Origin of the sequence: Soonwooa buanensis, from assembly GCF_900167905.1 — a bacterium.
Taxonomy (GTDB): domain Bacteria; phylum Bacteroidota; class Bacteroidia; order Flavobacteriales; family Weeksellaceae; genus Soonwooa; species Soonwooa buanensis.
In genome coordinates this window covers 115344-173014 of sequence record NZ_FUYZ01000007.1, presented here as the reverse complement: position 1 = coordinate 173014, position 57671 = coordinate 115344, and the positions used below count along the sequence as shown (strand labels likewise).

The window sequence follows — 57671 nt, the reverse complement described above, 5'->3', positions numbered from 1 at the left end:
CCGATTTGCGAGTGCAAAAGTAATTAAAAATTTTAATACCCACAAATGTTTTTAATGTTTTTTTTTTCAAACCCTCCAAAACACCCTTCCGAATATTAAATCCTTATTTCTAAATATCTCCTGCGCTGCTTGTCATTTCTGATTTGCGAGTGCAAAACTAAAAACTTTTTCCGAATCTCACAAATGTTTTTTCAAGTTTTTTTTCGTAACCCGAATTCACATTGTAGTGTATTCCTTTTATTTGTTTATAGTAACTTCTGCGCTGCTCACCACTTCTGATTTGCGAGTGCAAAAGTAGTTTCTTTACTCCTACCAATCCAAACTTTTTGTAAACTATTTCTTAATTTAATCTTAACTCGCTTGGTGTCAGGATCGTTTATTTTGGTTTGATGTTTCTTTTGTTTTAAGTTTAGTTAAAAAAGGAAACGGGAATTTCGCATGTGGCTTTATACTTAATAATCAAAAGAGAATTTATCGCAAGGCTAAACAAAGGCTTTTAATTATCTTTCCTACTTTAAGGAAAACTAAGGCGCAAGCTTACTTTGGTAAAACTAAGTTGTTTTGCTTTTTAAATTTTAGACTAACCACAAAAGCAAACAAAAGGTTCAACTGGGATTTCTTATTTGAAGAAAGTTGAGGCACGAGATTGACTTCGTCGAACCACTTCGTTAGGTTTCTTCGCTTCGCTTGAATGACAAACTAAATAAAAATATCAATTTAATCGCAAGGCTAAACAAAGGCTTTTAATTATCTCTCCTATTTTAAGGAAAACCAAGACGCAAGCTTACTTAGGGAAAACAAAATTTATTTGAAGAGATGAGTTAACCACAAAAGGGAACAAAAGATTTAATTGAAATTAGTTTCATATAATGCAAAACATAATTCATAATTCATAATTCATAATTCATAATTCATAATTCATAATTCATAATTCTTAATTCTTAATTCTTAATTCTTAATTCTTAATTAAAAATCATAAATCGGATAACTATCCACCATTCGCAATAGGGATGGAAGCGGCATCCTTGGAGCGGAGCGAGGCGACGGTGTTACGGCGCGACGAAGGAGCAACGTAACATAGACGACCGAGCGAAGCTTCCAAGATACAGCGGACAGCCCGACCGAGCTAGCAAAGACTCAGAAAGGTGCGAGGATTGCCAAAATAATTTTTATGCTTAGATTCGTATGTAGAATTAATAGACATGGAACTCAATAATATTATTAATAATATATGTCCTCTGTCGGCAGACATCAATAAATTGATGTGCCAACACTTTGAGCATTTAGACTTACAAAAAGGCACTATTATATTATCTGCTGATAAAACCGAAAAGCATCTCTACTTTGTGAAAAATGGTTTGGTGAGGGCTTTTACAGATTTCGAGGGTCAGGAAGTTACTTTTTGGTTTGGTACAGAAGGTCAACCTATAATTCCGATGAATAGCTACGTCTATAACAAGAAAAACTACGAAAACATTGAGCTGCTAGAAGATTGTTCGTTATATAAAATCGAAATTATTAAACTTCAAAAGCTTTATAAAGAATATAAAGAAATTGCAAACTGGGGTCGTATACTTGCTGAAAAAGAGCTTGTAGCTACGGAACGTCGACTGATAACGAGAATTTCGATGCAAGCTAAAGATCGGTATTTGGAATTGCTGGCTCAACATCCCAACTTGCTGCAACGCGCTGCACTTCGGCATATTGCTTCATATCTTGGCATTACACAAGTTAGCTTAAGCAGAATTAGGGCTCAAATAAAATAAGTTTTTATCATTTGTAAAATGTTTATCGTATATTTTTTAAGAAATTTGCGCAAATTTTTTTTAAAATGAACTGGATCATATTAATTATTGCTGGATTATTCGAGGTTGGCTTCGCATCTTGTCTCGGCAAAGCTAAGGAAACATCAGGAACAGAATCTTATCTTTGGTACGCTGGATTTTTAATTTGTTTAACTATAAGTATGTTAGGACTTATAAAAGCGACACAAAGTCTGCCAATAGGAACCGCCTATGCAGTCTGGACGGGCATTGGTGCTGTTGGAACTGTATTGGTTGGGATTTTTGTTTTTAAAGAGCCTGCAACTTTTTGGCGTTTATTCTTCATCAGCACATTAATTGGATCGATTGTAGGCCTAAAATCAGTGAGTCATTAATTAATATATAGAAGGGATTTTTTTTCTTAGATTTGATTAAAACTAAATCTTATGAAAACTATCATCTATCTATGTGCACTTTGTTGTACTTTGTTTGTCAATGCACAAGAAAAAGAAATTGAAATCAACAAAACACCCAAAACCATTACCAACTTTGTTAAAAAACATTTTCCTAACACGCCCATAGCCAAAGTAATACAGGAAGAAACAAAATTCGGGACAGAATATAATGTAACTCTCGGCAATAAGATGGAGTTAGATTTTGATCATCAAAATATCCTTGAAGATATTGAGAGTAATACTAAACAAGAAATCCCAATGTCGATTGTCCCTAAAAATGTTTGGGATTATACCAAAGCAAATTACCTAAAACAACAAATTATAGGTTGGGAAAAGGAAAATAATAAACAACGAATTGATCTAAGCAACGGCACAGTATTAGAATTTAATGACAAGGGAGTTTTCCTAAATTCATCAAAATAACAAGCACTGCTAACATAAAAACAAAACCTTTTCTTAAAAGAAAAGGTTTCTTGACATTCTTGATTTGGTAAATTTTAAATATGTGTGTGTATATTTTGAATGCTTTCCAAATGTATATATTAATTTAACACCTTCCAAAACATTTTTACATTTTTTTTAATTAAATTCAATCTAAACATTAATATCATTAAAAAAAACTAACAATTATGAACAATTATTAGTTTTTATCAATTTACAATAGCATCAAATAAAACAAAAGTATTTATATCTTCGTATTCTAATTTTAAAAGCATGAAAAAACTATTTGTATCAATTTTAATAGGAAGCTCATCAATTGTATTTTCTCAAAACATTTCTGATTACGAATATATCTATGTGCCTTCTTCGTTCGAAAAGAAAATGGATAAATTCAATCTTCGAAATACTCTTATTCAGCAATTAACTTCAAAAAAATATAAAGTCATCCAAGAAGATAATAATTCTTGTGCAGTTCTTAAAGCTGACCTCCTTGATGATAGTTCTTTTTTAAAAAATAAAGTAAAAATTACTTTCAAAGATTGTAATAATAAGATTATACAGGAGCTAAAAGGCAGTACTGACGATAAAGACTTTGAAACTGGTTATCCTGATGCATTAAAAAACGCTACAAAAGCACTAACAATTTCGAACCCTAAAACCACAACAAGTTTAGAAATTAATAAAGAAACTACTCCAGTTGCAACGATCAGTGAGAATGTTAACACAACTCCGATTGCAACTTCGCAAGAAAAAGCTTTAAATTTCACGAATGGACAACTCAACTATCAACTTATAAAGTTGGGACAAAATCAATTGATATTAGTCTCGTCACAAAGTTCAACACCTTTTGCGAAATTAACAGAAAGTAGCAAACCTGGGATCTTCCATGTCGTTTTAGACAACAATCAAAAAACTTTAGCCTACACAGAAAACGGTAATATTGTTATTGAATTTCCACAGTCCGACGGAAGTTTTTCTAAACAAGTTTTTCTAAAAAAATAGCTGTCAAAATTTAACATTTTTTTAATATTTATTTGTATAAATTATTATTTTTGCCAATAAATATTAAAAAAATGTTAAAAAAAATTATTTATTTTTTTGCTGTTTCCATTTTTGGGCTTTTAATAAAAGGACAAGAAAGACTAGATGTACAACTTCAAGTTAATGATTACGCCACGGGCTCTATTATAAGGACGCCTGTCAATTATAAAGGGGATTTATATTTCGAACTATATCGATTTACTAATAACTCTAAATATAACTTTGCTAAATATGATGTAAACCAAAATATTGCAAAATTTCTGGCAAAGGACATCGTAATTAAATCAAAAATTATTGAACATAAGGGGTTCTTATATTTTGTTGGTTCCAATTTAGAACAAATAAAAAATCAGTTATGGCGATCTGATGGCACAGAAGAGGGCACCAAAATAGTACGTCAAATTTACAATAGTTCGTCAAATAATGACAATGTCACTCTATTCGCAGTAGGGGATATGATGTATATAGATATTATATCTTCTTTATGGGTATCAGACGGAACATTTGACAATACAAAACTTCTTAAAAACTTGTCGTATTATCAAGAATATAACCACAGCAATAATAAAGTTTTATCGATTGAGAATACTTATGACGGTGATTTCGTAAATGTCACAGATGGCACTGTGGCAGGAACAAAAACTATTGCAGAGTTTGATAAATTTGGTGTGACTCTTCCACGAGGTAAGACTGAGTTCTTAAAGTTTAATAATGAATTATTTTTTACTGCTAAAAAAAATGGAGTCGTCTCAATATGGAAAACAGATGGCAACACTGTAACCAAAATTGTAGATAATGAAAATTTTGGAAACCTACAAGGGACATCTTTTGAAGATGATTTCTTCTTTGTTGATAGTAAAAACAATTTATGGCGATCGAAGGGCACAGATAATTCTACAAATATTTTTGCGCACTTAGCTACAGATGAAAAAATACAATCCTTCACGGTATTCGATAACAACTTATATATTGATACCAACCTAGATATATATAAAATACAAAAAGAAAGTACCAATCTAGAAAAAGCTAATCTCACAGACAAAGACTCATCCGTAGATATTGCAAATGTTACTAGTAACAAGACATACTTGATTTTGACATTGACAGAAGGCTATACAAAAACATCATATATTTCTGATGGTAAAAAAGCCAACAATAGATTAATAAAGTTTGCAGTCAACTATGACGAGTCACAAAATACTTATATAGAAATAAATAACAAACTATATTATTCTGGTTCAAATGCAGTTAATGGAGCTGAACTTTTCAACTATGACCTTCAACAAAACAAAGAAGACCTTGCAATTGATTTAAGCTTCGGTTATCGTGAGAATTATGTCAACAGTATTAAAATTGGTGAAAAATTCTTTTACAACACTGGAAATATACTATCCGTCAGAGATATTAACTCAGGACAGACAACCCAATTACTTAATACTGGTTATTCCAATATTAACTTATATACTTATATGGATGCAATAGCATCAGGAAGTTTTTACTATTCATATAACCAAGAGATAAATGGTAAAATTGTTAGATCGAATGGCACGATAGAAAACTCTAATATAATATCTCAATCATTTGGAAAAATAACGGACTTTTTTAACTTCAATGATACAGCCATAATCTTTATAGCCCTAGATAGCCAAGGCACACAAAGAGTCGTAAAATTAGATAATAACTCTTCTGTTTTTGAAATTTTATTAGAAAAACAAATCACTGGAGTAACTGGCGAGGACAAGATGAGTAACCACATCGTCAAAGATGGAATATTATATTTTGTCTTTAGAGATGACGATGGCTTGTGGAAACTGTGGAAAACAGATGGAACTACTCAAAATACAACAAAAGTAAATGCAGAAAATTCTTTTGTATTCAACGAATTAAGAATCCTTGGCTTAATAAACAATAAAATTATCTACACAGGATATAATTCAGAATACCCTGGTAAGTCAACATTACTAACATTAAGCCTAGACACGAATACTGTGGAAAACTTAAGTATTTATAACTTTAAAATTTACAACAAAACATACATTGAGAATAATACCATGTTTTTTCTAGGAGCAGGCATTTCCGAAGGTTATTTATACAAAACTGATGGAACAAAAACTGGGACGACTATGGTAAAATATTTAGGAGTCAACAATTATTCTTATCCGAAAACTGACAGAATATTTAAATGTGGCAATGAACTGTATTTGAATTTTGGCACCTCATTATGGAAGTCAAATGCTACCAATGCAGGCACCATAAAAATTGCTGATAAGATCATCCAAAACACGCCAGTATGTTTGCAGAACAATGTATTTGCATTAAGAGGAGATGATATTACTCCTGGGTTAATTCGTTACAAAGAAAATATTATTACAAAATACAATTTTAATGTAACATCGAGAAATACCCAACTTATTGAGGAATATCAGATATATGACAACGCATATCTCGTAAATTTACATACAGATGGTAGAACTCTCTACTTTTTTGCACCAAACAATATATTAGATTACAAGCAATATATTGTTACTGATCAAAAAATCCTTAATCTTAACATCCTAGATTTCCAAAACAATACTAATAAGCTAAACACAATACAAGCATTCCCAAATCCTACATCTAATTATATAAATCTAAGATCCCTAAATAGTGATATTCCACTATCTCGAATTGAAATTTATAGTATGACGGGAGCTAAACTAATTAACACAAAAGCATCTAATGATATCTTTGTTGGAAATCTGCCATTAGGCACCTATCTTATTAAAGCATATTACGACGATGGGAATTTCCAAACGACTAAATTCATAAAAAAATAAACATAAATATGAAATCAAAACTACTATTAAGTATAGGAGTAGCAATAAGCATTAATTCTTTTGCTCAACAGGTACAAGAGTTACAGCAACATGTACTCAATCCTTTCCCAGGGAGTAATCCTACGGGGTTATTTTTACAAAACGATAATATTTTTTTAGCAGAAACCCCAGAATATTATGAAAAAACTGCTTCTGTTTATAATACTTCAACGCAGGTTTATACAAAAATTTTAGACACAAATCAAAAGCCAGTTTTACATACTAGTGCGACCAAGTATTATGAAATGAACGGAAAAATATATTTCCTTTCATCAATTGATTCTTCCCTTGCGCTATATGAAATTAATCCACAAAATAGTACTATAGCCAGGCTTGTAAAAAAATTTAATATCAACTATTACAACTCCGACAATATTAGCGTTAAAGCTTCGACTACTAAATTATTTATTGTTTTAAAAAGCAAGCTTTTTGTATCAGACGGAACAGCAACTGGATCTATTGAAGTACCAGTAGTTGCATCTAATATTGGGGCATCAGTAGAAGTACTTGATAATAATTTATATTTTTTTGCAAATACTAGTAACCAAGGCAGAGAACTTTGGAAAAGCGACGGAACACAAAGTGGAACGACAATAGTTAAAGATATATTTTCTGGTTACGAAAGTGGAATCAATCAGACATATGAAAAACTGGTATTAAATAATGGAAAATTAATTTTCATTGCTAGAGAAAGTTACTCCATGTCCAATATTTGGACAACAGATGGTACGTCTCAAGGAACTTTTAAACTTAAAGATATAAACATGCCATACTTCCCTGTAACAATCCAATCCGATCAAAATAAATTTTTATTTGGAAATTCTGTTCAGTTATGGCAAACAGACGGCACTACATCAGGAACTAGGCAACTCACTTCATTTTCAGATTTAATGAGTAAAAGCATAACTTTCAAAAACGAGTTCTACTTTGAAGCATTAACAGGAGGCGTTTACAAAATAACAAATGATATAGTAGAAGAGTTAAAAACCGAGGACGGTAAAAAGCTTAATTTTCTAGCTAAACTAAACGGATCAAATACTCTTGTTTTTAAAGATAGCAGTACGGATTTTTCTTTTTTATACTTTTATGACGGTACAACGCTTACAAAAACCGACATCTATTATAACAACGACAATAACTTCGTAGAGAAAGATGGTAATATTTATTTCTCGGGTTACAAAGATTATTACCGTGAAAATTATACAACTTTTGTTAAAAACACTGAAATTTTCAAATATAATCTTCTGCAGAAAAAAGCAACTTTAGAAAAAGATTTATACAAAACCTTTTCTAGCCAACCAGAAAATTTTGTATCTGTTGGAGAAAATATTTTTTTTACAGCAAATGATGGAGACTACTTACAACTTTTCGCTTATAACAAGCAACAAAAATCGATCAAAAAATTAACAAATAATTCGGATCTAAGATTTGGAAATGGTTCTCAAGGTGAGAGAAAATTTTACACTGCTTCTGCTTCAAACATCCTATACTATGGTCGCAGCAACATCATATTCGCAACAAATAAAGAGAATCAGCTGGTTGATAAAATTACTCTTGATCTTAATGATGATGTAAGATCAATATATCCACTCGATGAAAATCAAGTATTAGCTGTTATTCTTAACCCACAACAGGGGTTTGTAAAACTATATACTATTACAAATAACTTATTAACAGCTAAGTTAATTGTAGAAACGCCTTATACCAACGAATATTTACTAGATTTAGACAACGCCATCGTTAGAGCAAGAAATGAAATTTTCCTAAAACTGCCTTACAATAACAAGGCAGCAATCTGGAAAACGGATGGTACAATAGAGAATACAAAAAAAATAACAGATTTATTAGTATCTACACCAACCGAGTATTTTAGTAAATTAATTACATACATTGATAACAAGCTAATATTCGCAGAAGTATTAACACCTTCTTACAACAGTGTGGCTTTTAAAGCCTATGATGAAACAACTGGCAATATCACTACTAGCGAAAGCAGATTTAACAAAAGTGACTTTAAACATTTTGAAAAAAATAATAAGATTTACTTCGTAAGTTCTGAGGTTATTGGTACTCAAAAATTCTTTTTTACTGAACTTGACCCGAAGACTTTGATTAGTAAAAAAATAGTAGAACTTAACTTTTTAAATTATGCCATCCCAAATCAAAAAGTAAAATGTGGTGATGACACATATCTATATAGTACTGAAGCTCACTCTTCGAACTATTTAATAAAATCTGATGGGACAGCAGCGGGGACTAGTAATATCTATCCAACTAATATGAATCAATTTCCACAATACACATGTATCAACAATAACCTACACTTCTTTGAATTTTTTAATTTCACAGAGTTCAAAAACTTCAGCGATACAGCAAAGCCATCGATCAAACTATCAATTAATGGAAAAACAATTACGTCTTCTGATAATTTTAGAATCAATTCCGTTTTCTTTGATGGTAATTATCTCTATTTATCTGGTGCATTCTTATCTGGGCCATTTTTAAACACCCGAATTTATGAGCTCTATATTTCAGATAAAATTACAGGAGATATGGGTACAATTAACTTATCAAAAGTCTCAGATAGCCCAATACAAATAGTTCCCAATCCTGCAATATCAGAAATTCAATTATCACTAAAGACCGATGAAAAAATAGAACTGGTAGAAATTTATGATGTATCTGGTAGATTAAAACTAAGTGCAACAACTAAAACATTAGATATATCACAGCTAGAACAAGGTTTGTATTTTGTCAAAGCAAGTACAAAAAACAAATCTTACTCTGGAAAACTCATCAAAAAATAAAATCTCAAAAAGCAGCGAATCTCTCGCTGCTTTTTTTGTTTTAAAACATTTTACTTAAATTTTGACATTAATATTAAAAATATTTTTTAATTTCAGAACTTATAAATGCTTTGTTAGCTCATCAAAATGGAAAACAAAATACAAAACACAAATCTTAACAAACCAATTTCTGTCGCATTGGTGGTAATGATCTGTATTTTGACAACCATTTTTATTTTACAAGGTCCCACAGAAGAATCGGATTTTTTTACAGTTTTAACATGTTGGACTTTCACAATCACTATTTTTCAAATTTTTTATGTGATTTCTTATAAAACCTCAAAAAAAACTTTAGCATTTTGGTTGATGATCATATTAATAGTTATATCGCTATTATTTTTTGGAGTTTTATGGTATGCGAGTCAATTAGCTAAAGGCTTTAATCATTAACTTATGTTGAAAAAACTAAATACTTTTAATAAATGCCTTTCAGCGATTGTTGTCTTGATGATTATCGCTAATATTTATTACTTGTTTTTCTACAAAAGTTGGGATCGTTACAATTTTGACTCAAGTGTTACTGTGCCACCCTCCTACCCGATGTATATTGAAGAAGTAAGTTTTAATTATCCTCACGATGAACTTGGTATCAGTTTTTATAAAAGTCAAGACGAAGTCAATCGTTTTGGAAATACTTGGGGGCAAGCCTATTACTTCCCAGAAGCACGAGAACCAATGCGATTACCCATTGAGCTGGTTTTATCATATTTTGATTACCGTGCTAACAAATTTTATAAAACAAAAATCCAGTTACCAACCAAAGACATGAAGCAATGTTTTGAAGAGGCGCAAGAACAAAAGCGTTTTACTAAATTATATAACGTCCATGGTGATGTTCATGGTTTGGTATTTTTGCTAGGTGTGGCTAATAATGGCAATATTATGCTTTGGCTAAAAGGTGATAATTATGCAAAACTTCTATTCAAAAAACATCTGGAGCCTGTTTCAATTTCTAAATCTCTGAATTATGACCATTTTAAAACCGAAGAACAATACAAAGCAAAATTTTTTGAGTATTTACCCGATTCGACAAAACAGAAAATCAATTCTGGTTGGGAAGTAAAAGCTAATTATATTGACAGCACCAAACAATTTATAAAATCCTCACTTTAGTATGTCCGAGTTTATAGCATCATTAACCAGCGAAGAAGTTCCTCTTCCAATGCTTATTTTTTTGCTGGCATTTTCTGTAGGCATCGCATTATTTCATTATATCATTTCTAGTGCGCTATTGAGAGTGAACAATAAATTAGCACTTGCTTTTTTTGTGGTAGATCCTGCTATTATATACATTGTTTGGTTAATTAATTCGCATTACGCCTTTTTATCTTTAATAATATTGTCATTATCGGTTTTCTTACTTGGAATAATCGGGATTATAGTTTCTTCTCTTAGAAAAGATGAAAGCACTGACTATGTTAGCAATCGCAGTTTTAATGAAAAGTATAATATCAAACCAAAATCTAATAGTAGAAAAGCCAAAGAACTCCTTTTTACAATTGTCTTTTTTCTGTTTGGAGGTTTGTCATTATATTTCTTTGGACAAGGCGGAATAATCCTTGTATTCATCGCAATATTTGTTGCAGCCATCATGGCATCGACTAACAACAAACGATTTCTAAAAACCCAAGCGAGTCTACCAACTTCCAAAATACGTTCTGTCGCTATGGGATTAGCAGAATTACAAGGCAAATGTCATCAAATAAAACCCAGCATTTCACCAATTGGAAGCAAAAACTGTATCGGTTTTCGATATACCATAGAGGACGAAAGCACAGATAAAGATGGCAAAACTTCATACACAACACGACTTGACAGAACGGTTTGCGAAGATTTTACATTAACCGATGATACTGGCTCAATCTTGGTTAAAGGTGCAAACATTTCGTTTCTTTGGTTAGAAGAAGATCAACAATATTACGACAACAACCAGCGTTTTACCCAATATCTATTAAAAGATAAAAAAGAAGTACTTTTAGTTGGAAACGTCAGCTTAGAAGACAACAAACCCATTGTCGCTTACGATGATTACAACAAAACCTTTGGAGTTGGTGATATTGACAAAATTAATTTGTATAATGATTCTGTACCTTTATTGAATCAAGCAAAAGCTTATGCCGCAGTATTTGCAATTTTAATGGCTATTATCATAGTGACACCAATGTCCATGGATGGTCGTAAATTGGTCATTACAAAACCTAATTTTTCATTTTTTAAAACTAAAAAACCAAAAGAAGAAAAATTTAAAATAGAAGTCATCAACCATTCTTCTGATGACGATGAGCATGTAGACGAAGCAACACCCGTCGAGTCTGGCGAATAATTTTTAAAAAACATGAACGAACAAATATTATTTTATTTCATCATTGGCGGTGTCATCCTTTTGACAATTGGCTTTATTATTAGCGTTTTTAATAAAATTATTTTCTTAAAAAACAATGTTGAAAAATCATTTGCAAATATTGATGTTGTCCTAAAACAACGAGCCGACGAAATCCCAAACCTCATCGCCGTCGTAAAAGAATCAAAAGATTATGAAGCCAAAACGCTTGAGCAACTTACAAAACTGCGTGCACAATATTACAATGCATCATCTACTGATGAAAAAGTAAATGTTACCAATCAACTTGATAAAAGCCTAAAATCTTTCATGCTAGTTGCCGAAAACTATCCTATTTTGCGCGCAAACAATAACTTTATAGCGTTTCAACAAAGGATCACACAACTTGAGGATATCATTGCTGACCGACGAGAGTTTTTTAATGATAGTGTTAATTTGTACAATATCGGAATACAAGAATTCCCGAATCTTATTATGGCGAAATTGTTTTCTTTTAAACAAAAACAAATGTTACAAGTAACCGACAACGAAAAAAAATACGATGGAGTTAAATTCTAGTTTTGCAAGACTACTTCGTTCTATTGAGGACGCACCACAAATAATGGTGTTTTTTGCGGCATTTGGCGTATTTTTCTATATGATTTTGTTGGGTTTAGCACTTTGGCCTTTTCAAGATTATATAAAAAATAAAATCTACAACACGATTATTAAAACCTATTTTTATGCGTTAGGAATCACTTGGATTGTAGGTTTTATCACGCAAATTCTTCTATTATTTTTAGGCATTTCAGGATTACATTTGCTTGCAATCTGGTTGACATTACACCTTATTAGCATCCTTTTTTGCGCTTTTAATTTTCATAGCATTGACGGCAGTATCACGAGATTAGGTGAAGAAAAAAAGAAACAAAAATCTACCAAGAAATAATTTTAAGCATTCAAAAAACTATTCTCCAGAATTAAAATATTCCCAAACCACTTTTGCTTTGGACTTTCCGAGGATTTCTTCTAAAGTCTCGAGGCTCGATTCTTTTATTCTTTTAACAGATTTTAGTTTAGACAAAAGTAACTCGATTGATTTTGGACCGACACCAGGTATTTCTTCCAACTCCGATTTTATTGTTGAGTTTTTACGTCGTGTTCTATGATGTCTTACACCAAATCTGTGCGCTTCATCTCGAACTCTTTGTAGAATTTTTAAAGTTTCGGATTTTTTATCCAAATACAACGGAATAGGATCATTCGGGAAGAAGATTTCTTCTAAACGTTTTGCAATACCAATAATTGTAATTTTACCGTAAAGACCGAGTAGTTTAAGACTCTTCACCGAAGAAGATAGTTGACCTTTTCCACCATCTATCAAAATTAATTGAGGCAATTCTTCGCCTTCGTCCAGCATTCTTTTGTAACGACGATAGATAACTTCTTCCATGGTCGCAAAGTCGTTTGCCCCTTCCACCGTTTTGGGATGAAAAATTCTGTAATCTGCTTTGCTTGGTTTTCCATCTTTGAAAACGACACAAGCCGAAACAGGATTAGTTCCCTGAATATTCGAGTTATCAAAACCTTCGATATGTCGTGGTTCCACAGGCATTCTGAGTAAAGCTTTCATTTCTGCCATTATTCGATTGGTGTGGCGATCGGGATCAACAATTTGCACCGCTTTCAATTTTTCTAAACGATATTCGCGGGCATTTTTCTCCGACAATTCTACGATACGTTTTTTATCACCGACTTTTGGAACAATCAATTTAACATTCGGAATCTCAACACTCAAATGAAACGGAATTAAAATCTCTTTTGAATCCGAACCAAATTTCTGTCGAATTTCGATTAAAGATTCTTCCAAAATATCTTCATCGGTTTCATCCAAAATCTTTTTAATCTCTGTGGTAAAACTTTGGATAATATTTCCGTTTCTAATTTTAAAGAAATTAACGTACGCCGCTGTTTCATCGCTCGTCATCCCGAAAACATCCACATCATCAATATTAGGATTGACAATGGTATTTCTGGTTTGATAATCTTCCAAAGCATCGATTCTTTCCTTAATCATTTGTGCATTTTCAAATTTTAAATCGACTGCATAACGCATCATTTGAGTCGTCAAATAATCTTTAGCTTTCCGGAAATCACCTTTAATAATACCTCGTATCGCATCAATTTTTTCGTTGTATTCTTCTTCAGACTCCAAGCCTTCGCAAGGTCCTTCACAATTTTTAATATGATATTCTAGACAAACTTTATATTTTCCTGCTTCTATTTTGTCCGCCGAAAGATTTAGGTTACAAGTCCGAAGTTTATAAATATGTTTAATCGTATCCAAAAGAATCTTCGCAGGACGAATTTTGGCATAAGGACCAAAATATTCCGAACCATCTTTAATAACATTTCGAGTCATAAAAATCCGTGGAAAAGGCTCATTTTTAATACAAATCCAAGGATAAGTTTTGTCATCCTTTAACATCACATTATAAAACGGCTGATGTTCTTTTATCAAATTATTTTCTAATAAAAGCGCCTCATATTCACTATTGACAATAGTTGTCTCTAATCGAAAAATTTTCCCAACCATAATTTTGGTTCGGTAACTCGATAGATTTTTATTAAAATAGGATAAAACTCTTTTTTTCAGATTTTTAGCCTTACCAACATATAACAACTGATTGTTCTTGTCATAGTATCTGTAAACGCCTGGATCCGAGGCCAAGGTTTTTAGTTGAAGTTCTAAATCGGAATTCATACAACAAAAATACTAAATAACTCACTTTGAAAAGCTCAGTAAATTTCATTATTTTTAACCAAAATTTACGATAATGATATACGGTATTGACCAATTCTCTTATAAAGATGTTTTAGAAATTTGTAAAGACACTTCTAAAGCAAAACTTAACAAAACGGCAAAAGATCAAATTCTTAAGTCTCAAAAAAATGTTGCAAAAATTGTTGCTTCGGATGATACAGTATATGGCATCAACACTGGTTTTGGACCACTTTGCGATGTGAAAATTTCTGAGGAAGAAACAGCACAACTTCAACACAACCTCATCATTTCTCATGCTGTCGGTGTTGGAAAACCGATTGATAAAGAACTTTCTAAAATTATGATTATTTCTAAAGTTCATGCGTTGTCAAAAGGATTTTCGGGTGTTTCTTTAGACGTTATCGAACGTTTGATTTTAATGCTGGAAAAAGACATTATCCCAGTTGTGCCAGAGCAAGGTTCTGTTGGTGCGTCGGGAGATTTGGCGCCTTTGTCGCATTTGGTGCTTCCATTGCTTGGTCTTGGTCAAGTTTGGGACGGTGATAAAATTGTAGACACAGAAGTTGCTCTCAAAAAAAATAAATTAAAAGCCTTAAAACTTGGACCAAAAGAAGGTTTAGGTTTGATTAACGGAACACAATTTATTCTAGCACACGCCATCAAAGGTTTAGAAAAAATGGAATATCTTCTTGACCTTGCTGATATGACTGCCGCGATGAGTCTTGAAGCTTATAGAGGTTCGGCAAGTCCTTTTAAGAAAGAGTTGCACGAGATTCGTCCATTTGCTGGAAGTAAAAAAGTGGCGGCTAGAATGTTGAAATTCTTAAAAGGTTCTGACAACCTAAAATCGCACGAATTCTGTGATCGTGTACAAGATCCATATTCTATGCGTTGCGTTCCACAAGTGCACGGTGCAAGTCGTAATGCTTTTGAACATCTTAAAATGATGGCAGAAACAGAACTAAATTCTGTAACAGACAATCCGATTGTGTTAAGCGCAGAAGAATCAATCTCTGGTGGAAACTTCCATGGACAATTGATGGCTTTACCGCTTGACTACGCAACTTTAGCCGCTGCAGAATTGGGAAATATTTCCGATAGAAGAAGTTATCTTTTATTAGAAGGAAAATTTGGACTTCCAAGATTATTGACAGAAAGTTCTGGACTTAACTCTGGGTTTATGATTCCGCAATATACCTCAGCAGCTTTAGTAACAGAAAACAAAACCCTTTGTTTCCCAGCTTCAGCTGATTCTATACCGACAAGTTTAGGTCAAGAAGATCATGTGTCAATGGGAAGTATTTCGGGAAGAAAATTCAATCAAGTTTTGGATAATTTGGCGAATATTCTTTCAGTAGAATTGATGTTTGCAGCGCAAGGATTAGAATTCCGTAGACCAGCAAAATGTTCAAAAATAATTGAGGAAAACTTTAGCATCATAAGAAGTGTTGTTCCAAAATTAGAAGAAGACAGACTTATCGGAAAAGATATGTTGGCAATTGCAGATTTAATTAGAAATAGAAAACTAAACGTAACCGTTTAACATGAAAAAGATATTTTTAGTATCGGCATTTTTGGTTTCAGCTTTATCTTTCGCACAAACAAAAGAGCAAAAGGTTGAAAAACTAATGGAAGTTATGGGTATGACAAAAAATGTAGAATTAATGTTTACCCAGATGATGGATCGCTACGCGGAAACGAATCCAACTGTCCCAACTATTTTTTGGACAAAAATCCGAGAAAAAATAAATTATAATGATTTGCTTGAAAAAATGGTTGGTATTTATTCAAAATATTATACCTCCGAAGACATTGATCAGCTAATCAATTTTTATAAAACACCAGTTGGTCAAAAAAGCATGAATATCCTCCCACAAATAATGCAAGAAAGTATGACAGCTGGAGAAGAATGGGGATTAAAAACCGCAGAAAAAGTTATTGCAGACCTTGAAAAAGAAGGCTACTTCCAAGATCCTCCAATGGAATCTGAAGAATAAAATAAAAATCCCGAGTATTTCGGGATTTTTATTTTTTGCGAGTCGTCATACAAAAAAAAAGGTTTTGCTCTTTTGGAACAAAACCTAAAAAAAATAAAACTATGAAAACTAAATTAATGAACCAGAACGCTGGTCATACTAAGACTTCCGCCGATTAATGCATCGTTAAAAAGCGAAAGATTTTCTGATTTGTCCTTTAATCCCAAAGTGTAGATTAATGGTAAAAAATGATCTGGCGACGGAACTGCATATTGCAAACTCGTGCCTTGTTTTTGATAATCGATTAACTTTTGGAAGTCACCATCCATCAACCAATGATTTGTTTTTTCGCGGGCTTCAATTGCCCAATCCCAGCCAGAACCAACTGTGTTGATATTCTGCCAGTCGATCATTCTCAAGTTATGGACAATGTTACCACTACCAATTATTAAAATTCCTTTTTCGCGCAATTTGTTAAGACGTTGCGCCAATTCAAAATGATATTGCGGCGACTTCGTATAGTCGATGCTTAGCTGTATCACAGGAATATTAGCCTCTGGATACATGTGTCGAACCACCGACCAAGCGCCGTGATCCAATCCCCAATTGTGATCTTCTTCCACCAAAGTCGGCGATAGAAGTTCAACAGTCTTGTGCGCCAATTCGGGACTGCCTGGCGCAGGATATTCAACTTCGAATAATTCTTTTGGAAAACCATAAAAATCATGAATGGTCTTCGGATGTTGCATCGCTGTTACAAAAGTCCCCTCTGTAAACCAGTGTGCAGAAACACACAAAATTGCGTTAGGCGTTGGGATTTCTTTCGAAATATTTCTAAAGCCTTGTACAAAAACATTATCCTCAATCGCATTCATCGGAGAGCCATGTCCCAAAAAAAGAACGGGCATTTTTGGTGTCTTCTGAAAGCCTTCGGATATTTGATTTAGATCGTTTAAGTTCATATTTAAAAACGAAAAATTTAAGAAGCGAATGAACACTTCTTAAATCTTTCTGTGATATATAGATTGATAAGTTTAAGCTTGTTTTACAAACTGTAGGTCACCTGAGATTTTAACATCATCGCCAACCATAACACCACCAGCTTCTAGTGCTGCATTCCAGTTAAGACCGAAATCTTTTCTGCTAATTTTACCTTCGAAAGTGAAACCTGCTTTTGTATTTCCCCAAGGGTCAACATTAATACCACCGAATTCTACTTCCAATTTCACGGGTTTTGTAACACCGTTAATTGTTAAGTTCCCAGTAATATCTTGGTTAAGTGAGTCTGACTCGAAAGTGATTTTTGGGTTAAGTTCTGCGTTAAAGAAGTCAGCAGATTTAAGATGATTATCACGATCTGTGTTGTTTGTGTAAATCGAATCTACATCAATAAAAGCAGTTGTTTTTGCATTTTGGAATGTGTCATCGTTAGCTTCGATTTCTGCATTAAAGTTTCTGAATTCTCCTTTAACATTAGAGATCATCATGTGTCTAACTTTAAAATTTACTTCGCTGTGTGTTGGGTCTAATAACCATTTAGTTGCCATAATATTTGTTTTATTTGTTTGTTTAAATTTCTATTGCAAATCTAGCACCGCAACAGCTTAGTAAACATTGATTTATGATAACTTTATAGCTTGATCTATGTTAAGAAAAACACACTTTTTGGAGCCTTAAAACTCGAAAAGCTTTATTAATGAAGAACTTAGGAAAATTTAATTCTAAAATTTAAAAATGGAGAAAAGTCTGACTTAACAAAAATTTATGATTTTTTGAAGTAAGAACTCACAAACATCATCACGACCATTGCCAGTCCAAACATCGAAAATAAAGTGAACGACCAACGCAAACTTGACAACTCTGCGATGTAGCCAATTAATGGTGGTCCCATCAAAAATCCTAAGAAACTGATACTCGACACCAAAGCAATCGCCATACTTGGCGGAATACTCGGATGCGTCCCTGCCAAACTATAGACTGTCGGCACGCAACAAGCAACGCCCAAACCAACCAGCATAAAGCCAATGGTTGAAGTCACCACAAACGGAAACAACACAGACATCATCATTCCGATAAACATGAGCAAACCACTAATCATTAAAACTTTTCTGTTTCCTAGTTTTGTAATGAGAAATCCGCCAAGAAAACGTCCCGTCGCCATCATAATCATAAATGATGTATAGCCTAAAATAACTAAAGACGCTGGCGATTTAATAACATCTTTAAAGTAAACGCCCGTCCAGTCGAACATCGCACCTTCCGTTGCCATGCTAAAGAAACCAACAATTCCGAGTTGTATTAAAATAGAATCTGGTCGGAATTTCACTTTTTTACCAGCAGAACTCGCATGTTCAATTTTGGGAACAAGATATTTAACATTCCAAATCGTATTAATAATGATTAAACCAAATATGATTAAAAAATGATAAGTCGTATTAATATGAAGATTGATTGTCAAAAGTCCAATTAATGCGCCGAAAAATCCTGCCAAACTCCATCCACCATGGAAAACCGTCATAATCGATTTGCCATACATTTTCTCCACAGCGACGGCTTGCGTGTTAACCGCGACGCTCGCCATATTACCTGCAACGCCGAAAAGCAATAATGAAGCCGCCAACATATAAACATTGGTTGCGAAAGAAATACTTACCAAAATCAAAGCATATAATATAGATACGATCGTGATAACTTTTGCGCTTCCGTATTTTGTGTTGATTTTGCCCGAAAGTGCCATCGTGAAAAGTTGTCCCATCGGCAACATCAAAAGCATTGTTCCTAATTGTCCTTCGCTAAGGTGTAGATTTTCTTTAATCGTCGGAATGCGGCTTGCCCACGATGCAAAGCAAATTCCTTGACAAAAGAAATAGCCAAAAACTGCTCTACGATATTCTGATAATTTGATGGGTTGCGACGACATTTTAGAAACTTCCGACATGATATTCTGCTTAAAAAAGAGTGCAAAAATACGGCTATTTATTAAAAAAGTTTTTGTTCTTTAATTAAATTTAAAATTGATTTCTATTGAGAAAAACAATTATTGAGCTTATTATTTTCTGTTTTAAAACAAATTCTGACGGAAGATTTAAGATTCAAAATCAATATTCGAAAAATGTAAAAAAAATGACAATTTTCAGACTTTCAAAAGCTTATTCCTAGATTTTAGCTGAAACGAATTCCTTATCTTTGAAACTTAAAGTCGTATTAAATGAATCATCAACCGGTAGAAGGATTTTCAAAATTATCCAAGCAAAGAAAGATAGATTGGCTTATCAGCGAGTATCTATCGAATGACAGAAGTTACGAACAAATTTTACAACAATATTGGAATAACGATCCCGATTTACAAAAACTACACGAAGAGTTTTCGGAAAACACAATTTCCAACTTTTATATGCCTTACGGGATTGCTCCGAATTTTTTAATCGATGGTAAACTTTTGGCGCTACCAATGGCGGTTGAAGAAAGCTCTGTTGTTGCAGCAGCATCCAAAGCAGCAAAATTTTGGTTGGACAAAGGCGGTTTCAAAACCACCATTATCAACACCAAAAAATTGGGGCACACGCATTTTATTTTAAACATTGAACCTCATAAACTTCAACATTTTTTCAATTTTAAATTAAAGAAAAAATTATTCGAAGCAACCGAAGATATTACTGCCAACATGAGAAAACGTGGCGGCGGAATTCTTAACATTCGTTTGATTGATAAGACGGAGGAAATGCCAAATTACTTCCAACTGAAAGCTAGTTTTGACACTGTAGATTCGATGGGCGCTAACTTCATCAACTCTTGTCTAGAGCAATTCGGAAAAACGTTGAAAGAAGAAGTAGCAAACGAAGCGGACTTTACACAAGCAGAAAAAGATTCGCTACAAGTTGTGATGAATATCTTGTCCAACTTTACACCAGATTGTATTGTTCGTGCAGAGGTTTCTTGCCCGATTGATGAGCTGAAAGACGACAGCGGCATTTCTAACGAAGAATTTGCTTGGAAATTTAAACAAGCTGTTAACATCGCCGAAATCGAACCTTATCGTGCAACTACGCACAACAAAGGCATTATGAACGGCGTCGACGCGGTGGTTATCGCAACTGGAAACGACTTCCGTGCAACTGAAGCTTGCGCACACGCGTACGCATCACGCAACGGAAAATATTCGTCGCTGACACATTGTACGACAGACAATGGTATTTTTAGATTTTGGATTGACTTGCCAATTTCGGTTGGTGTTGTTGGTGGTTTGACCAATCTTCATCCTTTGGTTAAATTCTCTTTGGCGCTTTTAGGAAAACCATCTGCTCAAGAATTGATGAGTATTTTGGCGGTTTCGGGGTTGGCGCAAAACTTTGGCGCTTTACGTTCTTTGGTAACAACAGGCATCCAAAAAGGTCACATGAAGATGCACTTGTTTAACATCCTTAATCAGTTTGGAGCAACCGAGGAAGAGAAACAACATTTTGTTACCTACTTTAAAGATAAAACGGTGAGTCATCACGAAGTTATCGCTGAGTTAGAAAATTTAAGATCAAAAAAATAAGAATATGTTCGGACTCGGATTATCCATTTTTATTTTAGGATTCGGCATCTTTTTAAAAGTGACAAAACATCCTGGATTTGCACCTAGCAAAAGATTTGCATGGCTTTTTATAATTCTTGGCATTTTAACAACAGCGGGGAAAATATTTTTATTAATGACTCAAAAATAAATTTAAAATGAAAACATTTACATTAATATTTGGTGCATTTTACGGAATGCTTTCAGTGATATTAGGCGCATTTGGCGCACACGCTTTTAAAAAAATACTTTCTGTAGAACGTCTAGAAAGTTTCGAAACTGGTGTTAGATACCAAATGTACGCTGCATTTTTTCTTTTAATTGTTGGATATATTTTAAAATTCGATACTGGAAGTCACAAATGGATTTCGTTAGCGATGATTATCGGGACGTTTTTGTTTTCGTTCAGTATTTATTTTTTGAGTTTCCAAGATTATTGGGGCGTTAACTTAAAATTCTTAGGACCAATTACACCACTTGGCGGACTATTTATGATTATCAGTTGGGCAATGTTGATTTGGTATTTTGCAAAGAATAAAATTTAATTAAAAAACTTGATATATAAACCAACAAAATGAAATCAAATTTACTCTCTTTATTATTCCTTTTCTCAATAGTTATTTCGCAGGCTCAAACAAGTTGGAATCAATTAAATCCCACTAATTATTTTGAAAAAGCAAACTCATTTTCCGATAACAATAATCAGCTTTTTTTATTAACGGAGAATAAACTGCTCAAGTCAAATGACCAAGCCAAAACGTGGACTAACCTTAAAGACGTGATTAATGCTTCGGTTGTAAAATCATGGGATACGAATATAATAGTCGGAGGACAACAAGGTTTATTGATTCTTAGTAGAGATAATGGACTAACATGGCAAAACATCAACCTTGACTCAAGTGAGAATATCAATAGTATTTTTTATGTTAATAATACTATTATTGTTGTTGGTGATAAGACTTTGTTCAAATCAAATACCAATGCTATTACTTGGGAAAAACAAAAATTGGGGCTATTGCCAGATGAGATTATCCAGCGAAGTTGGTTTGTGAATAACCAAGAAGGATATATAGTAACCAATTATGGAAAGCTTTATAAAACCGTTGATTTTGGAAAGAATATCAACTTAAAAATTACTAATGGAGCTCTATGTACGAGTATCTATTTTTATGATCAAAAAGATGGATATGTTAGCTTTGGCGAGACCTTTTATTTAACAAAAAACAATGGAGAAAGTTGGATAAAGAGGACTAATTTTAATCCTTCGCAACCTGCTATATCACTTTTTTCTTTTTATTTTTTATCAACTGATCTAGGCTTTGCAACGTCTAAATATGGAATAATCTATAAGACCACAAATGGTGGATATCTTTGGAATAAAGTATATGATTCCAAAAATTGGATAAGTGATAGTTATGATATTAAACATTTACACTTCAATAACAATAACGCGATAGCAATCGGCAATTATGGACAGTTTTATAAAAGTACTGACAATGGGGGAAGTTGGACAACACAAGATTTTACATACAATTCAATTAGCAAAGTCAAAAAAAATGCAAATCTTTATTCTGTAGTTACAAGTAAAGAACTATATCTATCTACAGACAAAACTAATTGGGAGTCTGTTAATGTTCCTATTAATGATACTAATTTGTTTAACCTATATGACAGCTATTTTATCAACCGAAATATTGGATATGTTTTACTAGGAAATCCTGTCACAGTAAAAATTGCTAAAACAACAAATGGCGGTCAAACATGGAGTATTAACGAAAACTTTACAACCAACGCTAGCTCTATTTACTTTTTTGATGAAAATAAAGGAATAATAAATAGCGCGTATTCTGCATATACAACAGATAATGGTGGCGCTAGCTGGGAAATTATTCCAAATTTCCGTGCCTCAAAAATACAATGGTTTGACGAGGGCGTCGGCATTGCAATATCAGAAAAAAAGCTTTCCAAAACAACAGATTATGGCAAAACTTGGAGCACTATAAAAGAAGGACAACACCTTTATTCATTTCATTTTCCTTCCCAACGAATTGGTTATTATAACGATGGACTTACCTATTACAAAACGAATGACTATGGCAATACATGGAAACCAATAACTACATTATCTTACACGCCAGAAATCGTTTTCAAAAACCCCAATGAAGGTATTTTATTCAACGGAAGTGATTCAGGCTTGCAAACATTCAATGGTGGAAGAACGTTTCAACAAATAGATATTCCCAAAAATACCTATTATATTAATTCGTTTGATAACAATTTTTTAGTATCTGGAAGTATTGGTAATCTTTTTGAATCAAATGGTTATACACAAGCATACTCACTAATTACGACTTTTGCAACCGACATCAAAGCTGATGCAGCAATGTTAAACGCTTATGGAAGTACCAATACAGAAAACATGGAAAATATAACATTCCATTATTCCGACGATACTACTGCAAAAGAGACATCTGCGATGCCAAACAACATCCAGAAATATGAGAATGATGATCTTTCAAAGGCTGTAGACAATCTACTTCCAGACACAACATACAATGTGATGGTTAAAGCAAAATTTGGCACCGAAATTATAAGTAGTAATAGTATTAGTTTTAAAACTTTACCGCTTAATGAAATTGATTTTTTTGTTAAAGAAGTTTCTTCAACAAAAGTACAACTGTTATCAAGCATTAAAAATAATGCAAAATCAAAAATTGAAAACATCAAGTTTATCTATGGTATCGATCAAGAAAACTTGAATCAAACTTTCAATGCGAGCAATATCATCGATTCATATTTATCTGAGGATATAACAATTAATCTTGAAAACTTACTTCCTAATCAAAAATATTACGGAAAAATTGTGGTAACGCAGAACGGAAAAGAATATTCATCCGTTACTAAATCTTTTACAACAGATGCATTACATACGGCTGATGTATCAATAGACAACTTAAAAATTTATCCAAATCCTGCACACAATGAAGTTTTACTTACCTCAAAAAATACAATAAAAAACATTCATATAATTAATATGTTAGGTCAAACTGTTAAAACAATTGAAAACATTAACAAAAAAGAAATAAAATTTAATGTAGTTAACCTACCAAGTGCCAATTATAAGATTGTAATTATTACAGAAAATGACAAAATAACAAAGGCTTTAATCAAAAATTAAATATTTTTACATTAACCAAAAGAGATTACTTGTAGTCTATTAAATTAAAAATTTGGGTTTAAATTATTTTATTCCCTCAATTTTATTAAATTTGTAAATCTTAAAAAATAGTAAATAAAACAATAAAAATATTATGAATCTTCACGAATACCAATCTAAAGAGATTTTATCAAAATACGGTGTTGCGATCCAACGCGGTATTGTTGCGAATAATGTTGATGAAGCTGTAGCTGCTGCTGAAAAATTAACTGCTGACACAGGCGCACAAGCTTGGGTAGTTAAAGCTCAAATCCACGCAGGTGGTCGTGGTAAAGGTGGCGGTGTTAAGTTCTCTCCTAATATGGATAAGCTTAAAGAAAACGCTAACAACATCCTTGGTATGCAATTGGTAACGCCTCAGACGTCTGCAGAAGGTAAAAAAGTACACTCTGTATTAATCGCTGAAGATGTATATTATCCAGGTGAGTCAGAAACTAAAGAATTTTATGTTTCTGTATTGCTAGACAGAGCGCAAGGGAAAAACATGATCGTATATTCTACTGAAGGTGGTATGGATATCGAGCACGTTGCTGAAGTTACACCACACTTAATCCACAACGAAGTTGTAGATCCAGCTGTAGGTCTTCAAGGTTTCCAAGCGAGAAAAATTGCTTTCAACTTAGGATTAGAAGGTACTGCTTTCAAAGAGTTTGTTAAATTTATCACGTCGCTTTATAACGCTTATGTTGGTATCGATGCATCTCTTTTCGAAATCAACCCTGTTCTTAAGACTTCAGATAACAAAATTATCGCAGTTGATGCGAAAGTATCTTTGGATGACAACGCCTTGTTCCGTCATAAAGATTTAGCAGAACTTAGAGATAAGAGAGAAGAAGATCCAACAGATGTAGAAGCTGGTGACGCTGGTCTTAACTTCGTGAAGTTAGATGGTAACGTTGCGTGTATGGTAAACGGTGCTGGTCTTGCAATGGCAACTATGGACATCATCAAATTATCAGGTGGTAACCCTGCTAACTTCCTAGATGTTGGTGGTACTGCTGATGCACAAAGAGTTGAAACGGCTTTCAATATCATCTTGAAAGATCCAAACGTAAAAGCTATCCTTATCAATATCTTCGGTGGTATCGTAAGATGTGACAGAGTTGCACAAGGTGTTATCGACGCTTACAACAGCATCGGAAACATCCCAGTTCCATTAATCGTGAGATTACAAGGTACTAACGCTGAAATCGCTAAGAAGATGATTGACGATTCTGGACTTAACGTTCACTCTGCAATTACTCTAGAAGAAGCAGCTAACAAAGTAAAAGAAGTTCTAGGCGCTTAGTCTTAGCATTTTTAAAATAAATGAAAGCCATTCCGTTTTTGGGATGGCTTTTTGTTGTTTTAAGATGCTATTTTAAAAAATATTAAAGTTTTAAATTTATTCATTAAAAAAAATTACATTTGTAAAAACTAATATTTAAATCCAAATACCATGAAAGTAAAAATTACACTTTTTGCGTGTACATTAATTGCTACACAAGTTTTTTCTCAGCAAAACCATTGGACAAAAATTAATAATGCGGATGCTCGACAAGAAAACCTAAACCTAAGATGGGTTACTCCTAACAAATTTGATTTGTACCAAGTAGATTTAGAAAAAATAAAATCTGAGCTACAAACTGCACCTCAACGCTTCTCTAAAAATGAAAGCTTAGTTATTAAATTCCCTGATTCTGATGGAAAAATAAGAGATTATGTTGTTCAGGAAGCATCTGTTATGGAACCTGAGTTACAAGCAAAATTCCCTGAAATTCGTTCTTACGTTGGTTGGCAAAAAGGTCATCCTGAAAATTCGATTCGTTTCAGCATGACGCCTTCAACAGGACTTAACGTCATGTATTTTGATAATTGGGAAGTAAGCTATCTTGATAGTTATACTAAAGATAATTCTTCTTTCATTTTATATAAAAGAAAAGACTTACCCGCTAACGATCGCCTTTTTGAATGTAATATAGAAAAGGAACTAGACAACCACGCCAACGAAAACACCAGCAATAAAGCACCTTTGGTATCAGATGGACAATTCAGAAAATACAGACTAGCTGTAGCTGCGACTGGTGAATACACAACGTTCCATGGAGGGACTCAAGCTAATGCCATGTCTGCTATTGCAACGACAATGACAAGAGTTAATGGTATCTACGAAAAAAGTATTTCGACAACTATGTTATTGGTTGCCAATAATAATCTTATTGTGTACACCAATTCTTCCACAGACCCTTACACCAATGGGAATCCTGGGACAATGATTAATGAAAATCAATCTAATATAAATAGTGTTATTGGTAGCGCCAACTACGATATTGGTCATGTTTTCGGCACCAATAGTGGTGGATTAGCAGGATTAGGCGTAGTATGCAACTCAACCAGCAAAGCGCGAGGCGTAACTGGATCTGGCGCACCAGTTGGTGATCCTTTCGATATTGATTATGTAGCACATGAGATGGGACACCAGTTTGGAGCTAACCATACCTTTAGAGCGAGTACAAGTTCATGCTCGGGTAATGCAAACAATGCAACAGCCTACGAACCAGGAAGTGGAAGTACGATTATGGCTTATGCTGGAATTTGCGGAACAAGTAATAATGTACAAGTTAATAGTGATGCTTATTTTCATGCAGCAAGTCTTTTAGAAATGTATGCCGTTTTGCAAAGATCAAGTGACTGCTCTGTTAAAACCTCTAACAACAATGCAGCGCCAACAGCTGATGCAGGTGCAGATTATGTTATACCTAAAGGAACTGCTTTTGCATTAACAGGTGTAGGTACAGATCCAGATGGCGATAGCTTAACATACCTTTGGGAGCAGTATGACAATAATAACAATACGCAACCTCCAGTTAAAACAGCGACGGTTGGACCTGTTTACCGATCATTAATGCCAACAAATTCTCCAACTAGATATCTTCCTAAACTAAGTGACGTCGTTGCTAATAATCTATTTCCGAAATGGGAAGTTACACCAGACGTTGCGAGAACACTTAATTTTTCATTAGTTGTAAATGATAATAAACCAACAGGTAACCAATCTGCGAGAGATGCGATGTTTGTTACAGTAACCAGCGATGGTCCTTTCGTTGTTACATCTCAAAATACAGCAGGTACAACTCTTAACGGAAATACGACAATACCTGTAACTTGGAATGTTGCTGGGACTAATGCAGGAACAATTAACACGCAAAATGTACAAATCGTGTTATCAAAAGATGGTGGTTTGACATTTGATACAGTTTTAGCTCAAAGTGTTCCAAATAATGGAAGTGCGAATATTGTACTACCAAACGAAAACATTGCATCTGCAAGAATAATGGTAAAAGCCGTTAACAACATCTACTACGCGCTTAACTCTAGTGCTTTTGCAATTAAGTACAACACTTTAGCAACCAACGAAGCAACTTCTAAAAACATTAAGCTTTATCCTAATCCATCACAAGATGTAATCAACATTAGTCTGAAAACGTCATCATCAAAGGTAGATTACACAATCCATGATTTATCTGGACGTATCGTAAAATCAGGAAGTTTCTCAGGCAACGAAAGTAAAATAAAACTGAACAATCTTTCTAACGGTAATTACATCATCCAATTACAATTAGAAAATGGAGAAAAACTTTCCGAAAAATTAATTATTAAAAAATAATATCTTCACACATTATTTTTATCAATAAAAAAAGTAGGCTAAATATTTTAGTCTACTTTTTTGTAAATAAAAACATGCAAATTTGCAACTTATTGTTGTGGCGCATGGTTTTCGAGGCTAATGCTTGTAGGACTAGTAAATCTAATACCACGTTTTGTCATTTCATTTTTAATAGAAACAATGGCATTGCTTTTAAGAACATTTGGACTAGAACCAAGCTCCACCAAAAACTTTGCTTGCACCGTTATAAGACCGCCATTCAGATTTGTAAATAAAACTTCTGGATGAATTTCCTTTGCTTTATCAAGATTAGAAATTACAGTTTCTATACCTTCTTTAACTTGGCCTAAATCTTCCTCCATTGGGATTTCAAAATTAAGAATAACCTTACGTTGAGGCGAAGCTGTAATATTATAAAATGGCGCATTAAAAATTACCTGATTCGGAACATAGACTTTTTTACCTTCGTCAGTTATTAATTTAGTCGTTAAAAAACCAATCTCTTGCACGGTCCCAGAATGATTACCGATAGTAATATAATCTCCAACTACAAAAGCTTTATCGATACCAACCAACATCCCAGAAAATATACTCGACACCAAATCTTTTAGCGCAACCCCTGCAATAACCCCAGCAACACCCAAACTTCCTAAAAACTTAACAAAGAAACCGCTAAAGCCCATAATCTCAAGGGAAATAAAAGTCCCCATGATCATAATCAAAAAGCGAAACACACCGACTAAAGTCGTGACAGATTCTACTTTACTTTTCGGAAAAGCTTTATGGAACAGTCTTACTGCAACTTTGCTTAAGTATTTACTAGTACTAAAAAAGAAAAAGAATACGAGCAGACCAACAATCAAATTGGGTGTAATCTCTGCAAGACGTACATACCAACCTTTTAGCACACCATAGACCAACTCTATATACGAAACAGTTTGTTCTCCCATAAAATAATTTTGAATTTCGGTAACAAATAAAATACCATTTTTTGATCAAATAAGATTTAACAATTATATCTTAGCAAACCAGCACAAAATAAACCTAAAAACTATTATCTTTATCAAAAATAATTCAAAAAATATCGCTTTCTAAAAATTGGACTCAAAACAGAAAGAATTTTCTCAACTTATCAAAGGCAACCAAGGTCTTATCATAAAGGTATCGAGGTTGTACACCAATTCTTTAGAAGACGAACAAGATCTCTTCCAAGAGATTGTTTTGCAATTATGGCGTTCTTACGACAGCTTCAAAGGAAATTCTAAAATATCAACCTGGATGTATCGTGTAGCGCTTAACACAGCCATTACTTTATTCAGAAAAAAAACGAAATCACCATTAACCAGCGAGCTAGATGAAGTCCACTTCGAGTATGAGCAAGAACAAGATGACGAAAAGCAAGCGCAAATTTCGTTACTCTATAAAGTCATAAAACTTCTCCCAAATGTAGAACGCGCCATTGTTATGATGTATCTGGACGACGTATCTTACAAAGAAATCGCCGAGACATTAGGGATTACAGAAGTTAATGCCCGTGTAAAAATGAATAGATTAAAAAAGACGCTAAAAGAATTAATGACGCAACATGCCTAACAACGACTTTGACATAGATGACCTAAAATCGGTTTGGCAGAACCAAAAAGTAGAAGACGCCTATCAGCAATCTGACATCGAAGCCATGCTTAACACAAAATCTAGAAATTATGTGAAGTATCTTCTTTGGATAAGTTTGTTAGAGTTTTTTATATTTATCACTTTGCTTATATATTCTTTAGTCTCTAAAGACGACCATGTTAACTTCCGCGAAATATTATCAAGATTACACCTACAGAATCAAAACGAGATTCTTCATACGATGGACAAAATCTATTTAGTAATCAAAATTTTAAGCCTTAGTTTAACTGGTATTTTTGTCTATCTATTTTATAAAAGTTATAGAAGAATCAGCGTTGAGGATAATCTCAAACAATTCATCTTACGCATTATCAGTTTTAAAAGAAAAGTTAACGCATTCATTATCATCAATGTAATACTATTGGTGGTCTACATTGTTTCGTTCAGTATTTATCTAAGTATTGTTATGGGAGAACAAAGCGTACAACTCAGCGAAACAACCAAACTAGGCTTCATCATTGGGATTATCGTTGCATTACTACTAAGTATCTTGTTAATAATACTTTACTACAAAATTTTCTACGGAATATTATTAAAACGTCTTAGCAAAAATCTAGAACAATTACGACTTATCGAAACTGAAAAAGAAAACCAATAATCAGCTTCTATAAACTACAAAAGTCAGCTTTTTAGAAAAATTAAAATGCTTATCTTTGTAGCCAAATAAAGTTCTTTGAAATGCTTGGAAGACGACAAATCCGTGAAAAAGTAATAGAAAATCTCTATTCTTACTACCAAAACCCAATAAGACAGGAGACTGTAGAAAAAAATCTCATCAACGAAATGAGCAAAATCTACAACCTGTACATCTATCAACTTAATTTTTTAGTAGCATTAAAACATGTTGCCGAAAATCAAATTGAAATTGGTAAAAACAAATTTATTAAAAACGATAGCGACATCAATCCGAATCAAAAATTTGTTAGAAACCAAGTTTTAGAAAGTTTAGAAAACAATGAAGAACGTAGAAGCTTCACGGACAAACACAAAGAACTAATCTGGGACTTTAACGACGAAGTCCTTGTTAAAACTTTCCAAAGAATAAAAGCCGGAAAACGTTACCATGAGTACATGACCAGCGAAGAAATTTCTTTTGAAGATGATCAAAAATTCATTGGAAAATTATTTCTAAGATATGTTGCCGAAAACAACGACCTACACGATAGATTCGAAGAAATGGAAATGAGCTGGGCAGATGATTATCACATCTCTAACTCGATGATCCAGAAGACTATCGGTTTCCTAAAAGAAGACACACCTAGCCATACTTTAGTAAAAGCAATTAAGGATGATGAAGATGAAGAATTTGCAAAAAAACTTCTTCGCCAAAGTCTTAACAATTGGGAAGATTCTGAAAAGAAACTAGAAGAAAGATTGGTTAATTGGGAGTTAGACAGAGTTTCTTTAATGGACAAAATCATTTTGGTAGCAGCCATTACAGAGATGGATTATTTCCCACAAACGCCTTCCAAAGTTATCATTAACGAATATATTGACATTGCAAAAGTCTATGCAACCGAGAAGTCGAACATCTTTATTAATGGTATCTTGGACAAGTATAGCAAAGACAAAAACAGAGCATAATTCTTAATACGAATATATTATGAAAAGATCATTTAAGTATCTAACCATCGCAGCAATGGCAATCAGCATTGTTGCTTGTAAAAAAAAGGACGAAACTACAGTTGTAGAAGACAATAGTTCGGCGGTTGTAGAAAACCAAACAACACCAGTTGGCGTTGATGACCACGCTGGACACGAGCATGCAACACAAGAAGATGCAATGTTGGAAGAAGCTCAAAAAAATCCTTTAACAACAGTAGCTCTTAAAGAATCTGATTTTTCTTTTGGTAAAATTAAAAAAGGAGATGTAGTTAGCCACGTTTACGAAATCACAAATACTGGGACAAAACCTTTAATTATTTCTTCTGTTAAACCAGGTTGCGGATGTACGGCTCCAGACTTTACAAAAGAACCAATTCTTCCAGGGAAATCAGGAAAAATTACACTTAAGTTTGACTCTGGAGATTTTGATGGCAATGTTGCAAAAGCAGCTGACGTCTATGCTAACGTAGAAAAAGCGCCTATCAGAATCGGCTTCACAGCAGAAATTACTAACTAAAATTAAGAACAGATGAACATGATGACAATATTTTTGCAAGCTCCAGCAGGACAATCGATGACACCAACATTAATTATGATGGGTCTTATGTTCGTAGGATTTTATTTCCTAATGATTCGTCCGCAAATGCGTAAGCAAAAGCAAGAAAAAACTTTCCAAGAAGCTCTAAAACCAGGCGCAAAAGTTGTAACAACTTCTGGTATGCATGGGACAATCTTCAGCATCAATGATGATGGCGTTGTATTGGAAACACTATCTGGAAAACTAAAATTCGAGAAGGCTGCAATCTCTAGAGACTTTACAGCTGCACGTTTCCCAGAAACTCTTGGTATTACTAAAAAGTAAGATTTAACTTATTTAAAATACAAAAAAGCCTTTCAAAATTGAAAGGCTTTTTTGTTATCAACAATTAGCATCAAAAATCGTGCAAACTTTATTGCATTCAAGAAAAAAATTGTAAATTCGTAACGCTGATGTATGCCATTAGCAAAAAAAAGATATGCTGAAACAAAATTTACAACTTAAACTAGGTCAAAAATTAGCCCCGCAACAGATTCAATTGATGAAGTTGATTCAGCTTCATACCTTAGAGTTTGAAGAAGAGTTAGAGCGCGAATTGGAAGAAAATCCTGCTTTAGAAAAAGTTTCGGATAGCGATAGCGAAGACGACTATCAAGATTCTGGAGAAAGTGATTTTGATGACGAAGGCAACGAAAGCATCGAAACAGATTTTGATGTTGACGAATATCTTTATGATGACGAACCAAGTTACAAAACAGCGTCTAGCAACTATTCTGCTGACGATGAAGAGTTCGACAATCAATCTTTATTAACAGAAGGACAAAGTCTTTATGACTATCTTTTAGAACAAATTAGATTAGCTAAGATAGATGGAGAAGATCTACAAATTGCGGAATATCTTATCGGAAATCTTGACAACGACGGTTATCTTCGTCGAGAAATCAAATCAATTGTTGATGATTTAGCGTTCTCGCAAGGCATTTATACTACAGCTGAAAATGTCACCGAAATCCTTGAAAATTATGTTCAAAAGCTAGATCCAGCTGGTGTTGGCGCACGCGATCTTCGCGAATGTCTTTTACTTCAAATTGAGAAAAAAGTAAGTGCGGATCCTGCGGTTAGTTTGGCTGCTAATATTTTAAGAAATCAGTTTGATGCGTTAAGTAACAAGCATTACAACAAGATTATTCAGAAATATGACATCGAAGAAGAAGATCTTAAGGATGCTTTAGAAGTTATTTCAAAATTATCACCAAGAATCGGCGGCAACTTTGACACGCAAACGATTACGATTAACCAAGAGATTATTCCGGACTTTGTTATACAGATTAAGGACAACCAAGTTATCCCAATGCTGAATAGCAAAAATGCCCCTACACTGCGCGTTTCGGAAGAATACAAAGAAATTTTAACAACCTATTCTCACGATAAAAAATCTGCAGAGCACAAACAAGCAGCTTTGTTTATCAAGCAAAAATTGGATGCTGCAAAATGGTATATCGACGCGATTAATCAACGTCAAAATACACTTTTGCAAACGATAACAGCCATTGTTAAACTTCAGAAAGAATACTTCCTAACTGGCGACGAAAAGAACATCAAACCAATGATTTTGAAGGATGTTGCGGACATTACAGGTTTTGACATTTCGACGATTTCTCGTGTTGTTAAAAGTAAATATGCAGACACGCCTAACGGAATTGTCTATCTTAAAAATCTATTCTCTGATAGTTTGACAAACGACGATGGTGAAGAAGTTTCGACTAAAGAAATTAAAAATCACTTGCAGGAAGTTGTCGACAACGAAGACAAGAGAAAACCTTTGACAGATGACGCTTTGGTTGGCATCTTAAAAGAAAAAGGTTACAACATTGCACGTCGTACGATTGCGAAATATCGTGAACAACTCAATATCCCAGTTGCTAGACTTAGAAAAGAATTATAAAATAGAGCGCTTCATTTTTGGAGCGCTTTTTTTGTGATATTACATTTATTTAAAACTTAAGCATTTAAGAAAAAGTTTACAAAAACTTAAAAGCATTCTCCAAAAAAGCTTTCATTTCTGTATTTTTTTTACTATTTTTAAACAATACTAAATAAAACTATGTTAGACTTTTTACAAGGAATGGACTCTTTGCAGCAAGCCTTTTGGTGGATTGCGATTGCAGCGAGTTTAATTTTTCTAGTTCAAACTATTTTAACGCTAATCGGTAGTGATGCCTCAGACGGAATCAATGCAGATTTTGACGGAAATCTTGACCATGCCGATGCGCCTTTCCAATTATTCTCGTTCAGAAACTTGGTTAATTTTTTACTTGGTTTTGGTTGGGCTGGTGTCGCATTTTATCAAACAATTGCAAACAAAACATTTTTGGTTATTGTCGCGGCTTTGGTTGGTTTGGTTTTCATTGCGTTATATTTTGTCATTATCAAACAAATCCTAAAACTGTCCGAAGACAACACTTTTGACATCAGCAAATTGATTGGCAAAAGTGGTGAAGTGTATTTAACAATACCGTCTGAAAAATCAGGTCAAGGAAAAGTTTTAATTTCACTTAACGGCACCAACCACGAGTTGACCGCAGTTTCGGAAACCGAAGCGATCCAATCTGGAAAACTTGTAAAAGTTATTCGCATTGAAGACAAAATTCTTATTGTTGAAAAAATTTAAATAAAACTATAAAATGATTGATGGAATTAATGGGACTTTTATCCTAATTGTAGTACTCGTCTTTGTACTATTCGTAACCTTTATGGCGCTTATCTCGCGGTACAAACGTTGTCCGTCGGATAAGATTTTGGTAATCTATGGTAAGACTGGCGGCAGTTCTGCAAAATGTATCCACGGTGGTGGTGCTTTTGTTTGGCCTGTCATTCAGGATTTTGCTTATTTGGATTTAAAACCAATTTCTATTGAAGCCAATTTGACCAATGCCCTTTCTCGACAAAATATTCGTGTCGATGTACCTTGTCGTTTCACCATTGCGATTTCTACAGAGCCAGATAGCATGGGAAATGCAGCGGAAAGATTGCTAGGTCTTTCTCCGGAGCAAATTCAGGAACTTTCTAAAGATATCCTATTTGGTCAGTTGCGTTTGGTTATTGCAACCATGACGATTGAGGAAATTAACTCTGACAGAGATAAATTCTTAGATAACATTTCTAAAAACGTCGATACCGAATTAAAGAAAATCGGTCTTAAACTTATCAACGTTAACGTTACCGATATCCGTGATGAGTCAGGCTACATCGAGGCTCTTGGTAAAGAAGCTGCTGCTAAAGCGATTAACGAAGCGATTATCTCAGTTGCAGAACAAACCAAAATCGGGGAAACTGGTAAAGCAGTTGCTGACAGAGAAAAAGATACACAAATTGCTGAAACACAAAGAGATCGTGATGTTAAAATTGCGATTACTCAAAAAGATAGAGAAATTAGCATTGCATCGGCTGGCAAAGATGAAGCCATCGGTAAAGCAGAAGCTGAAAGAGATGCGCGTATTGCGACTTCGGAAGCTAACTCATTAGCGATTAAAGGGGAAAACGAAGCGAAAATTACGATTGCAAATTCTGATGCTGAAAGAAGACAACGTGAAGCAGAAGCTTTGAAAGTTGCAATCGCAGCGGAAAAAGTACAATCTGCGAAAGCTTTGGAAGAATCTTACTTAGCAGAACAAAAAGCGGAAACTGCGAGAGCAGAAAGAGAGCGTTCTACACAACAAGCCAACATCGTTGTACCTGCGGAGATTTCGAAACAGAAAGCGATCATCGATGCAGAAGCAGAAGCAGAAAAAATTAGACTTCAAGCGAAAGGTGAAGCAGACGCGATCTTCGCAAAAATGGAAGCTGAAGCGAAAGGTCTTTACGAAATCCTTACTAAGCAAGCTGAAGGTTACGACCAAGTTGTGAAAGCAGCTGGTGGCGATACGAACAGTGCATTCCAATTGTTGTTGATTGAAAAACTTCCTGAGTTGGTTAGAACGCAAGTTGAAGCGGTTAAAAATATCAAAATTGATAAAGTTACTGTTTGGGATGGCGGCAATAATCCTGAAGGTACAACCTCAACAGCGAACTTCGTCTCTGGTATGATGAAAACTGTTCCACCTTTGAATGATTTATTCAACATGGCTGGACTTAATCTTCCATCTTATCTAAAAGGTGAAGACGAAAAAACAAAAACTATCGAAACAAAATCGGTTAAAGTGGTTAAAAAAGAAGAACCGCCAAAACCAGATGATTCTACAGACGAAAATAAAGCATAACAAAATCGCCTTTCAAATAATTTTGAAAGGCGATTTTAATTTTAACGAACTTGGTCAGAAACTTTAGTTCCGAAAAGCTCAATAGATTTCATCATAATATCATGCGACGGATCACCAATATCCATATGTCCAATAAACCTTGTTAAACCAAAAGCTTCTTTTACACGGTTAATTTTCTCTGCAACCTCATCAGCATTTCCGATAAATAAAGCACCATCGGCACTTCGTCCGCCATCATATTGCATTTTGGTGTAAGGCGCCCAACCACGACTCGCTCCTACCCTATCCATTTGCGCTTTATAGTTTTCAAAATAATCCTCGATCACTTTCGGATCTTCACTAACAAAAGTATGCGAATGTATGGCGATTTGCATTTCACTTTCTAGATGACCAGCTTTCAGATATTCCTGTTTGTAAAAATCAATCAGCGGTTTGAACTGCATTGGCATTCCTCCGATAATTGCAACAATTAAAGGTAAGCCCAAAGTCGCTGCTCTCAACACAGATTCTGGTGTTCCGCCAACTGCAACCCAAATTGGCAATTTACCATCGTTAGTTGCTCTTGGATAAACGGTTTGGTTGTTCATTGGTGCTCTTAATCGACCTTTCCAACTTACATTTTCTCCAGAATTTATTTTTAAAAGTAAACTTAATTTCTCTTCAAAGAGTTCATTATAATCGGACAAATCATAACCATAAAGCGGAAAAGATTCAATGAAGCTTCCACGCCCAACCACAATCTCGGCGCGACCATCCGAAATTTGGTCAATCGTTGCAAAATCTTCGTAAACTTTAACAGGCTCCGAAGAGCTCAAAACGGTTACACCACTTGCTAATTTTATATTTTTAGTAATACTAGACGCCGCAGCCAAAAGGATTTCTGGTGAAGAAACCGCATAATCTTCACGATGATGTTCGCCCATTGCAAAAACATCGATTCCGACTTCGTCCATTAATTTTACTTCGTCCAAAATTTCACGCATTTTGACACCAGCATTTCTATATTTCCCTGTTGTTGGATCTAAAGCTAAATCCCCAAACATTCCTATTCCTAATTCCATTTGTAATAATTTTTATCAAAATTACGATGCTTTATTAAGATTAATATTGACGTAGGTTAAGAACGAACAAAGCAGAAATTGACGAAAATTTTATATATTTAAAAATAATAAAAACCCAACATGAAAAAACTCTTTTGCTCAGCATTCGTAAGTGTTTCTCTACTTTTTTCAGCGCAGAAAAATGAGCAACCAACTTCCAAAATGGAATGGTTTCAGGATGCTAAACTTGGGATTTTTATACATTGGGGCATTTATTCAGTAAATGGAATATCCGAGTCGTGGGCGTTTTTTAACAACTACATCAACCATGACAACTACATGAAGCAATTGGATGGTTTTACAGCTTCCAATTACCAACCTGAAACTTGGGCTGAATTGATTAAAAATTCAGGCGCGAAATATTCAGTCATTACTACGAGACATCACGATGGCGTTTCGTTGTGGGATTCTAAAGCGGACAAAGCTATTACAACACTTAGAGATTCAAAAGCTAAAAAAGATGTTTTGAAACCTTTTGTTTCGGCATTGAAAAAGACAGGTCTTAAAACTGGCTTGTATTACTCGCTTCCCGATTGGAGTCACGACAATTACGATGTTGCGACACGAACTAAAAAGCGTTACGACATCACCAAAGAACCTCAGCGTTGGAATAATTTTGTTAAATATTATCAAGATCAACTTAACGAATTATCACAACAATATCAACCCGATTTAATTTGGTTTGACGGCGATTGGGAACATACTTTCGAAGATTGGAAAGCGCCGCAAACCTTGACCAATCTTAGAAAGTTTAACAAAGATATTATCATTAATTCTAGGCTCAACCAACATGGCGATTATGCGACACCTGAACAAGGCGTTCCTGTTGTTGCACCAGACGACGAATACTGGGAACTCTGTTACACGATGAATGATTCTTGGGGTTACCAACCTTTTGATACGCATTACAAAACACCGAATATGATTGTCAGAACTCTTGCAGATGTCATTAGTATGGGCGGAAATCTTCTGATTGACATTGGTCCAAAAGCCGATGGAACGATTGTGAAAGAACAACTCGATGTTTTGGAAAATCTTGGTCGTTGGACAAAAAAATATCCTGAAGCAGTCTACGGAACGCGACGAGGTTTAGATTCTAAAAACTATTTAGGGAAATCGGCATTTTCAAAAGATGGAAAAAAACTATTTCTTTATCTCGATCGCAACAAAGAACATCTTAGTCTTCATGGTTTGCAAACTGAAGTTTTAAGTTTAAAAATGTTAAATGATAATACTGCGAAACTAAATTTTAAAACCGATAAAAAAGGAAATCTCGACATCGATATTACGAATGCAAATTATGATCAAGATGTTAGCGTTATTGAGTTAAGTTTTAAGGAAAAACCAAAATTCGTGGAACCGACTTTGGAAAGCAATTTTGATTTTAACCAAATTATCAATTCTAAAAATACAAAACAAGGAGTTTATCGACTTGCAGAAGAAGTTAGTAAAACTAAAAATATTGGCTTATTTCAAAAATATGGATTTACGGAAGATGGTCAGGATATGAATATTAAAACTCAGAATTCTGAAATTAAAAAATGGCTCAGCAAGCATGCCGAAGCTTTTTACAATACTGGCGATAGTCTTCCGAGTGGGCATTATGATGGTTTGACAACACTTAGCAAAGATCGACAAACCTTATATCTTTTTGTCGATGGAAAACCGAATGGACCGATCGCTATCAAAGGTTTGAAAAATCAAATTTCGCGTGTCAGAATTGTTGGTGAAGGTTCGGTGATTAATCATCAGGTTTTCAACAAATTGTATTGGAGCAAAATCCCTGGCATCGTGTACATCGATATTCCCGAAGATCGACTGGACAACAACCTCACCGTTATTGCGGTTTTACTAGATAAACCTGTGGAACTTTTCCGAGAAAACATCAGTGTCGTTGACAGTAATTTATAAATGAAAAACCTCCGAAATTGGAGGTTTTTGTATTTTAATTTAATCATAAAAGATTAAAACACTAGGTTTTACAAGGTCAAAAAAGCAGTAATTGCAAAGTAATTATTTCTTTTTTACTTTAGAATAAATGCTTTTAATTAAACCATCTGCAACGGAAATTTTCGGAACAAAAATATGGTTAATATCCGCCCAATTCATCACATTATTAAAAATCTGAAGTGCTGGCACCAAAACATCCGCGCGATCCTCACGAATCTGATAAAAAGACATACGTTCGACAACGCTCATTTCTTTCATCGTTTTATAATATTTTTTGAGCGTGGCTGCAGACATCGCTTTCCCGTCTTTAGTCTTACTTAAAGAGAAAATCTTGTTGATGTTACCGCCCGAACCAATCGCCACAACATTATTTTTAGAAAGAATATTTTTCTTTATTTCGGACTTCATTTCGAACCACATATCATCGGTCACCAAACCTTGCAACAATCGGATTGTCCCAATATTAAACGACTTTTCGTAAAGCATTTTTCCGTTTTCGTAGAAAGTCAATTCGGTGGAACCACCGCCAACATCTATATAAAGATAGGCTGATTTTTTATCAAGGTTTTCCTCAACATGATTTTCATAAATCAAAGTGGCTTCTTCGTCACCTGTAATAATTTCGATGTTGATTTGTGCTTCATTTTTGGCTAGTTCGATAAGTTCTGCGCCATTTTTAGCATCGCGCATCGCACTAGTTGCACAGGCTCTGTAATGTTCGACATTGTAAACCTCCATCAACTGATGAAAAATCTTCATAGAATTGATGAACATCTTCTGACGTTCTGCCCCGATTTCGCCCAAATTAAAAACATCCATCCCCAAACGAAGCGGAATTCTCAATAAATTAAGTTTTGTAAACTCTGGCTTGCCGTTAACTTCTTGTACGTCATTTATCAACAGTCGAGCCGCGTTACTTCCTATATCTATAGCTGCAATTTTCATAGTATAAATCTACAGATTTTTTAGATAATGATAAATTTCTATTTGCGAACGAATTGGTTTTCCATCTTCATTTTTAACATATTCGTTACGGATATTTTTGTCCAAAATTCTAGCTTTTACATTGTCACTCAATTGGATATCCAACATATCTTTAAGTTGTTTTTTAAGATCTTTTTGCAAAATTGGCGTTGCTGCTTCTATACGAAAATCGAGGTTACGAGCCATCCAATCGGCCGAAGACAGATAAAAATCTTCTTTTCCTTTGTTATAAAAAAACATAATCCTCGCATGTTCTAGATATTCATCAACAATGCTAATGGCACGAATTTTCTTTTTAAAATGTTTTTGATTAACAGCACAATAGATGCCACGAACAATCATTTTGATATCGACTCCTGCGTTGGCTGCATCGTACATTTTGTTTATTAAAATCTTATCACTCAAAGAGTTAACTTTAATAATCATCTCCGCTTTGCGACCAGCTTTAGCTTCTTCAATTTCTTTATCGATATGCCAAATAATTTTATCTCTCATAAACTGTGGGCAAACCAACAAAGATTTACAAGTTTTAAGCACTGGCATTGGATCTTCTTTTGGCTTTCGTAAAACATTGAACACTTTATTAATATCCGCCATTATCGAACGATTGGCCGTCATCAACAAGCTATCACCGTAGATTCTTGCTGTTTTTTCATTAAAATTTCCTGTGCTAATAAAACCGTACTGAATCGTCTTATTATTCACTCGTTTTTTAATAACACAAAGCTTCGCATGGACTTTTTTATTAGGAATTCCTACCAAAACTTTAACACCTTCGAGTTCTAACTTTTCTTTCCATTCAAGATTAGCTTCTTCATCGAATCTGGCGCGCAATTCTAGCATCACTGTCACTTCTTTACCATTACGCACGGCATTAACTAAAGCATTGACGATTTTGGAACTGCTCGATAAACGATAAGCCGTTATCTGGATCGATTTAACATGCGGATCCATAGCCGCCTCACGCAACAAATCGATAACAGGAACATAGGTATGATACGGAAACGTCAACAAGACATCGTTCTGCACAATAACATCGGTGACTCTCTCCTTTTGCGCAAATGCTGGATGGGTGAATTGTGTCCGTTCAACAGGTTTTTCATAAGCTTTAAAAACATCTGGAAAATCCATAAAATGTCTAAAGTTGTGAATCTTCTGCCCTGGAATAATGCTATCTTTTTTGGAAAGGTTTAATTTTTTAATTAAAAATTCTAAAAGCGCTTTGTCCATTTCTTTATCAAAAACGAAACGCGTCGGCTTGCCTTTTCTACGGCTTTTGATACCTTTTTCGATTTTGTCAGCAAGAGTGGTTTTGATATCGTTATCCAAATCAAACTCTGCATCTTTTGTTACTTTAAAACAATTGGCTTCGAACTCATCATATCCAAAATATGAGAAAATATGCGGCAAATTGTAGATAATGACATCCTCCAAAAGCATGACATTCTTCTCCGATTTGTCTTCGGTTGGTAGAATTACAAAACGGCTATTAGTCCTTGTTGGGACTTCGATCATCGCAAATTTACTTTCGTATTTCCATTCTTTACGGCGCATCGCAATCCCAATGTACAAACTTTTGTCTCGCATATAAGGCATCGGAACGTTATCATGCAACAGAATCGGAATAACATTACTTTCTACCTCTTCATCAAAATATCTAACAACAAAATCCTTCTGTGCGGCAGTCAAGTTTTTAGAATCTTTAATAAAAACATTCTGCTTGCCCATTTCTTTTTGAATCTCGCGCCAAGTTTTGTCAAAATCTTCTTGTTGCGTAATCACAATTTTGTTGATTTTTTCTAAAATTTTGGAAGGCGCTTCATAGAAAGATTCTTGGATAATTTTTGTTTTAAAATCCATAGCACGTTTTAGCCCTGCAACTCTCACTCGAAAAAACTCATCGAGATTATTAGAAAAAATTCCTAAAAAGCGAATTCGTAATGGTAGCGGAACAGATGCGTCTTTTGCTTCCTGCAAAACTCTTGCATTAAAACCTAACCACGTAATATCCCTCGGATTGTATTGTTGCGCCATAATTGGATTTGATATGTCTCAAATTTACGCCTAAATAAGGCAAAATTTATCATTTCTAATATTAATTCTTGGTCACTTAATATAAAAAGTTACAAAATGATTAATTAAAACAATAAGGAAGCTCAATTATCGAAATTTATTTTTTGTTATGACATAAAATTAATGTGGCCTGATAGTTACTTTAAGAGCTCAATAAAATTTATAAAACAAAACATCTTCTACTAAGTCATCGTCCTGGTAAACATTGAGTACATAGATATGTTTTTCGCAAGCATAGCCTTTTATTATTAACAATAAAAAAATCACATAAACTATGTCAAGAATAACAGTTGTAGATAAATATCTACAGCAGTAACTTAAACCTACGCAACCCGCGATAAACACTAGCTTTAAAACGAATTTTATTCTACCTAAATATTGTATTAAGTTTATTTTAATAATATCTAAATATATATACCAAAAATATATTTTATATATTTGCACGAAATTATAAGAATTCCCAATATTTTACTCCAAGTATTCCCAGGTAGGGATGTGGACAAATAAAGAGTATAACATAATTTAACAAACACAATAAACCTTTGGATGAAACAAAAAAACTTACCCCCTCTAAAGCTTAGGAGCTAATCTTTTCCTAAGATCGTAATAAAACGTCAGCACGTTAAAAAGTTTAATAAGAATATTTGCAATTATCATTATGCAAATAGAATTTTTAGGCTTCTATAATTATAACCTATTGTTTGTTATTTGGAAACATATTACACTAACAAACAATCTGTTAATAGATCGTTCTACTACAATACAACACAAATAATATTTAAATGAAACGAAAAATTTTTCTACTTTTTTTTACAGTTTCTTTTTTACTCTCGTATATGCCTTTACAAGGGCAAGCGAAAGGAACTTTGTATATTTCAAATGCGCAAGATGGTAGCGTCTATAACATTAGCGCCTTGTCTGGCGTACTACCAGTAGCTATTGCAAACTATACACCATCATCTAGTGCTAGTAACTTGGCGGTAGGACCAAATCCCAATAATACATCGCAGTATGTCTTTACACACTCGGATACACCAAGTGGCTCGACTGTATATCAAGGCACAACTAATGTTGGTAATCTACCTGCAACATCGGGAGGTCTTACTGCAAACCCCACTACTGGTCATGTTTTTGGTGTAACCTCAACCCGTCAGCTAATACGTGCATATCCTAATCCTATAAATTTAGGAACTATAACTGGCGATGCAACCTTTAATAACGGAACTGTAGCAAGTGATTCTTTTTTTGACAACTATAACAACATGTATACTGCTGTAAGTAACGGCGGTACAAAATACATCTATCGTATTAATACAAGTACATTAATTGCCACGCGATTTTTGACATTATCAGGTTCACTTCCGACTAACTTTCAAGGTCTTGCATTTTACAATGGTAAAATATATGCCGCCGAAGGTTATAGTTCAACAATATTTTTCCTTTCATGGAATAACGCGAGAATCTATGAAATAAATCCTTCGACAGGAGTTGGATCAATTTATACTTATTATGGTCTTAACACTTATTTTGGACCTTTTAGTGCCTCTGACAACATTGACTTAGCATCAAGCGATGTCTTCACACCGCCGACCTCAAATCTAAGTGTTACAAAAACGACTAGCAACGCAACACCTGCTGCTGGATCTACGATTACCTACACCATCACCGCTAATAATATTGGCCCAGACACAGAACCTGCCGCTGTGGTTACTGACCTGCTACCTCCAGGATTGACTTATGTAAGTTCTACGACAGTTAATGGCAGTTACGATCCCTCAACAGGAATCTGGACAATAGGGTCAATGCCTGTTAATACCCCTAGAACTTTAAGTATTACTGTAAGAGTTGATAATGTGGGTAATATTGTCAACACAGCAACTATCAAAGGTAATAACGTTGATCCGATAACAACTAATAATTCGGCAACGGTGACAATTAACCCAACCAAACCAAGTGGTGATCTATCTATCACAAAAACATCAAATACGACAAGTACAACGATTGGTACAGGTTTTACCTATACCATAATCGCAACTAACAATAGTACAGTCGGAGTCTCAGGTATTACCGTAAATGATATCTTGGATAGTAGACTTACATTCTTAGGAAAAGGGGCTTCGCAAGGAAGCTATAACGAAACTTCAGGACTATGGACTGTTGGATATTTAGCACCTAATGCAAGTGCAACACTTACTATTACCGTTTCTGGAAAAGCACAGGTATTAACTCCTGGTATCCCAAATACCGCCAACATTAATGGATTGGTTACCGAAACTGTCACGACCAACAACACCTCATCTACTTCTGTTATTGTTACTGGAGTTGGAACTGATTTGAGTGTCACTAAAACTAACAATACCAATGGATTGGTTGCACCAGGAAGCAATATTACATTTACAGTTACTGCAAAGAACCAAGGTACGATAGATGATACTAATGTCTATGTGGTTGATAAACTACCAACAGGTTACACCTTCGTAAGTAGCACAGCCACATCAGGAACCTATACATCTGCCAATGGCCTATGGAAAATTGGAAATCTTAATAAAGCAACGACTGCTACATTAACTATAACAGCAACAGCTAATGCGGTAAATGCGACCAACCAAGGTTATCTAACTAATAATGTGATTATCTATGGAACCCAAAATGATATTGATCTAAGTAATAACTCAGCAACGTCCGTGGTTAACTTCAATACTGATACTGATGGCGATGGTGTACTAGATTATCTAGATTGGGACGCAGATAATGACGGTATACTTGACAGTGTAGAAATGTCCGCATGTACGTGGGCGAATCCAATACCTAGCACCGTAAAACGTTACGAAAAATACAGACAAGATTTTGGAGTTATTGATACACCTGCTACTGGGACACCTGCTCTCGATACTACCAATGGTATTAGACCTGTTGGACTTTCTGGGCAAGAAGGAACTTCTCAAAATCTGTATAAAAATACTAATGCGACTGGCGCCGGCTTTTATAGCCTGACACCAAATGCCAATTTTGTTGATGATTTTGGAAATGGATATGATAACCAATGGATACATGTTAATGATCATACTTCAATAGCGGGTGGAGCGGCCAACGGATTAATGATGGTAAATAATCCATCTGATGTTACAAAATACATTTGGCAATCACCAAACATTAATGTTAGTCCAGGCGCTACGTTAGAGGTTGGTTTATGGCTATTAAATTTAAAAGATCCAACAACTAAAGGCTTCTCAGACCCTAATTTAACAATTTCGGTATATGATACAGCAACAGATACACTATTAGGTTCAGGAACAACTGGGGTATTTGTAAAAAATCTAAACTGGCAAAATAATGCGCAAGTTATTAAGCCTTCTATCTTAACATCTAAAATCTATATAAGAATTACCAATGCACAAACTGAATCCAATGGTAACGACTTTGCCATAGATGATATTGTTGTTAACGAAGTATACTGTGACAATGATGGTGATGGCATCCCTAACCATCTTGATACAGATTCTGACAACGATGGTTGTCCAGATGCTATAGAAGGTGATGGCAATGTTTTACCAAGTCAAGTAACTAATGGAAAAATTACAACAGGAGGTGTGGACATCAACGGTGTTCCTAACATTGTTAACCCTGGAGGCTCTGCAGATACAGATTCAAAAATAGGACAAGCTCCTGGATTAGCTTATAATGCAGCAATTAAAGAGACTCTTACACTATCATCTACCTCACCAACATCGCAAACAGTATGTGTTAATGCGCCAGTTACATCATTAGAAGTTATCTCTACTGTGGCTAATGGCACAACCCCAACAACTTACCAATGGTATTCTAATACAACCAACTCAACAACTGGCGGTACATTATTAGCTGGAGAGACTAACAATACATTAGTTCTGTCATCAAGTGTCGCAGGTACATACTATTATTATCTTGTTGCAACTGGTGGATGTAATACTGCTACTTCTGGACCTTACCGTTTAATTGTAAATGCATTACCAACAATTCTCGGAACTGATAAAGTATGTGTAAACTCAAGCATTCAGTTGACAGGCAATGGTGGTACACCTGCATCCTCTAATCCTTGGACATCCTCTAATACAGCCATCGCAACAGTAAGTAGTACAGGATCCGTAACAGGTATTACGGCTGGTACTGTGATGATTACCTACACTAACTCTGCTGGTTGCTCTGTTAACAAAGACATAACAGTCAATCCTAAGGCAGAAATAACAGGTAACTCTATTGTTTGTGTAGGATCGACATTACAGCTATCAAATAGTGCAACACCAACTGCAAATAGTCCGTGGACATCATCTAATATTAATATTGCGACAGTAGATGCCAATGGTCTAGTGACAGGAGTTGCGGCAGGCTCAACAACAATATTTTTCACCAATTCTAGTGGATGTATTTCTCAGAAGCTTGTAACCGTTAATCCGTCAACTAGCATTAGTGGTCCAAACACAGTATGTACAGGTTTAACAATTACGTTAACCGCAACTGGTACGCCTGCAGTTGGAGTCCCATGGAGCTCAAGCAATCCTACTGCTGCAACTGTAAATTCTGTAGGTGTTGTTACCGGTGTTTCAGTTGGCACAACAATTATCACATTTACATCAGCTAATGGCTGTCAAGCTGCGGTAACAATTACCGTAACACAATGTGCATGCTATAATCCAAATAACAATTTTGGTACGGCTACTCCTACTCAACATGGCATTACCTTGTTAAAAAGAGCGGGTGTTAACGAAGATAACTGGCCAATGCTGAGAGGCTCTGCGCATACGGTATTAGAATCTAACACAAAAGGATTTGTGGTGACAAGGATGACATCGGATCCATCACAGCCTAACGCATTGAACAACCTATCAAAAATTACTACACCACAAGAAGGTATGATGGTATATGATACTTACGCTAAATGTTTCAAAATATATAGCGATAATGCTTGGAGTTGTTTTTCAAAACCGTCATGTCCTTAATTGTTAACTTTTTAATATTTAAAAAATGAAAAAAACCATAATATTAACAATTGCCCTATTATCTATAAAAACCTCTGCCCAGGTTATTATTGGCGATGCGAAAGGTACTGCAGTTAACAAAACATCGGTCCTGCTCGAGTTTGAAGTTGGTAAAAATAAAGGTCTCATTCTACCTTACGTAAGAACAAAACCTACTAATCCCGCCCCAGGCACATTAATCCTAAATGCGACGACACCAACTGCTGCCAATGTAGAGTATTGGGATGGCACTGCATGGATTAGCTTAGGAAGCAACAAAGCTTCTGACAAAGGTGATGTAACAACAGCATTAGCTAAGCAACCTTTGACTTCAGAGGATATCAAAGGAAGAGCTATTATAGGCGCAACCGATTCTGCTGCAGATGGTGTTTTAGTTTTGGAATCTAATACCAAAGCAATGGTGTTACCAACGGTTGACGATGTTACCAAGATCCCAAGTCCTGCACCTGGTATGATGGTGTACATCAACAAGACTGGTGCTAAAAGATTAGCCTTCTATAATGGTAATACATGGTCTTTCTTCGCACCACAATAACCAAAAGATAGATTTATAAAAAATAGCCACTTAAAAATTTAAGTGGCTATTTTATTTAAAAAAGCTTAAAAGCATATTGACAAGCGCATAACACTCGATATCAAACGCTTAGACTTGGCGAGACTAACTATTTTTTCTCATCTTGTTTAATCCATTTATAAAAAGTCGTTCTAGGAATGTTGTACCTTTTCAAGATTTCCGAATTTGTCATTTTTTTGTTCTCCACTAGGTCTTGAATAAATCCAATAACTTCTTTTGTGTATAATTTCTTTTTAAAAATAGGAAGCTTAGTCTCAACATTATATTTAGATTCGTGAGAATATAAGATCAAATGCTGCGAGTACAATACAAAGAAATCATATTCTAGAAGCTTGCTCCATTTCATTAACACGGTTATGTTTAGACTTTTGGACGCATACATGCCAGCTACTTCTGCTTCTGTACATTTAAAAAATTTGGAAATTCGAGCCATCGAGATATCACGTTCGTCAACAATATTCTTAATAAAGGATCCAATATGAATATCCTTATAAATCATAATTATTTTTTTCTGTTTTAAAGCAAATCAAACCCTATTTGTTCACATGTAACAATTACCCATAAGCTCTTTATAGATATAATAAAGCTTAGTTTGAAGATCAAGATTCGAGTTTGATAAAGATTACTAGAGATTTAACAATACAGCCTTTTCCATTTGGTAATAGTATTGCGGCTAAGATTATAATGTTTGGCAAGATCGGTTACCGTCAAACAATTTTTCTTTTGAAACTCTAAAATTTTTACAATATCGTCTTTAAAATAAGAATGAAGCTTGGAGTTATCTCTGTGCGTTTTTTTACCAAAGATTTTTTCGTTAAGGCATAATATATCCAGCGACGAAAGTTCAGTTTTGGAAAGAATAGCTTTACAATCTTCCAACTTCTCGGGATACTTTTGTTCCAAAATGTCTGTATAGATTTTTCTATAATTAACGTTAGATTTTTTCATGATATTTGTGTGTTGGTTTTGGTGTCAAATTAATATGCATTGACCGCATCTCTTCTTTTTTTTACTTTTTATTTTTATTAATCCATTTGTTGAGCGTTGTTTTTGGGATATTGTAGGCATTAACAACCTCACTAATGCTCATCTCATTATTTTCGATTTTTTCTAAAATGAAATTGATAATTTCGAAGGTATAGATATTTTTGCGAAACTGTAAGCCTTCTGACTTTTGGACATTTGAGCTTGGCGTCTCTCGTGCTATAGCAGGTGCATACAAAATAAGATGTTGCGAATAGAGCCTAAAAAAATCATAGTCTAGTATTTTACTAAGTTTTAGTAATACATCAACATCCATATCTTGGGCAGTATAATAACCAATCAATTCATCTTGATTCGTTTCTAGACTTCTAGCAACTTCGGCTTCGGTAATACCAATTTCTTGAATTCTCGTTTTGATGCATTCTCCTATCAATATGTCTTTAAAGTTACTTTTCATCATAAAATTTACTTCTCAAAAACATGTATCGAATTAAAAAAGGGGCATCTCAGTTGAGACACCCCAAGAATAACTAATTATTTATCCATTTTTCTATTGTGGTGCTAAGAACGACCAAGTCTGACCGTTGTAAAAAGCCAACCTTTCCAAGCCAACTTTATTAACATACACCATCATACCAGGTGCAGGACTTGGGATCTTGTTAACATCGTCAACCGTTGGTAATACCAAAGCCTTGGTATCCGACTCTAAAACCAGAACACCATCTGCTGGAGAATCGCTCGCACCAATTATGGCTCTTGCGGTACTATCCTCCGATGTTAAGGGTTGCTTGGCTAAAGCTGCTGTTACATCACCTTTGTCGGATGCCTTTTTGCTTCCCAAGCTAATCCATGCAGTGCCATCCCAATACTCTACATTAGCAGCTGTAGGTACAGTAGCATCTAGGATCAAAGTACCAGGTGCCGGATTAGTAGGTTTTGTTCTTACATAAGGTAGAACAAGACCTTTGTTTTTACCAACTTCAAACTCTAGCAGGACCGATGTTTTGCTAACTGCAGTACCTTTCGCATCACCAATAATAACTTGTGACGAAACTTTTGCAGAAAACAAGACAATTCCTAATATTATTAATTTTTTCATTTTGTTAAATTTAAAAGATTATCTATCTGGGCATCCTGGTTTCGAGAAACACTTCCATGCACCTCCACTAAATATTTTGAAACATTTAGCATAAGTGTCATACACCATCATACCTTCTTGCGGAGTAGTTATTTTTGATAACTTGGGATCTGCAGATGTTGCTGCAGGATCTGATGTCATTCTTGTTACCACAAATCCTTTAGTATTAGATTCTAATACCGTATGTGCAGAGCCTCTCAGCATTGGCCAGTTATCTTCGTTAACACCCGCTCTTTTTAACAAGGTAATACCATGTTGAGTAGGATTAGCCGCATCAAAATTGCTATTAGGATTATAACAGTATGGAGCCGTCGTAAGATCTATCGTCACACTTGTTGTTTGACAAGATAATGGCTCCGTCGCATTAACACATACAGTGTAATACACAACGTAGTGGCTTAGTGTAACGGTATCGTCAACACGTACTTCGCCTGTGGTAGTATCAAGATGAATACCCGCTGGCCATGTGCCGGCCTCTGAGATAGTTACCTGTCCAGGATTAGTACCAATTACTGGGACAACGTTGCTTACATTATCATTAGCTAATACATTATCTACCGCCGTAAAGGCCTCACCGAAGTATCCACTACCTGAATCCGGTTTTACTTCTAGATTACTTATGATAATGGTCACGGTCGTAAAGTCCATACCAGAACATGTCCCGTTAACGTAATAATTAAACGTATAAGTTCCTTCTGTAATCGTCTGTCCATGCCAGATATTGCCTATTAGCAATCCACTTTCTGGGAAGCTTGTCTCCACCCAATAACCATTAGTATCATAAGGTCCTGTAAGGTAGTTAAACAAGTTAAGAGGTCCAGTTAGCGTATTGGTATCTATATACACGGTACGTCCAGTACCAGCTTCGGGAGCAGTATCGTTAGTATCACTCAATATATAAGACACGACGATTGGTGCACAACCAGTAGCATTTTTAAGGCTTAGTGTTGCAGTATAAGTTCCTTTTTGAGTTGCTTTAAGCTGCATTAGCTGCAACATTAAATGTCCCATCAGGATTCATAGTGATCCCTTGTGGTAGTGGAGTCGGATCCAATACTATATTAACATTAGCTGTAGTTGCTGGTTGACCATCATAGGTATCGTTAGCCAATATAGAAGATGTTACACCTGCAACACCACTATTAAAGTCTCCTAAATTGTCCGTTGTAGCAACAAGAACCGGCGCTTCAACTTTAACTTGTGCATTACCAATTGCGCAGTTGTTCGCTTTTCCTTTTTCACAAATCTGGTATTGAACTGTATAGTCTCCAGCTGGTGTATTAGGTGCAACAGTAATTGTACCATCAGCATTTAATGTAAAGCCAGCAGGCAAAGTTGTATTAGGAGCTAAAGAAAGATCAACATTAGAAGTTGTTGCAGAAACACCGTTAACAGTATCATTTGCTAATACCGATGGAGTTACACCACCTGTAGAACCTTTAACGCTAAATTTATCTCCATTAGCAATAATCGGTTTTACACAACTTAAAGATTCTCCATTAGACTTACGAGTATCGATGAAAATACCGTAAACATCTATAATGTTTTCTAAACTTGATATTGATCCTGTTACAATCTGTACTTCATCAAAAGGTTTTGTTGTATAGAAACCAATATTTTTAGTACCTGTTCCCCATATTGGGATTAACAAGGTTAAGTCGATCAAATCAACAGATGTTTTACTTTCTTGTAATACACCATCGTTATAAGTTTTAATAGTGATATACTCTAACAAGTCACCTTGCACGAAGAAATATCTATCCTTAACTGTAAATCCTGCAAAAGTTCCTACTGGGTAAGTAGCACTAGCATCTACTACACTAATTGACGCTTGGTTACCAACACCAGCGGTTAATTTAATTCTAGAATAATCGTTAGGATTACTATTGATTATATTACCAGGACTATTAACTGAACATGCAGTACATGCCAAAGATTTAACACCTGTTCTTTGCGCATTAACAACTACAGGGAAGTCTGGCTGAGTCCAATAATAACTGCTATTACAGTTAATAGGTTTTGGACAAGACTTCATAACAACCATTTTATAAATTTTTGTTGATCCTAAGTCTAGACCTACCAAGTTAGTAACAGTAATTCTTACTTCACTAAAAGCTTTTGTAGTAACAAATCCTAATACATATCTACCAGAACTAGCTAAAAGATCTGTACCAATTCCTAAAATCAAACCATTACCATTAGCAGATTCTAACTTATTACCAGCAGCATCATAAGTACTAACAGTCATTTGTTGTAAAAACTGTGCGTTAAATATTGAACTACTTTGAATTTCGAAACCTGCATAAGTTCCTGCAGCATAAGGAGCAAGCGCTTTTTTGACAGCAAGTGTACCACTAGAAGCACCAGAAGCTGCAAGATTAATACTAGCATAATTGTCAGTATTACTATCTACAACATTTTCTGGATTAATAACTGTAGCTAATCCTGCAAGACCTGTCACACCAGTACCCGATGTATTGATGAATACTGGATAGTTTGGCTTAGCCATTGTTGTTTGCGTATTACATACCAAATCCGCACCTTCGCAAGGCTTGTTAAGTACAAGATTATAAACTTGCGTTGCCTTAAGACTTGTAGCAACCAACTGTTCAGCAATAATCTGAACCTCATCAAAACTACGTGACGTTACGAAACCTACAATTTGCGCATTGTTAACATCAAGAATCTGTGCACCAAGCAATAATGCCGGTCCAGATTTTGATTCTTGTTCAACACCTTTTAAATAGGTTTTAATAGTAATTCTATCAAGCATTGCCAAATTAACAAGTGTTTCATTTTTAATTCTGAAACCAGCGTAAGTTCCTGCATCATAAGGCTTCGCTCCAACTAAAACTGATAAAAATGCTTTGTTCAAAACACCAATTGGCGTTGTAAGCGTAGCATAATTTGAGTTATCATTATCAACAACATTATCAGGATTAAGAACCGCTCCCACAGTTAATCCACTTACATCAGTTCTTAACGGGTTAATAACTGCTGGATATGTAGGCGCCGTAATATTAGTATCAGCATTACAATTCAATGCTGGTCCATCACAAGCTCTAAAAACCTCGGCATAATAAACACTTGCCGTAAACCATGCTTGTGTACCTGGGTCGATAGTTATTCTAACTTTATTGAATTTTTGTGACGTAAAGAATCCTATTCTATTCGTATTATTATTAAATAAAGTTGTAATAAACTTTTTCTTATCTACAGATTCAACCTTATTTCCATTCAAAAAAGTTTCAATCTTTGTACCACTACCTAAAGATAGGATATCCAATCTATCGAAATAAAATGCAGCGAATGATCCTGCTTCAAAAGTAGTACTACTTTCAACTTCTATCCACGCACTCATTCCAATGAGGGTCGTATAGGTCGCTGCGTTAGTCAAGTTATTGTCTACAACGTTACTTACGCCAGACCACTTGTTACCAATCAAACCACGTTCTCCAGTTGCGCTAACGCTAGCATCAAACTGTTTAATCAATTTTTGAGACGTATTACATGGTATCGTCTGCGCACTTAAGGATCCCCAACCAAATAGACAGAGAAGCAGTAGTGCATACAATTTGTTAAAATGTTTCATTTATCATTATTTTTGTGTTATATAAAATTATTCGGCACATACAATGTGCGAACAGCAACTATCGATCGTAAGTGATAATAGTTGACATACATATATTGTTAATATGTTATTAGCTTAAGAAATTGGAGGAGGTCTTGCCCAACCTGTTTTTAAATAAACCGATTGACAAACTATGTTACGGTAATGTGTATTAACAGCATTATCATAAAGTAGAATATATGTAGTCCCAAATGATTTATCATCAGGTTTTACAGTAGATTTGTGATAAGTATTACCAGAGAAAATGGCATAAGAAGCTTCCTTAGATCCGCCAGAAATCATCTTGGCAGGATCAGCAGCCAGTACAAAAACATTAGCTTGTTTTGTAACTTTGGGTATCTTGCTAGTTTTTGTGCTTGTTATTACTTTACTAGGTTTTTTTTCAACACTTCTAGAAGGAAGTTTGTTTTTGTAAGAATCAATTTTCGTCTCTACAATATTTTCAACATTGCTGACCGCTTCAGGATGATTAATAATTGCGACCTCACCAACTAGCGTGATATCATTACCAGTCCCTATTTGTGCAAAACACAACGAGCTAAGACTCATCAACGTCAAAAATCCGAGACAGAATATATACATTCCTATCCCGAAAAAATAGCACGAAAAACTATAGGTAAAAAATAGTTTTTTTTTCAATCGATTTGTGTTTTGTGTGTGTGTTTTTATGAAATCAAGTTAAAATAACTTTAACCAAATCATCCGATGCAAATATACATTATTTTCTATAAAAACCACATTTAACGAAAAATCAATACAAAAATTAAGAAAAAACTACTTAAAATATTTAACTATTTAACAATATAATTAAAAATTTCATTTTTTATAAATATTTACATTTTAAACCTAAATAATACATTATGTTTCATTTTTATTAAAACATAAACAATTAAAGTTTTAAATAGAAAAAATATAATAACAAAAGAAAACAGTAAAGACAAAGCATTGCCAGCGTTAGATAAATAATAAATTTCAACGCATAACATAATATCATTAATTAAAAAAAAATTCCATTAGCATTAAAAAAACAAGGATCAAACCTCCCGATCAACGATTATAAAACCTGCATTGTCCTAAAATAGGTTGACCAAATATTAAGCACTTTTATTAAACAATGGACTTAACAAATGGACAAACCCGCCGAAAAAGAAACGACAAAAAACTCTTTTGAATTCAAAATTTTCGTCGTCTCACAAATCAACAATTGGCAAATTTAAATTAACTATTCTTTAAAAAAGCACGATATTTCCAGAAGTACAATCGATTATTGGCGAAATTATTAAACATTTAATAATCAATCGGTTAATATTATTGTCTATACGATGTCTATAAAAAATACAAATGAAATTCATTTTTTTTGCTAAAATTTGAAAACCAAAATTAAACAATATGAAAAAACTTTCTTTTTTACTTTTGATGTTTTGCATACAGATTAGCTATGCACAATATCTTTTCGAAGATTTTTCGGGTGGCGCAATCCCTTCTACCTGGACAATAGTAAAAACCAATCCAACCAATAATTGGAAAATTTCTGCAGAGCAACCAGACGGTCATTATGAAGCAGTTTGTAGCGCAATACAAAATTCTGGTGATATAGATGAATGGCTAATTACCAAGTCGTTTAGCTTAGAAAACAGTACAAAACCTTACATGGAAATGTTTACTAATTTCAGCTCAGTTGATGCAGAGTTAGAACTAATGAGCTTTGAAGTGCTATCATCGATTGACAATGGCACAACATGGCAAACAGTATGGACAACCAATGATTTTTCTTATTGGTATGACTATTCGACAATTTTAGTTAATTCGAAGTTAGATAATCTTAAAGGAAAACCAAATGTGAAACTCGCATTAAGATTTAGAGGTTTGGATCCTTCATTACAATCAACAGTTTGGCTATCAAAACTTAGTGTTAAAGAAGACACTAGAATACAACCAACTAGTGTCGACTTATCAGTTAATGGAGGTGGTGCTCCAGAAGTTATTGTAGGATCTAGTATTAAACTAAACGCAGTTGTTAACCCAAGTACAGCTAACCAAAAAGTTGTTTGGACTGTAGAAGAAGGTTATGAGAATGCCAGCATCTGGGAAGGCGAAGTTTTCGCATATCTTCCAGGTAAAGCAGTTATCCGTGCAACAAGTGTTGATGATCCAACAATTTATAAAGATATTGAAATTACTATTTTAAAAGAAAATGACCCTTGTCAACAAAAATTTGATGGTGTTGTAAGTTATGTTTCCGGCATCAATGGATCTATGAATCAGTTAGTTGCTAATGACATCATAATCCAACCTAATACTAAATTTAGTTTTACGGGAATTAAAATGCTTGTCAACTTTGACATTAAAAATGCTGAGCATTATCCACCTTTCACAATAAATATTCATGAAGATAACGCTGGTAAACCAGGCACAATCATCAAAACATTATCTAATCTTGAGGTTAAACCTCCATTTGGGACTGGCTTGTATCAAGATATACAAATTGACTTCCCAACACTTTATGACTTCCCAACTGATGTTTTAGCTAAAAAATATTGGTTAAGTGTTACAACAAATGACGACGGTTACCCTATCCGTTGGGTTGGATATAACATCGATGATGATAGTTTGCCATCTATGGGATCAACTAATAATGGCGCAACATGGACTCCAAAAATTAATGACAATGGTAAAGGTGTAGATAATATATTTCAAATTTTAGGTGCATGTACACCAGCTCTTGCTACAGCAGAAGTATATAAAAAAACAATAAAAGTGTATCCTAATCCTGTTAAAAATACTCTTTATATCAGTTCGAAAGAAAAAATCGTAGAGGCGCAAATCTATGATATGCAAGGTAAGAGTTTGAAAACAAGCTTTAACCAATCAAGCATTTCATTCGCAAATCTGCCTAAAGGCGTATACATTGTAAAAATGAAAGATGTAAACTCCAATGTTACGACGGAAAAAGTTGTTAAAGAATAATCTTTAAGTTTTTCTAAATTTTGAAAAGCTGTCTTCATCGGAGACAGCTTTTTCTTATTTAATATTTTAATACATTTGTTTGTTTAAGATAAAAACAAATAACTTTTCTAGGCATATGTTCAACAAGCTAAATAAATATCTACTAAGCTTTATTCTTATATTAGCCAACTTTAGCTTAATACCTGCCCAACTTTCAGAAAGTGATAGTTTGAGAAAAGTCATTACGACGCTTTATCAAGAAAATGCCATCCTCGAAGTCAATAGAATTGTTAATAAAAATGATTTTACAGATACCAATTATCCGCTATCATTACTTAACAAGAATCTAGAAATTTCGCTAAAACAAAATAATAAAGAATGGTTAGCAGACACTTATCTTAGTCTTGGTGTTTTTTGGGGACAAAAGGGAAACCTCAAAAAAGCTTATCAATATTTTCTAGATGCTGAAGTTGCAGCAAAACAAGCCAAGAATATTAAAAAACAAGGTCAAGCCATACTTAACCAAGCCAATGTAGAAACCAGCCTTGATCGAAAAATCAGAAAATTTCATCAATCTATTCCATTTTTAGAAAGCCAAAAAGATACACTCAATCTTATAAAACTTTATCAAAATGTCGGCTATGTCTACTACGAAAAATATAGAAGTGCTAAAATAAAAGATTCACTGTCCTATTACAAAAGCCAATCTAAAGCACAATATGACATTGCAAGAAATCTAAATACCAACTTCAAAAATGAAGAAATGCAAGCGCTTACTTATAATCGTGAAGCATTATGGTACAAAGAAGAAAAGCAATACGACAAGGCTTTAGAAAGTTTTTTAAAATCAAAAAACTTATTAGAATCTAGCAAACAAATGCGTTTGAAAATTTTCTCAGACATTAACATTGCAGAAATCTATTGGGAGAAAAAAGACTTTCAAAACTTCGAAAAGACAATGGCTATCGCCGAAAATGAAGCAAAAAAATACAACATCGATGATTATCTTGTGACCATCTATGGCGATTACAAAGAGTATTATGCAGAAATTGGAAACCCGAACAAAGCTTTAGAATACACAAAAAAATACTACGACCTCACTATTTCGCAAGCCGAAAAAAGTAGCACCGATAAAATTAAACTGGTTGAGCTAGAGAACGATGTCAAAACCAAAGAGCTTTCTTTATCACAATTAAAGTCTAAACAACGTAATTATTATATCATATTTATAATTTCGGCACTATTGCTTGTCATTGCGGCTTTCAGTATTTATTTATTACGCAAAAACAACAAGCGC

Annotated in this window: 46 protein-coding genes (1 of these 46 only partly in view); 31 read left to right on the top strand and 15 right to left on the bottom strand. The window is 34.4% G+C overall.

All coding sequences use genetic code 11. The features are described from left to right. Positions 1-1262 precede the first annotated feature (1262 nt). The 11 genes from B5X62_RS10930 to B5X62_RS10880 all read left to right on the top strand — a co-directional run bounded on the left by B5X62_RS10930 (position 1263) and on the right by B5X62_RS10880 (position 12670). On the top strand, positions 1263-1766 hold the full coding sequence (locus B5X62_RS10930) for a Crp/Fnr family transcriptional regulator (protein WP_245797183.1): 504 nt from the start codon (positions 1263-1265) through the stop codon (positions 1764-1766). A 65-nt stretch (positions 1767-1831) separates the two neighbouring features. Continuing rightward, complete coding sequence (locus B5X62_RS10925; protein WP_079667464.1) at positions 1832-2158, top strand: DMT family transporter; 327 nt, start codon at positions 1832-1834, stop codon at positions 2156-2158. 51 nt (positions 2159-2209) lie between these two features. After that, positions 2210-2641, top strand: a complete 432-nt coding sequence (locus tag B5X62_RS10920; RefSeq protein ID WP_079667463.1) for a PepSY-like domain-containing protein — start codon at positions 2210-2212, stop codon at positions 2639-2641. A 291-nt stretch (positions 2642-2932) separates the two neighbouring features. Next, positions 2933-3661 (top strand): hypothetical protein, encoded by a 729-nt coding sequence (locus B5X62_RS10915; protein ID WP_079667462.1) that lies wholly within the window; start codon positions 2933-2935, stop codon positions 3659-3661. 71 nt (positions 3662-3732) lie between these two features. Next, on the top strand, positions 3733-6516 hold the full coding sequence (locus tag B5X62_RS10910; protein WP_079667461.1) for a T9SS type A sorting domain-containing protein: 2784 nt from the start codon (positions 3733-3735) through the stop codon (positions 6514-6516). Positions 6517-6524: 8 nt separating this feature from the next. Further along, a complete protein-coding gene (locus tag B5X62_RS10905) occupies positions 6525-9362 on the top strand; it encodes a T9SS type A sorting domain-containing protein (RefSeq protein WP_079667460.1) in 2838 nt (945 codons plus the stop codon). A gap of 126 nt (positions 9363-9488) precedes the next feature. Continuing rightward, positions 9489-9791 carry a hypothetical protein gene (locus B5X62_RS10900; protein ID WP_079667459.1) on the top strand — a complete coding sequence of 101 codons (303 nt, stop codon included), beginning with the start codon at positions 9489-9491 and terminating at the stop codon, positions 9789-9791. 3 nt (positions 9792-9794) lie between these two features. Continuing rightward, positions 9795-10514 carry a DUF2931 family protein gene (locus tag B5X62_RS10895; protein WP_079667458.1) on the top strand — a complete coding sequence of 240 codons (720 nt, stop codon included), beginning with the start codon at positions 9795-9797 and terminating at the stop codon, positions 10512-10514. A 1-nt stretch (position 10515) separates the two neighbouring features. Then, a complete protein-coding gene (locus B5X62_RS10890) occupies positions 10516-11724 on the top strand; it encodes a hypothetical protein (protein ID WP_079667457.1) in 1209 nt (402 codons plus the stop codon). A gap of 12 nt (positions 11725-11736) precedes the next feature. After that, positions 11737-12300, top strand: a complete 564-nt coding sequence (locus tag B5X62_RS10885) for a LemA family protein (RefSeq protein WP_079667456.1) — start codon at positions 11737-11739, stop codon at positions 12298-12300. Then, positions 12284-12670, top strand: coding sequence for a hypothetical protein (locus tag B5X62_RS10880; protein WP_079667455.1), 387 nt, complete (start codon positions 12284-12286; stop codon positions 12668-12670). Before B5X62_RS10885 ends, B5X62_RS10880 begins: the two co-directional genes overlap by 17 nt. An 18-nt stretch (positions 12671-12688) precedes the next feature. Here B5X62_RS10880 and uvrC read toward each other — a convergent pair whose 3' ends face one another. Next, entirely contained in the window at positions 12689-14485 is a 1797-nt protein-coding gene (gene uvrC, locus B5X62_RS10875; protein WP_079667454.1) for an excinuclease ABC subunit UvrC, read from the bottom strand. A gap of 73 nt (positions 14486-14558) precedes the next feature. On the opposite strand from uvrC, the gene hutH reads away from it, so the two are divergent. Then, positions 14559-16049, top strand: coding sequence for a histidine ammonia-lyase (hutH, locus tag B5X62_RS10870; RefSeq protein ID WP_079667453.1), 1491 nt, complete (start codon positions 14559-14561; stop codon positions 16047-16049). Position 16050: 1 nt separating this feature from the next. Continuing rightward, positions 16051-16503, top strand: a complete 453-nt coding sequence (locus B5X62_RS10865; protein ID WP_079667452.1) for a DUF2059 domain-containing protein — start codon at positions 16051-16053, stop codon at positions 16501-16503. Between the two features lie 113 nt (positions 16504-16616). On the opposite strand, the gene ygiD is transcribed toward B5X62_RS10865, so the two are convergent. The 3 genes from ygiD to B5X62_RS10850 form a co-directional block, all read right to left on the bottom strand. Then, positions 16617-17444, bottom strand: a complete 828-nt coding sequence (ygiD, locus tag B5X62_RS10860) for a 4,5-DOPA-extradiol-dioxygenase (protein WP_079667451.1) — start codon at positions 17442-17444, stop codon at positions 16617-16619. 72 nt (positions 17445-17516) lie between these two features. Continuing rightward, positions 17517-18029 (bottom strand): YceI family protein, encoded by a 513-nt coding sequence (locus B5X62_RS10855; RefSeq protein WP_079667450.1) that lies wholly within the window; start codon positions 18027-18029, stop codon positions 17517-17519. A 215-nt stretch (positions 18030-18244) separates the two neighbouring features. Next, the gene (locus B5X62_RS10850) at positions 18245-19420 is read right to left on the bottom strand and encodes an MFS transporter (protein WP_079667449.1); all 1176 of its coding nucleotides are present in this window, start codon (positions 19418-19420) and stop codon (positions 18245-18247) included. A gap of 270 nt (positions 19421-19690) precedes the next feature. On the opposite strand from B5X62_RS10850, the gene B5X62_RS10845 reads away from it, so the two are divergent. The 5 genes from B5X62_RS10845 to B5X62_RS10825 all read left to right on the top strand — a co-directional run bounded on the left by B5X62_RS10845 (position 19691) and on the right by B5X62_RS10825 (position 27903). Further along, the gene (locus B5X62_RS10845; protein ID WP_079667448.1) at positions 19691-21022 is read left to right on the top strand and encodes a hydroxymethylglutaryl-CoA reductase, degradative; all 1332 of its coding nucleotides are present in this window, start codon (positions 19691-19693) and stop codon (positions 21020-21022) included. Positions 21023-21198: 176 nt separating this feature from the next. Then, a complete protein-coding gene (locus B5X62_RS10840; protein WP_079667447.1) occupies positions 21199-21585 on the top strand; it encodes a DUF423 domain-containing protein in 387 nt (128 codons plus the stop codon). A 29-nt stretch (positions 21586-21614) separates the two neighbouring features. Continuing rightward, positions 21615-24218: a YCF48-related protein gene (locus tag B5X62_RS10835; RefSeq protein WP_079667446.1), complete on the top strand. Its 2604-nt coding sequence runs from the start codon at positions 21615-21617 to the stop codon at positions 24216-24218. Positions 24219-24351: 133 nt separating this feature from the next. Next, positions 24352-25545: an ADP-forming succinate--CoA ligase subunit beta gene (sucC, locus tag B5X62_RS10830; RefSeq protein ID WP_079667445.1), complete on the top strand. Its 1194-nt coding sequence runs from the start codon at positions 24352-24354 to the stop codon at positions 25543-25545. 150 nt (positions 25546-25695) lie between these two features. After that, positions 25696-27903, top strand: a complete 2208-nt coding sequence (locus B5X62_RS10825; protein ID WP_079667444.1) for a zinc-dependent metalloprotease — start codon at positions 25696-25698, stop codon at positions 27901-27903. Between the two features lie 89 nt (positions 27904-27992). Here B5X62_RS10825 and B5X62_RS10820 read toward each other — a convergent pair whose 3' ends face one another. Further along, entirely contained in the window at positions 27993-28853 is an 861-nt protein-coding gene (locus tag B5X62_RS10820) for a mechanosensitive ion channel family protein (protein ID WP_079667443.1), read from the bottom strand. Positions 28854-29001: 148 nt separating this feature from the next. Between B5X62_RS10820 and B5X62_RS10815 the strand changes: the two genes are divergently transcribed. The 8 genes from B5X62_RS10815 (at position 29002) to B5X62_RS10780 (ending at position 35979) form a co-directional block, all read left to right on the top strand. Then, on the top strand, positions 29002-29496 hold the full coding sequence (locus B5X62_RS10815) for an RNA polymerase sigma factor (RefSeq protein ID WP_079667442.1): 495 nt from the start codon (positions 29002-29004) through the stop codon (positions 29494-29496). Continuing rightward, the gene (locus B5X62_RS10810; protein WP_079667441.1) at positions 29489-30175 is read left to right on the top strand and encodes a hypothetical protein; all 687 of its coding nucleotides are present in this window, start codon (positions 29489-29491) and stop codon (positions 30173-30175) included. Before B5X62_RS10815 ends, B5X62_RS10810 begins: the two co-directional genes overlap by 8 nt. Before the next feature lie 80 nt (positions 30176-30255). Next, entirely contained in the window at positions 30256-31161 is a 906-nt protein-coding gene (gene nusB, locus B5X62_RS10805) for a transcription antitermination factor NusB (RefSeq protein WP_079667440.1), read from the top strand. 19 nt (positions 31162-31180) lie between these two features. Further along, positions 31181-31699: a DUF1573 domain-containing protein gene (locus B5X62_RS10800; RefSeq protein WP_079667439.1), complete on the top strand. Its 519-nt coding sequence runs from the start codon at positions 31181-31183 to the stop codon at positions 31697-31699. A gap of 12 nt (positions 31700-31711) precedes the next feature. Beyond that, positions 31712-32044, top strand: coding sequence for a preprotein translocase subunit YajC (yajC, locus tag B5X62_RS10795; RefSeq protein WP_079667438.1), 333 nt, complete (start codon positions 31712-31714; stop codon positions 32042-32044). Between the two features lie 154 nt (positions 32045-32198). Then, positions 32199-33665, top strand: coding sequence for an RNA polymerase factor sigma-54 (gene rpoN / locus B5X62_RS10790; RefSeq protein ID WP_079667437.1), 1467 nt, complete (start codon positions 32199-32201; stop codon positions 33663-33665). A 159-nt stretch (positions 33666-33824) separates the two neighbouring features. After that, a complete protein-coding gene (locus tag B5X62_RS10785; RefSeq protein WP_079667436.1) occupies positions 33825-34391 on the top strand; it encodes an NfeD family protein in 567 nt (188 codons plus the stop codon). A gap of 13 nt (positions 34392-34404) precedes the next feature. Further along, positions 34405-35979: a flotillin family protein gene (locus B5X62_RS10780; RefSeq protein WP_079667435.1), complete on the top strand. Its 1575-nt coding sequence runs from the start codon at positions 34405-34407 to the stop codon at positions 35977-35979. Positions 35980-36020: 41 nt separating this feature from the next. On the opposite strand, the gene B5X62_RS10775 is transcribed toward B5X62_RS10780, so the two are convergent. Then, entirely contained in the window at positions 36021-37040 is a 1020-nt protein-coding gene (locus tag B5X62_RS10775; RefSeq protein WP_079667434.1) for an LLM class flavin-dependent oxidoreductase, read from the bottom strand. A 120-nt stretch (positions 37041-37160) separates the two neighbouring features. On the opposite strand from B5X62_RS10775, the gene B5X62_RS10770 reads away from it, so the two are divergent. Further along, positions 37161-38990, top strand: a complete 1830-nt coding sequence (locus B5X62_RS10770; protein WP_079667433.1) for an alpha-L-fucosidase — start codon at positions 37161-37163, stop codon at positions 38988-38990. A 102-nt stretch (positions 38991-39092) separates the two neighbouring features. On the opposite strand, the gene B5X62_RS10765 is transcribed toward B5X62_RS10770, so the two are convergent. Both B5X62_RS10765 and ppk1 read right to left on the bottom strand, forming a co-directional pair. After that, complete coding sequence (locus B5X62_RS10765) at positions 39093-39974, bottom strand: Ppx/GppA phosphatase family protein (RefSeq protein WP_079667432.1); 882 nt, start codon at positions 39972-39974, stop codon at positions 39093-39095. A gap of 9 nt (positions 39975-39983) precedes the next feature. After that, the gene (ppk1, locus tag B5X62_RS10760) at positions 39984-42047 is read right to left on the bottom strand and encodes a polyphosphate kinase 1 (RefSeq protein ID WP_079667431.1); all 2064 of its coding nucleotides are present in this window, start codon (positions 42045-42047) and stop codon (positions 39984-39986) included. Between the two features lie 821 nt (positions 42048-42868). Here ppk1 and B5X62_RS10755 point away from each other — a divergent pair. Together B5X62_RS10755 and B5X62_RS10750 are read left to right on the top strand one after the other, a co-directional pair. Next, positions 42869-47062 carry an Ig-like domain-containing protein gene (locus B5X62_RS10755; RefSeq protein ID WP_079667430.1) on the top strand — a complete coding sequence of 1398 codons (4194 nt, stop codon included), beginning with the start codon at positions 42869-42871 and terminating at the stop codon, positions 47060-47062. Positions 47063-47087: 25 nt separating this feature from the next. Further along, positions 47088-47636: a hypothetical protein gene (locus tag B5X62_RS10750; protein WP_079667429.1), complete on the top strand. Its 549-nt coding sequence runs from the start codon at positions 47088-47090 to the stop codon at positions 47634-47636. Between the two features lie 127 nt (positions 47637-47763). Here the strand turns inward: B5X62_RS10750 and B5X62_RS10745 are convergent, their stop codons facing one another. The 7 genes from B5X62_RS10745 to B5X62_RS10715 form a co-directional block, all read right to left on the bottom strand. Then, the gene (locus tag B5X62_RS10745; RefSeq protein ID WP_079667428.1) at positions 47764-48174 is read right to left on the bottom strand and encodes a helix-turn-helix domain-containing protein; all 411 of its coding nucleotides are present in this window, start codon (positions 48172-48174) and stop codon (positions 47764-47766) included. Positions 48175-48308: 134 nt separating this feature from the next. Continuing rightward, complete coding sequence (locus B5X62_RS10740; protein ID WP_079667427.1) at positions 48309-48623, bottom strand: helix-turn-helix domain-containing protein; 315 nt, start codon at positions 48621-48623, stop codon at positions 48309-48311. A 61-nt stretch (positions 48624-48684) separates the two neighbouring features. Further along, positions 48685-49119 carry a hypothetical protein gene (locus B5X62_RS10735; RefSeq protein WP_079667426.1) on the bottom strand — a complete coding sequence of 145 codons (435 nt, stop codon included), beginning with the start codon at positions 49117-49119 and terminating at the stop codon, positions 48685-48687. 90 nt (positions 49120-49209) lie between these two features. Then, on the bottom strand, positions 49210-49758 hold the full coding sequence (locus B5X62_RS10730) for a hypothetical protein (RefSeq protein WP_079667425.1): 549 nt from the start codon (positions 49756-49758) through the stop codon (positions 49210-49212). Positions 49759-49776: 18 nt separating this feature from the next. Further along, positions 49777-50784 (bottom strand): hypothetical protein, encoded by a 1008-nt coding sequence (locus tag B5X62_RS10725; RefSeq protein ID WP_079667424.1) that lies wholly within the window; start codon positions 50782-50784, stop codon positions 49777-49779. Further along, positions 50774-53389 carry a hypothetical protein gene (locus B5X62_RS10720; RefSeq protein WP_079667423.1) on the bottom strand — a complete coding sequence of 872 codons (2616 nt, stop codon included), beginning with the start codon at positions 53387-53389 and terminating at the stop codon, positions 50774-50776. The genes B5X62_RS10725 and B5X62_RS10720 overlap by 11 nt, the downstream gene beginning before the upstream one ends. A 114-nt stretch (positions 53390-53503) precedes the next feature. Further along, positions 53504-54010 carry a hypothetical protein gene (locus B5X62_RS10715; RefSeq protein ID WP_221405227.1) on the bottom strand — a complete coding sequence of 169 codons (507 nt, stop codon included), beginning with the start codon at positions 54008-54010 and terminating at the stop codon, positions 53504-53506. Between the two features lie 807 nt (positions 54011-54817). Between B5X62_RS10715 and B5X62_RS10710 the strand changes: the two genes are divergently transcribed. Together B5X62_RS10710 and B5X62_RS10705 are read left to right on the top strand one after the other, a co-directional pair. Beyond that, entirely contained in the window at positions 54818-56395 is a 1578-nt protein-coding gene (locus B5X62_RS10710; RefSeq protein ID WP_079667421.1) for a T9SS-dependent choice-of-anchor J family protein, read from the top strand. 115 nt (positions 56396-56510) lie between these two features. Beyond that, positions 56511-57671 carry the 5' portion of a LuxR C-terminal-related transcriptional regulator gene (locus B5X62_RS10705; RefSeq protein ID WP_079667420.1) on the top strand. 519 nt of this gene lie beyond the right edge of the window, so the window shows 1161 of its 1680 coding nt (coding positions 1-1161); the start codon lies at positions 56511-56513; the stop codon falls past the right edge of the window.

Bases quoted from the DNA above. Each gene is read 5' to 3' on its own strand.
- B5X62_RS10930 (WP_245797183.1), top strand. From the start codon at position 1,263: ATGTGCCAACACTTTGAGCATTTAGACTTACAAAAAGGCACTATTATA.
- B5X62_RS10925 (WP_079667464.1), top strand. From the start codon at position 1,832: ATGAACTGGATCATATTAATTATTGCTGGATTATTCGAGGTTGGCTTC.
- B5X62_RS10920 (WP_079667463.1), top strand. From the start codon at position 2,210: ATGAAAACTATCATCTATCTATGTGCACTTTGTTGTACTTTGTTTGTC.
- B5X62_RS10915 (WP_079667462.1), top strand. From the start codon at position 2,933: ATGAAAAAACTATTTGTATCAATTTTAATAGGAAGCTCATCAATTGTA.
- B5X62_RS10910 (WP_079667461.1), top strand. From the start codon at position 3,733: ATGTTAAAAAAAATTATTTATTTTTTTGCTGTTTCCATTTTTGGGCTT.
- B5X62_RS10905 (WP_079667460.1), top strand. From the start codon at position 6,525: ATGAAATCAAAACTACTATTAAGTATAGGAGTAGCAATAAGCATTAAT.
- B5X62_RS10900 (WP_079667459.1), top strand. From the start codon at position 9,489: ATGGAAAACAAAATACAAAACACAAATCTTAACAAACCAATTTCTGTC.
- B5X62_RS10895 (WP_079667458.1), top strand. From the start codon at position 9,795: ATGTTGAAAAAACTAAATACTTTTAATAAATGCCTTTCAGCGATTGTT.
- B5X62_RS10890 (WP_079667457.1), top strand. From the start codon at position 10,516: ATGTCCGAGTTTATAGCATCATTAACCAGCGAAGAAGTTCCTCTTCCA.
- B5X62_RS10885 (WP_079667456.1), top strand. From the start codon at position 11,737: ATGAACGAACAAATATTATTTTATTTCATCATTGGCGGTGTCATCCTT.
- B5X62_RS10880 (WP_079667455.1), top strand. From the start codon at position 12,284: ATGGAGTTAAATTCTAGTTTTGCAAGACTACTTCGTTCTATTGAGGAC.
- uvrC (WP_079667454.1), bottom strand. From the start codon at position 14,485: ATGAATTCCGATTTAGAACTTCAACTAAAAACCTTGGCCTCGGATCCA.
- hutH (WP_079667453.1), top strand. From the start codon at position 14,559: ATGATATACGGTATTGACCAATTCTCTTATAAAGATGTTTTAGAAATT.
- B5X62_RS10865 (WP_079667452.1), top strand. From the start codon at position 16,051: ATGAAAAAGATATTTTTAGTATCGGCATTTTTGGTTTCAGCTTTATCT.
- ygiD (WP_079667451.1), bottom strand. From the start codon at position 17,444: ATGAACTTAAACGATCTAAATCAAATATCCGAAGGCTTTCAGAAGACA.
- B5X62_RS10855 (WP_079667450.1), bottom strand. From the start codon at position 18,029: ATGGCAACTAAATGGTTATTAGACCCAACACACAGCGAAGTAAATTTT.
- B5X62_RS10850 (WP_079667449.1), bottom strand. From the start codon at position 19,420: ATGTCGGAAGTTTCTAAAATGTCGTCGCAACCCATCAAATTATCAGAA.
- B5X62_RS10845 (WP_079667448.1), top strand. From the start codon at position 19,691: ATGAATCATCAACCGGTAGAAGGATTTTCAAAATTATCCAAGCAAAGA.
- B5X62_RS10840 (WP_079667447.1), top strand. From the start codon at position 21,199: ATGAAAACATTTACATTAATATTTGGTGCATTTTACGGAATGCTTTCA.
- B5X62_RS10835 (WP_079667446.1), top strand. From the start codon at position 21,615: ATGAAATCAAATTTACTCTCTTTATTATTCCTTTTCTCAATAGTTATT.
- sucC (WP_079667445.1), top strand. From the start codon at position 24,352: ATGAATCTTCACGAATACCAATCTAAAGAGATTTTATCAAAATACGGT.
- B5X62_RS10825 (WP_079667444.1), top strand. From the start codon at position 25,696: ATGAAAGTAAAAATTACACTTTTTGCGTGTACATTAATTGCTACACAA.
- B5X62_RS10820 (WP_079667443.1), bottom strand. From the start codon at position 28,853: ATGGGAGAACAAACTGTTTCGTATATAGAGTTGGTCTATGGTGTGCTA.
- B5X62_RS10810 (WP_079667441.1), top strand. From the start codon at position 29,489: ATGCCTAACAACGACTTTGACATAGATGACCTAAAATCGGTTTGGCAG.
- nusB (WP_079667440.1), top strand. From the start codon at position 30,256: ATGCTTGGAAGACGACAAATCCGTGAAAAAGTAATAGAAAATCTCTAT.
- B5X62_RS10800 (WP_079667439.1), top strand. From the start codon at position 31,181: ATGAAAAGATCATTTAAGTATCTAACCATCGCAGCAATGGCAATCAGC.
- yajC (WP_079667438.1), top strand. From the start codon at position 31,712: ATGAACATGATGACAATATTTTTGCAAGCTCCAGCAGGACAATCGATG.
- rpoN (WP_079667437.1), top strand. From the start codon at position 32,199: ATGCTGAAACAAAATTTACAACTTAAACTAGGTCAAAAATTAGCCCCG.
- B5X62_RS10785 (WP_079667436.1), top strand. From the start codon at position 33,825: ATGTTAGACTTTTTACAAGGAATGGACTCTTTGCAGCAAGCCTTTTGG.
- B5X62_RS10780 (WP_079667435.1), top strand. From the start codon at position 34,405: ATGATTGATGGAATTAATGGGACTTTTATCCTAATTGTAGTACTCGTC.
- B5X62_RS10775 (WP_079667434.1), bottom strand. From the start codon at position 37,040: ATGGAATTAGGAATAGGAATGTTTGGGGATTTAGCTTTAGATCCAACA.
- B5X62_RS10770 (WP_079667433.1), top strand. From the start codon at position 37,161: ATGAAAAAACTCTTTTGCTCAGCATTCGTAAGTGTTTCTCTACTTTTT.
- B5X62_RS10765 (WP_079667432.1), bottom strand. From the start codon at position 39,974: ATGAAAATTGCAGCTATAGATATAGGAAGTAACGCGGCTCGACTGTTG.
- ppk1 (WP_079667431.1), bottom strand. From the start codon at position 42,047: ATGGCGCAACAATACAATCCGAGGGATATTACGTGGTTAGGTTTTAAT.
- B5X62_RS10755 (WP_079667430.1), top strand. From the start codon at position 42,869: ATGAAACGAAAAATTTTTCTACTTTTTTTTACAGTTTCTTTTTTACTC.
- B5X62_RS10750 (WP_079667429.1), top strand. From the start codon at position 47,088: ATGAAAAAAACCATAATATTAACAATTGCCCTATTATCTATAAAAACC.
- B5X62_RS10745 (WP_079667428.1), bottom strand. From the start codon at position 48,174: ATGATTTATAAGGATATTCATATTGGATCCTTTATTAAGAATATTGTT.
- B5X62_RS10740 (WP_079667427.1), bottom strand. From the start codon at position 48,623: ATGAAAAAATCTAACGTTAATTATAGAAAAATCTATACAGACATTTTG.
- B5X62_RS10735 (WP_079667426.1), bottom strand. From the start codon at position 49,119: ATGATGAAAAGTAACTTTAAAGACATATTGATAGGAGAATGCATCAAA.
- B5X62_RS10730 (WP_079667425.1), bottom strand. From the start codon at position 49,758: ATGAAAAAATTAATAATATTAGGAATTGTCTTGTTTTCTGCAAAAGTT.
- B5X62_RS10725 (WP_079667424.1), bottom strand. From the start codon at position 50,784: ATGCAGCTTAAAGCAACTCAAAAAGGAACTTATACTGCAACACTAAGC.
- B5X62_RS10720 (WP_079667423.1), bottom strand. From the start codon at position 53,389: ATGAAACATTTTAACAAATTGTATGCACTACTGCTTCTCTGTCTATTT.
- B5X62_RS10715 (WP_221405227.1), bottom strand. From the start codon at position 54,010: ATGTATATATTCTGTCTCGGATTTTTGACGTTGATGAGTCTTAGCTCG.
- B5X62_RS10710 (WP_079667421.1), top strand. From the start codon at position 54,818: ATGAAAAAACTTTCTTTTTTACTTTTGATGTTTTGCATACAGATTAGC.